General features: G+C 60.2%; 38 protein-coding genes (2 of these 38 cut by a window edge). 14 read left to right on the forward strand and 24 right to left on the reverse strand.

The window, feature by feature from the left end:
- A protein-coding gene (locus ACILSL_RS08990) for a hypothetical protein (protein ID WP_395731676.1) crosses the window boundary here: on the reverse strand, window positions 1-1,642 show its 5' portion. 659 nt of this gene lie to the left of the window's left edge; the window shows 1,642 of its 2,301 coding nt (coding positions 1-1,642); the start codon lies at window positions 1,640-1,642; its stop codon lies beyond the left edge, outside the window.
- A gap of 145 nt (window positions 1,643-1,787) precedes the next feature.
- On the opposite strand from ACILSL_RS08990, the gene ACILSL_RS08995 reads away from it, so the two are divergent.
- On the forward strand, window positions 1,788-3,200 hold the full coding sequence (locus ACILSL_RS08995) for a sulfatase (protein ID WP_395731677.1): 1,413 nt from the start codon (window positions 1,788-1,790) through the stop codon (window positions 3,198-3,200).
- A gap of 63 nt (window positions 3,201-3,263) precedes the next feature.
- Here the strand turns inward: ACILSL_RS08995 and ACILSL_RS09000 are convergent, their stop codons facing one another.
- From ACILSL_RS09000 to ACILSL_RS09010, 3 genes are all read right to left on the reverse strand, one after another.
- Window positions 3,264-3,704: a hypothetical protein gene (locus ACILSL_RS09000; protein ID WP_395731678.1), complete on the reverse strand. Its 441-nt coding sequence runs from the start codon at window positions 3,702-3,704 to the stop codon at window positions 3,264-3,266.
- A 17-nt stretch (window positions 3,705-3,721) separates the two neighbouring features.
- Window positions 3,722-5,584: a hypothetical protein gene (locus ACILSL_RS09005; RefSeq protein ID WP_395731679.1), complete on the reverse strand. Its 1,863-nt coding sequence runs from the start codon at window positions 5,582-5,584 to the stop codon at window positions 3,722-3,724.
- 99 nt (window positions 5,585-5,683) lie between these two features.
- Complete coding sequence (locus ACILSL_RS09010; protein WP_395731680.1) at window positions 5,684-7,924, reverse strand: secretin N-terminal domain-containing protein; 2,241 nt, start codon at window positions 7,922-7,924, stop codon at window positions 5,684-5,686.
- Between ACILSL_RS09010 and ACILSL_RS09015 the strand changes: the two genes are divergently transcribed.
- Window positions 7,911-8,093, forward strand: coding sequence for a hypothetical protein (locus ACILSL_RS09015; protein WP_395731681.1), 183 nt, complete (start codon window positions 7,911-7,913; stop codon window positions 8,091-8,093). The two genes, ACILSL_RS09010 and ACILSL_RS09015, sit on opposite strands and share 14 nt — an antisense overlap.
- A gap of 6 nt (window positions 8,094-8,099) precedes the next feature.
- On the opposite strand, the gene ACILSL_RS09020 is transcribed toward ACILSL_RS09015, so the two are convergent.
- The 7 genes from ACILSL_RS09020 to ACILSL_RS09050 form a co-directional block, all read right to left on the reverse strand.
- The gene (locus tag ACILSL_RS09020) at window positions 8,100-8,636 is read right to left on the reverse strand and encodes a hypothetical protein (protein WP_395731682.1); all 537 of its coding nucleotides are present in this window, start codon (window positions 8,634-8,636) and stop codon (window positions 8,100-8,102) included.
- Window positions 8,623-9,834 carry a hypothetical protein gene (locus ACILSL_RS09025; RefSeq protein ID WP_395731683.1) on the reverse strand — a complete coding sequence of 404 codons (1,212 nt, stop codon included), beginning with the start codon at window positions 9,832-9,834 and terminating at the stop codon, window positions 8,623-8,625. The genes ACILSL_RS09020 and ACILSL_RS09025 overlap by 14 nt, the downstream gene beginning before the upstream one ends.
- Window positions 9,831-10,757: a general secretion pathway protein GspK gene (locus ACILSL_RS09030; protein WP_395731684.1), complete on the reverse strand. Its 927-nt coding sequence runs from the start codon at window positions 10,755-10,757 to the stop codon at window positions 9,831-9,833. The genes ACILSL_RS09025 and ACILSL_RS09030 overlap by 4 nt, the downstream gene beginning before the upstream one ends.
- Before the next feature lie 833 nt (window positions 10,758-11,590).
- Complete coding sequence (locus ACILSL_RS09035; protein ID WP_395731685.1) at window positions 11,591-12,397, reverse strand: hypothetical protein; 807 nt, start codon at window positions 12,395-12,397, stop codon at window positions 11,591-11,593.
- Window positions 12,398-12,403: 6 nt separating this feature from the next.
- On the reverse strand, window positions 12,404-14,992 hold the full coding sequence (locus ACILSL_RS09040) for a putative Ig domain-containing protein (RefSeq protein ID WP_395731686.1): 2,589 nt from the start codon (window positions 14,990-14,992) through the stop codon (window positions 12,404-12,406).
- Between the two features lie 211 nt (window positions 14,993-15,203).
- Window positions 15,204-17,570, reverse strand: a complete 2,367-nt coding sequence (locus ACILSL_RS09045) for an ABC transporter permease (protein WP_395731687.1) — start codon at window positions 17,568-17,570, stop codon at window positions 15,204-15,206.
- A 728-nt stretch (window positions 17,571-18,298) separates the two neighbouring features.
- The gene (locus ACILSL_RS09050) at window positions 18,299-20,665 is read right to left on the reverse strand and encodes an ABC transporter permease (RefSeq protein ID WP_395731688.1); all 2,367 of its coding nucleotides are present in this window, start codon (window positions 20,663-20,665) and stop codon (window positions 18,299-18,301) included.
- A 149-nt stretch (window positions 20,666-20,814) separates the two neighbouring features.
- On the opposite strand from ACILSL_RS09050, the gene ACILSL_RS09055 reads away from it, so the two are divergent.
- Entirely contained in the window at window positions 20,815-29,625 is an 8,811-nt protein-coding gene (locus ACILSL_RS09055) for a thioester reductase domain-containing protein (RefSeq protein WP_395731689.1), read from the forward strand.
- A gap of 9 nt (window positions 29,626-29,634) precedes the next feature.
- On the opposite strand, the gene ACILSL_RS09060 is transcribed toward ACILSL_RS09055, so the two are convergent.
- The gene (locus ACILSL_RS09060; RefSeq protein WP_395731690.1) at window positions 29,635-30,819 is read right to left on the reverse strand and encodes a fatty acid desaturase family protein; all 1,185 of its coding nucleotides are present in this window, start codon (window positions 30,817-30,819) and stop codon (window positions 29,635-29,637) included.
- A 130-nt stretch (window positions 30,820-30,949) separates the two neighbouring features.
- Between ACILSL_RS09060 and ACILSL_RS09065 the strand changes: the two genes are divergently transcribed.
- The 3 genes from ACILSL_RS09065 (at window position 30,950) to ACILSL_RS09075 (ending at window position 33,921) form a co-directional block, all read left to right on the forward strand.
- Window positions 30,950-31,981, forward strand: a complete 1,032-nt coding sequence (locus tag ACILSL_RS09065) for a hypothetical protein (RefSeq protein WP_395731691.1) — start codon at window positions 30,950-30,952, stop codon at window positions 31,979-31,981.
- Between the two features lie 51 nt (window positions 31,982-32,032).
- Window positions 32,033-32,512, forward strand: coding sequence for a YpsA SLOG family protein (locus tag ACILSL_RS09070; protein WP_395731692.1), 480 nt, complete (start codon window positions 32,033-32,035; stop codon window positions 32,510-32,512).
- Between the two features lie 92 nt (window positions 32,513-32,604).
- Window positions 32,605-33,921, forward strand: coding sequence for a sodium:proton antiporter (locus tag ACILSL_RS09075; protein WP_395731693.1), 1,317 nt, complete (start codon window positions 32,605-32,607; stop codon window positions 33,919-33,921).
- Window positions 33,922-34,254: 333 nt separating this feature from the next.
- Here the strand turns inward: ACILSL_RS09075 and ACILSL_RS09080 are convergent, their stop codons facing one another.
- Both ACILSL_RS09080 and ilvE read right to left on the reverse strand, forming a co-directional pair.
- The gene (locus ACILSL_RS09080) at window positions 34,255-35,067 is read right to left on the reverse strand and encodes a L,D-transpeptidase family protein (RefSeq protein ID WP_395731694.1); all 813 of its coding nucleotides are present in this window, start codon (window positions 35,065-35,067) and stop codon (window positions 34,255-34,257) included.
- Window positions 35,068-35,130: 63 nt separating this feature from the next.
- Entirely contained in the window at window positions 35,131-36,018 is an 888-nt protein-coding gene (ilvE, locus tag ACILSL_RS09085) for a branched-chain-amino-acid transaminase (protein ID WP_395731695.1), read from the reverse strand.
- 113 nt (window positions 36,019-36,131) lie between these two features.
- Between ilvE and ACILSL_RS09090 the strand changes: the two genes are divergently transcribed.
- The 6 genes from ACILSL_RS09090 to ACILSL_RS09115 all read left to right on the forward strand — a co-directional run bounded on the left by ACILSL_RS09090 (window position 36,132) and on the right by ACILSL_RS09115 (window position 43,402).
- Window positions 36,132-37,100: a 3-hydroxy-5-phosphonooxypentane-2,4-dione thiolase gene (locus ACILSL_RS09090; RefSeq protein WP_395731696.1), complete on the forward strand. Its 969-nt coding sequence runs from the start codon at window positions 36,132-36,134 to the stop codon at window positions 37,098-37,100.
- 93 nt (window positions 37,101-37,193) lie between these two features.
- A complete protein-coding gene (locus ACILSL_RS09095; RefSeq protein WP_395731697.1) occupies window positions 37,194-37,508 on the forward strand; it encodes a DUF3817 domain-containing protein in 315 nt (104 codons plus the stop codon).
- A complete protein-coding gene (gene rnhA / locus ACILSL_RS09100; protein WP_395731698.1) occupies window positions 37,505-38,011 on the forward strand; it encodes a ribonuclease HI in 507 nt (168 codons plus the stop codon). Before ACILSL_RS09095 ends, rnhA begins: the two co-directional genes overlap by 4 nt.
- Window positions 38,012-38,055: 44 nt before the next feature.
- Window positions 38,056-40,716, forward strand: a complete 2,661-nt coding sequence (locus ACILSL_RS09105; protein WP_395731699.1) for an MGH1-like glycoside hydrolase domain-containing protein — start codon at window positions 38,056-38,058, stop codon at window positions 40,714-40,716.
- Between the two features lie 216 nt (window positions 40,717-40,932).
- Window positions 40,933-43,224: a ribonucleotide-diphosphate reductase subunit beta gene (locus tag ACILSL_RS09110; RefSeq protein ID WP_395731700.1), complete on the forward strand. Its 2,292-nt coding sequence runs from the start codon at window positions 40,933-40,935 to the stop codon at window positions 43,222-43,224.
- Between the two features lie 10 nt (window positions 43,225-43,234).
- Window positions 43,235-43,402, forward strand: a complete 168-nt coding sequence (locus ACILSL_RS09115) for a hypothetical protein (protein ID WP_395731701.1) — start codon at window positions 43,235-43,237, stop codon at window positions 43,400-43,402.
- Between the two features lie 18 nt (window positions 43,403-43,420).
- Here ACILSL_RS09115 and ACILSL_RS09120 read toward each other — a convergent pair whose 3' ends face one another.
- Entirely contained in the window at window positions 43,421-44,317 is an 897-nt protein-coding gene (locus tag ACILSL_RS09120; RefSeq protein WP_395731702.1) for a LysR family transcriptional regulator, read from the reverse strand.
- Between the two features lie 125 nt (window positions 44,318-44,442).
- Here ACILSL_RS09120 and ACILSL_RS09125 point away from each other — a divergent pair, with 125 nt between their 5' ends.
- Window positions 44,443-45,894, forward strand: a complete 1,452-nt coding sequence (locus tag ACILSL_RS09125; RefSeq protein WP_395731703.1) for an MFS transporter — start codon at window positions 44,443-44,445, stop codon at window positions 45,892-45,894.
- Between the two features lie 12 nt (window positions 45,895-45,906).
- On the opposite strand, the gene ligA is transcribed toward ACILSL_RS09125, so the two are convergent.
- From ligA to ACILSL_RS09140, 3 genes are all read right to left on the reverse strand, one after another.
- Window positions 45,907-47,910, reverse strand: a complete 2,004-nt coding sequence (ligA, locus tag ACILSL_RS09130; protein ID WP_395731704.1) for an NAD-dependent DNA ligase LigA — start codon at window positions 47,908-47,910, stop codon at window positions 45,907-45,909.
- Window positions 47,911-48,129: 219 nt separating this feature from the next.
- Window positions 48,130-49,785 (reverse strand): hypothetical protein, encoded by a 1,656-nt coding sequence (locus ACILSL_RS09135; RefSeq protein WP_395731705.1) that lies wholly within the window; start codon window positions 49,783-49,785, stop codon window positions 48,130-48,132.
- On the reverse strand, window positions 49,782-50,552 hold the full coding sequence (locus ACILSL_RS09140; protein WP_395731706.1) for an ABC transporter ATP-binding protein: 771 nt from the start codon (window positions 50,550-50,552) through the stop codon (window positions 49,782-49,784). The genes ACILSL_RS09135 and ACILSL_RS09140 overlap by 4 nt, the downstream gene beginning before the upstream one ends.
- Window positions 50,553-50,691: 139 nt before the next feature.
- On the opposite strand from ACILSL_RS09140, the gene ACILSL_RS09145 reads away from it, so the two are divergent.
- Window positions 50,692-53,007, forward strand: a complete 2,316-nt coding sequence (locus ACILSL_RS09145) for a type II secretion system protein GspD (protein WP_395731707.1) — start codon at window positions 50,692-50,694, stop codon at window positions 53,005-53,007.
- A gap of 305 nt (window positions 53,008-53,312) precedes the next feature.
- On the opposite strand, the gene ACILSL_RS09150 is transcribed toward ACILSL_RS09145, so the two are convergent.
- The 6 genes from ACILSL_RS09150 to ACILSL_RS09175 form a co-directional block, all read right to left on the reverse strand.
- On the reverse strand, window positions 53,313-54,134 hold the full coding sequence (locus ACILSL_RS09150; protein ID WP_395731708.1) for a VacJ family lipoprotein: 822 nt from the start codon (window positions 54,132-54,134) through the stop codon (window positions 53,313-53,315).
- Window positions 54,131-54,700 carry a phospholipid-binding protein MlaC gene (locus ACILSL_RS09155; protein ID WP_395731709.1) on the reverse strand — a complete coding sequence of 190 codons (570 nt, stop codon included), beginning with the start codon at window positions 54,698-54,700 and terminating at the stop codon, window positions 54,131-54,133. Before ACILSL_RS09155 ends, ACILSL_RS09150 begins: the two co-directional genes overlap by 4 nt.
- A gap of 118 nt (window positions 54,701-54,818) precedes the next feature.
- Window positions 54,819-55,172 (reverse strand): MlaD family protein, encoded by a 354-nt coding sequence (locus ACILSL_RS09160; RefSeq protein WP_395731710.1) that lies wholly within the window; start codon window positions 55,170-55,172, stop codon window positions 54,819-54,821.
- On the reverse strand, window positions 55,169-55,957 hold the full coding sequence (locus tag ACILSL_RS09165) for an ABC transporter ATP-binding protein (protein WP_395731711.1): 789 nt from the start codon (window positions 55,955-55,957) through the stop codon (window positions 55,169-55,171). Before ACILSL_RS09165 ends, ACILSL_RS09160 begins: the two co-directional genes overlap by 4 nt.
- A gap of 23 nt (window positions 55,958-55,980) precedes the next feature.
- Window positions 55,981-56,757 (reverse strand): MlaE family ABC transporter permease, encoded by a 777-nt coding sequence (locus tag ACILSL_RS09170; RefSeq protein ID WP_395731712.1) that lies wholly within the window; start codon window positions 56,755-56,757, stop codon window positions 55,981-55,983.
- An 80-nt stretch (window positions 56,758-56,837) separates the two neighbouring features.
- Window positions 56,838-57,671 carry the 3' portion of a Gfo/Idh/MocA family protein gene (locus ACILSL_RS09175; protein ID WP_395731713.1) on the reverse strand. The gene runs 318 nt beyond the window's last position, so 834 of the gene's 1,152 nt are visible here — the last part of the coding sequence; its start codon lies beyond the right edge, outside the window; the stop codon is at window positions 56,838-56,840.

The raw sequence follows: 57,671 nt of genomic DNA on the forward strand, positions 1-57,671 counted from the left end.
GCTCCAGCACGCGCTCGCGTGCCTGCATCGGCCCCTCCATGTGCTCCATGACCATGCGCTGGCAGTGGGCCTCCTCGCGCAGGGTGCCGGTGGTGGAGTCTCGCGTGCCGAACTGCAGGCGCGAGACGGTGAAGCCTGCGATGCTGAGCGTGGTCGCAGCTTCGAGATCGCGCCGGCGCTGCCAGGCAAGGTTCCACTCCTGCAGCGCCACTTTGAACTGCGGCCCCCAGCCGATGATTTCCTCGCGCAACTGCAAAATCTCGCGCTGCAGTTCCGGCAAGGCTGTGGAACTCGTGGGCGTGCTGCCCAGGCCGCACAGCGCCCGCTCGGGATGCGCCAGCCCGCCGAAGTAACGCCGGATCACGAGCAACGCATCCTCCCCGCTCTTGTTGGGATGAATACCCTCCTCATCCCCCACCATGCGGTGCTCGTGCAGATTCAACCCCAGCCCATGCTGGTAGTAGAAGCAGCTGACCTGCCGCGAGAGATCCACAAACTGCCTCAGCAATGAGGCCGCCGGCTGCGAGTGCGATAAATGGGCAACAATGACCGCTCCCTTGGCGACTTCACCTGATCCCTTCACGATTTCGCCTGCGGCTTTCGGTTCGCCGTCCACAGCCGCTTCCGCTCGGGCGGCGGCACGATCCTTGGCCGCCGTGGCGACGTGACGTGCCATGAGCAGCGAGAGATTTTCCGGCAGCCGATGACGGATGATTCCTTCCTGGATCTCCTGCTGAGCCGCCTCCCATGCTCCGCTGAGCAGGTCAAGCTTGTGCTGCATGCGCCGGCACATGTCCTTGCCTATGACATTGGCTCCACAGCCTGCCGCCGAGCGCCTTAAAAGCCATAGCGCAGGAGTGCTGACCACCCGGGCAGCGATCGCAAAGACCACGAAAGGAACTTTGGCCGCCCACATCCAGCCGCGCATGAGCCTGCGACCCAGATGATGCCACTCCGCCTCGCGCTGCGGTGTTATGTGCGCGTAAACCTCCCACGGGTCGCGCTCCAGCGCGGCACGGAAGAACCAGGCATTCGTTTCCCGTACAATGTGCACAAACAGCGTGCCAATTCCGCCTGCATTGTGGCTGAGCTCCTGCGCCAGCAGGCCGCCAAGCTCCCGCGAGGTGATGACCGACACCACCGGCATGCCGAGGTGCAGGACCGTCTGCCCGCCCAGAATGCCGCTCAGACCGCCCAGCAAGGAGCTGCGCACGGTGATCGTAGAGTCCAGCCAGATCTGGACCGGTGGCTGCGCACGGAGATGCCACGAGAGCAGGTGGATGATCTCAAAAAGCTGCGGCTGCGTTGCCGGACTGACCTGCACCGCCACCTGCGCGCTCTTGGGCCGGAGAAGCAGGGGCCGGAACATAAACACCCAGGTGACCCCCATGAAGATGAACTTCATCACTTCAGGAACCATGCGCCACCGCAGCCATTCGCTCCATCCCTTGTGCCCGGTGAGAAGCCACGCCTCCCTGCCCATCCACACCAGCAAGCCCATCACCAGCAGAAGATAGCCAAGCTGGAGCGCCATCGTCCAAACGGCCGTCACCAGCAGGAGCCCAAACTGCAATGGCCCGCGCCACGGTGCGATGCGCACTGGCTTGTCGGGTAATTGCGGCGAAACTGGAGGGGCAGGCATGAAAAATCCGAAGTGCCTGAAAACGGCACCAGCACTCATAATTAACCCCTTTTAATATGGTTATTCTAGTTAATTATGAATGTTTAGACGCGCTTTAGAAATACCCTAAAGACAGTTTCACCCTTTTTGGACCGTTTTTCATGCCATGAAGCCCCTCTTTTTTCTCGCCTTTGGGCTTGCCTGCCTGGCTTCCGCCGCCACTGCGCCGCGCCCCGCCAACCTCGTTTTCATCCTGACTGACAATCAAGGTGCCTGGACCCTCGGCTGCTACGGGAATCCGGACATCCGCACTCCGCACATCGACCAGCTTGCCGCCGAAGGCATTCGCTTCACCTACGCCCTCAGCAGCAATCCCGTCTGCTCCCCCACCCGCGCCACCTTCCTCACCGGCCTCATCCCCTCCCAGCACGGCCTCCACTCCTTCCTCGATCCCAAGTTCATGATGGGGCCGGAGGCCTGCAACACGCTGCAGGAGTTCACTTCGCTGGGCGAAGTGCTGCGGGATGCAGGCTACACCTGCGGCCTCAGCGGAAAGTGGCACCTCGGCGCCAACATGACACCGAGCGAGGGCTTCACCACCTGGACCACCAAGCCGGACGGCAGCACCATGGAGTTCTACGACCAGAAGGTCATCGAAAACGGCCAGCTCCGCGTCGAACCCGGCTACACCACGGACTTCTGGACACGCAAAGGCGTGGAGTTCATCCAGACAAACAAGGACCGGCCCTTCTTCCTCTACCTCGCCTACAATGGCCCCTACTCACTCGGCCAGCTCATGCTCAATGAGTCCAGGAACCGCCACGCCGCCTACTACGCCGACAAGCCCCTGCACTCCTTCCCGCGCGATGCGATGCACCCCTGGCAGCATGACAACAAAGCCTTCCACAACACCGATGCCGCACGCCGTCGCATGGCCAGCGAGGTCAGCGGCGTGGACGATGGCGTGGGCGAGATCATGGCCGCTCTCAAAGCCAATGGTCTCGATGAAAACACCCTCGTCGTCTATGCCAGCGATCAGGGCTGGATGGGCGGCCAAAACGGCATGTGGGGCATGGGCGACCACTTCCGCCCCATCGGTGCCCACGAGTTGATGATGCAGATCCCCTTCATCTTCCGCCAGCCCGGAGCCATACCACCCGCACAAACCTGCGACGCCCTCGTCAGCAACTACGACTTCATGCCCAGCGTCCTCAGCCACCTCGGCCTCGCCAAACAAATGCCGCAAAGCCCCAAGTCCCCCGGCCGCGACTTCTCCCCTGCCCTCCGCGGCCAGCCCCTCGCGGACTGGGACAACACTGTCTTCTACGAAATGGAAACCACCCGCGCCATCCGCACCGCCCGCTGGAAATACGTCGCCCGCTTTCCCTCCGGCCCCTACGAACTCTACGACATGCAGACCGACCCGCAGGAACGCTTCAACCAGTACGCCCAGCCCGGCACAGAAACGACTCAGGCCGATTTGGCAAAACAGCTCGATGCATTTTTCAATCGCTACGCGGATCCAAAATACGACATTTGGAAAGGCGGCGGCTCAAAGGCCAAGCGGCATGTGCCTTGAACATGTACTTCATGCGTCCGTTACGCCCCTGGCAATGTGAGTGACGGCTTTCTGAGAAACAGCCTACACCGCCTCTTTCTTGAAAGTCTCCAATCCCAGCATCCTGAGGCAGCGCAGTCCGTACCAGGCGTAGGCGAGCGTTAATCCGCCAAAATATAAAATTCCAATGCTCGCGATTAGTTTAAAGGAAGTCATCTCGTGGTTCAACGAGACGCATGCCATTACCACCATGCTCCAACCTCGCCGTCCCGCTTCGCAAATCGTCTGCGGCGTCACTTCTGTTTTGGCCTGGCTGAAAGGGCGGAAGGTGAAGAAGAAGTAAAACTTCTCCAGAAAATGCCGCTGCCGCTCTGCCGTTTCGCTTTGGCAAAAGCGGAGAAACAAAAAACATATCGCAGCAAACGCATAAAATGTGAAAATGCAGCCAGCGACTACAAGGAGGAAATTCACACCGCCAGCCCATGAAAAGGCCAGCACTTTTGTCGAATGCAAGATCGCCTGCATAAACTGGGTGCAGCCCTTCACTTCCCCTCAAACCGCTTCCGCAGTTCATTAAAATACCGCCGCACCTGCTCACGCCGCGCGGGCGGTAACGCAGCCTCATCCAATGCGGCTTCTTCGGCTTGAATCGCTTCAAGAGCGGTCTGCGTGGAGGTGCGGGTGGACTGTTCGGTGCGGGCACCGCCCTCGACGCTACGCACGGTGCTCTGGCCCTCGCTGCCCTGCTGGGCGCGGACGACGTTTTGATTGTCAGTCTTCAGCTTCTCCGTCGGCGTGTTGTTGAGGTCCGCTTTGCCAGCACCGGGCGGCAAACCGGAGCCGGGCATGCTCAGCATGGGGCCGTTCGGATCAGGCGGCGCACCGTCACCAGTGATGATGATCGTGGGGGGCTTGTCATCCGGCTTGGCTCCGCCGGGAATGGGGGCGAGCAGCATCGGCTGGCCATCACCAGGCTGGCCCTGCTTGCCGGCCTGCCCCGGCTGGCCCTGCCCCATGCTCATCATGGGCTGCTGCTGGCCCTGCCCTTGTCCGTCCTGCGGCTGCTGCATTTGATTTTGCTGCCCGGCCTGGCCCATGCCCGGAGGATTAAGCATCTGCTGGCCATTCGGCACCTGCCCTGTCTGCGGCGCGCTCTGCTGCCCCTGCTGCTGGGAGGATCCCCCCTGCCCCGCCTGGCTCATCTGCTGCATCGCCCCATTGCTGCTGTCCTGCTGTCCGGCAATGTTGCTGCCAGAATCACGCAACTGCTGGGCGAGCTGCTCCAGCTCTTTGCGCGACTGCTCACGCAAGGCAAGATCGCGCAGCTTGTCGGCCAGCTTTTGAAATTCTTCACCGGCACCAGCAGGCTTGCCTTGCTGCATCTGATCTCCCGCAGCGAGGACGTTCTGACCCACAGCCCGTTTGCGGTCCTCCTGATCCGCCTGCTGCTGCGCTTCCTTGAGCGTTTCACTCATGCGCTCTTTCGCCTCAGCACCCAGCTGGGGTGATTTGAGCTGGCCGGCGAGCGCCTCAGCGGCCTGCGATGCGGCCTGGGCATTCTTCGCAGCCACAGCATCGCCGAGATCTGCCGTGTCAGCATGCTGGCGCATCGCAGCGATGAGTTTCTCCGAAGCCCAGGGTTCCTTGCCGTTGCCGAGTTCCTCGGCCAGTTTCTCCGCTTCTCGCGCACGCTTTTCCAGCTCGGCCAGCACGTCGCGGGCATCCTTGCCTCCTGCATTGGCAAGATCTGTGGCGGTTTTCTGCAGCTTCTGCTTCAAGTCTTCCACCTGCTTGGCCTCCTCCTCCTTGAGTCCCGCGAGCTTTTTCTTTTCCCAGTCGGTCTGCGCCAGTTTCTTCGCCTCTTCGGCGGCCTTGAGAGTCATGTCCTGATCCATCACCAGCACCTCCGAAGGCGGGGCCGTAATGATGCTGATGAAGCTGCCGAGAATCGCAATGAGCAGCGGCAAGGCGAGCCAGCGGTCCGGTCGCAAGGGCAGGTCTCGTTTCAAGGATGTCGGCCATGCCTGCGCCAAAACCTCCCGCTGCGCATCGATATGCGCACGGGCCGTCTCGCCTTCTTCGGCGTGCTTCTCAAACCACCACGCGGAGGCGAAAGCTTCACGACGTCCCGCCGCCTGATCCCACAAGGCCAGCGCGCTAAATTCTCCAGGACGGCGCCACCACGCATAAGCGAGACTGCCAGCCAGCCACACGACCAAACCAAGCCACGGGGAAAAAGCCACACTCGATCCACGCAGCGCCGCCAACATGAGCAGTACCAGCACCAGTGAGGCCGGAACCAGCGTCATGCGCAGCACCGCCAGCCAGCGCCGCAGTGCCACCCACACCTGTACGCGCTGTGCCACGAGGGCAAAGGCCGGGTTGTGAGAGGCTGTCTGGCTCATGCGTGGCATTACACCTCAAAACGCAGAGGAGGCCAAGCATTTTGACGGCACCCGGCTGAATTCCACCGACGAGAAAATCGCCCCCTCAGCCCCGCCCCATCATTCGGAGCTCGATCTTTGGAACCACCCCTTCATCTTGCCTAGCAGTCCCTTCTTCGGCTCCGCCTCCCCGGCCTCGGGCGGAGGCAGCAGAGCATTGGGCTTGTCCGCTTCTGCCGGCAGGGCACGCGGCACAATCGTTTCAGGCATACCCGCAAAACCCGCCGCCTCATCGAAGTTCGCGCTGTAGTCCCCAAATTTCGCCTGCTCCAGCATGTGCGCGGTGCCGTCAGGCAGGATGTGCGGCTGTACAAAGATCATCATCTCACGCCGCTCCTTCGCTTTGTTGGTGCTCCCCACCAGGTATTTAATCAGCGGGATGCGCACCAAAAACGGCAGTCCGCTCTTGTTGTTGCTATCACGTTCCGTGATGAGTCCACCAAGCATCGCAGTGGCGCGATCCGCGACGATCAGGCTGTTCGACATGCCCTGCTCAGAAATGTTGGGCACCTGGTTGCCGCTGATTGTGGTGTACCCAGAGATGTCGTTGTTCTGCTGCTTGAACTCCAGCATGACTTCCGCGTCATTGAAAATGTGCGGGGTGATGTCCAGCTGAAGCCTCACAGGTATGTACTGCGTGGTGGAGGTGAACCCTCCTCCCACCACCCCGCTGGTGTAGCTCTGCCCAGCGATGGCCACCTGCTGGCCGATGTAGATCCGCGCGGGCTGGTGATTGAGCGTGGTCAGCGTCGGTTTTTGCAGGACATGGAAGCGCTTCGTGGCCTCGAGCGTCTGCAGGAAGACGTTGAGGTTCTTGTTGATCTGCCCGTAGGCCGTCAGCCCGGCGATCCCCGCAGGGCCGCCTGCCCCCAGAAACCCCGCGATGTCCTTCAAATTCGAAGGATTGGCAAACGCCGTTCCCTGCGTGTTCAGCACACCTCCCACCAGACCGTCATCCCCCACCTTTTTGAGGGACTGAATCCAGTCGAGACCGAAATTGAAGTTATCGCTCAGCGTGAATTCCCCAATGATCGCGGAGAGCAAAATCTGCCTGGGCCGCACATCAAGCTCCTCCGCCAGGTCCTGCAACGCCTTGATCTGATCCGGCGGCCCGCTGGCAAAAAATTTCGAACTGGCAGGATCCGCAATCACCAGCGTGTTTGCGATGAGAATGCTGATGGGTTTCTTGGTGATCTGCAGATCTGTGGCGATGCTTCCAGTGCCAAATCCCAGTCCCGAGGCTCCTCCGCCAGACATGCCGGAACCACCCAGGCCGTTGCCACCACTGGTGCCCAGTCCTGAGCCCATGGAAGAGCCGGAACCGAAGGGCTGTGAGGTGTTGACCGGCTGTGTCGGTGCAGATGCTTGCGCCTTCTGCTGCGACTCCAGGCTGTTGTCCTGCTGCTTGGGATCATTCCGCATCAGCGCCTTTTCCGCGATGCTCAGGAAGACAGAGAGATCCAGGTAGTTCAGCTTGCGCGAAAAATAGCGGCTGACCGAAGCCTCCGCGTCCAGTTCACGCACCAGTGCCTCGATCTTTTGCAGTTCCAACGGACGCGCAACCACCACAATGCTGTTGGTCCTGGCCACCGCCTGCATCAAAGGCCTGGCCGCAGTCAGCGCAGTATTTGCCAGCGAGGCTGCCACGGGAGCCGGTGACGACGAACCTGGAGCGCCAGCACTGCCACCCGCGGATGCCCGACCCGCAGGCGAAGATTTGTCCAGCCCCAGCAGCGCCTCAAGCTGCTCGACCACCTCCTGCGCTTCAGCACGCTCAATGCGGATCGTCTTCTGCACCGTCTCCATCGGCGGCTGATCCACCTGCTGGGCCAGTTCGAGATAGGCGCGAATCGTCTGCGAAGCTTCCGTGATCACCAGCGACTGCGAATTCGGCACGGCCAGAATCCGTCCATACGGATGCAGGGGAATGATGGTCTGAAACGCCGTGCTCGCATCCTCCGCACTCAAATGATTGAGCTGCAGCACATGCGTCACCACCTGGTCCGCATCAGGCAGGTCTTCGGGCCGCAGGATCATCGGCACGTTCTGCGCAGACGGCAGACTGCCACCTTCCGTGGCCACGAGCTTGAACAGATTCCCCCCGCTCGGCACCAGCGCATAACCGTGCATGAGCAGCCCCTTCTCAATGATCGAGCGATACTCCTCGTCACTGAACTCACCGGGCACATCAATGGTCACCACCGCATTCTCCATCCCGCGATCACGCAGCACTTTGCGTCCTGTGACACGAAAGTATTCGGCCAGCACCTCCGCCACCGGCGTGGCCGTGAAGCTGATCAAATTACCGCCAGAAGTTGATGGAACGGAAGAGCTGGAAGCAGCAGGCGGTGGAAGAATAAAGCGCGCTGCGGGCCTGTTCGGAATCTGCGCCTGCAAACTGGCAAATGAAAGCAGTACGAGGAAAAGTAATGTTGGCACGTGGAAATTCATAAAGGTGGGCGGGGCATAAGTCTGATCATTTGGAAGACTCGGCGAGGGCTGGCGCATGCAGGCGGCTGAAGTGGAGGGTGGCAGCCACGCTGGCAGGATCTGCACTGTCAGGCACCACCTTGAGTTCAGTCACCACGCAGAAGGATTCGGGGGAAAGGATCTGATGCATCCAACTGAACACCGCAGGCAGCGCGCCTTTCACCGTGAGCGTCACACCGACCTCGCAGTAAAACTTCTCACTCACCGGCTCATGCAGCTGCTTCTTCTGCACCACAAGCCCCTGTGCCGCTGCCGAAGACAGCAGGCCTTCCAGCAGATCCTGGCTGGCTTCGTTCTCACTGGTCATCGGTGGTTGCGAGGCTTGCAGCCAGTCGAGGCGCTGCTGCCAGAGATCCGTCTCGGCCAGCAGCGCCTGTGCCTCCATCAGCCGGAGCTTCAGCGTCTGCTCACGGCGCTCAATGCCATGCTGCATGCGCAGCAGACGCTGAGACAGGACGACACCACCGCACACGGCGGCGAGCACCACGAGGATCATGATCAGCCGCCGCTCACTGGCCTTCATGGATGCCACCTCCTGCATTCAAAATTCCCTCAGTGCGAAACTCCGCCCGATTGTCCTCGCGAATGGAAGGCACGGGGAAATTCCAGGCATAGTTCTGCAAGGCAGTGCAAGCAGCCAGCCTTCCTTTGAAACCGAGCGCATGCTGCACCGTGGTCGCTTCGCCGCTCACGATGATTTTGCCATTCTCCATCTGAAACTCCTTCAGACGAATGCCTTCCTCCGGCAGCAGTGAAACGATCTGATGAAACAACTCCACGGGATACTGGTCGGGATTGATGGCGCCCTCCATCGCCAGCCAGTGAGCCTGCGCCTGAGTGACGCGGTCAAATTCAGGCTGTCGCAGGGTGAGTTCTGTCTCTGCCTGATGCAGGCGGCGCTCCCGCCACTGCAAGCGCAGCCACCAGGCCCCGAAGAAACACAAATACATCATGGCCACCGCCGCCAGCAGCAGCATTCTGCCCTGCCGGGCCTGCTGCTGGTGACGCTGTGCTGCCACTTGCTGCGGCAGCAGTCCACCAGATTCCAAAGGCGGGCGTGGATCAGGGCGGGGTTCCTTGCAAACCTCAGCCTCCACAAACAGGCAGGCCAGTTGGGGGACAAAGTCGGTTTCACAGGCCGTCCAGATGTGGATGGCTGGGGGGGCCTCCATGAAATCATGCGCCTGGAGGACAGCACAGAGGTCGCGCAGTTCAAACGCAGCATCCACATCCAGAACGCGGGAGGCCAGTACTGCGGCATGCAGCAGACTGCCTTCACGGGTGAAGGCCACGACCTGGCGGCCTAGCTCCTTCCATAGGGCGATGCCATTCTCTGGCAGCGGCAGCATGCGGACGCTGGGCTCAAACTTTTCGGGGTGGTTGTTCCATCCGTCGGAGCAGCGGGCTTCTTCGGTCAGCGCCAGAGTGCCTACCAGAGCGCGCTGATTTTTGCGCAAAATTGTCCAGTGCAGACACAAAGATGCATTGGCATTCAACACGCCCAGCGCCTCCCAGCGCAGGGCTACGGCATCATGGAGAGCGTCCCCTAGGCACCAGAAGGGGGCGCTGTCGAAGGCGAGGGTTTCCAGCCCCATCAATCCTCCGGAGACGGGTGCTGCATGCTGCCAGATGCCGTTGTCACAGATCCATGTTTCGCGGGTTTCTTCACCTGGAAAGCAGAGAGACTGCGTGGAAGGATTGCGAAAGGTTCTGCGCTTCATGGCAGTCCGGTTCCTTTCACGGAAAACTCTTTCCACTCGACCATGCGGGGAGCGCCCCCTTTGAGGTCCAGAACCACGGCGATGCCGCAGTGTGCATCTCCGGCCCTGCCGATGCTTTCGACGTGCCTTGTTGGTCCGGACAAAGTCAGAAAACTTGTGTCGGATTTCGCAATTCCAAGGATCGCGGTGACCTCTTCCAGACTTTTCAACGGAGCCCCGTCAGGACCTTCTCGGGTGCTCACCAGTTTCCCGGCGCTTTCCAATGTGGCACCGGTGACGACGGACAGGATTTCGGCGGAGGCGGTGTTCACGTCCAGCTGGCCGTTGCCGCGGAGGGTGAACCAGGTGCGCCAGTCGGGCCTGGCGGCATTCAATTCTTCAACGCGGGCCACCTGACTCAATTCATCGAGACTGGCGAAGGGACGGTTGGGCGGAAGACCCGGCTGCTGGTAGTCCAGACTTTCAGCGCTGCCGGGACGGCGTTTCAAATCGTCGGCGTCCGTCCAGTCCATGAAGGTGGCGGCGATGTCCTGGGCATCGACCCGAGACAGGCCCCATGACATGAAGATGCGTTCCAGCAGTGGAAGACGTTCTACGGTGAGCAAGGCGTTGAGGTTCAGCAGGCGCTCCTCAGTGGTGAGCTTGACGTCATAGCGCTCGATCCCGGACACTTGGTTTTGCAGCAGCGGATCTCCGGCCTGGACCAGCGGGTGTGATGCGACGGCAATGCCGGATTCCGCGAGCTGGCGAGCGCGCATCATGCTGGTGCGGGCCTGCTGCATTTCGCCATGCTCCCGGGACATGGCGGCGGTAGTGATGATCAGAAAGGAGAGGACGGCGAGCAGGCATAGCACGGCCAGCAGCACCGAAGCCGGAGCATGCTTGTGAGATTGGCTGACACATTTCACCGTCGGAAAGGGCATGCATCGGGCGGGAAGCTCAAGTTACGGAATCTTCACATTCAAACAGTGGCCGAGCGGTCCCCCGCCCTGCATGCGCTGAACCTCACTCCCTGGCTTGGCAACAGTCTTGTCACATTGTTAGCGTCAGGGCCATGAAGCAATCCGCAACCTCAGATGACTGAGGCGCGGGATTCAAGAGGTGGGACAAGCTGGTTGAGGCAGCTGAGAAGAGGCCGCATGCCTGCCGTTGAAAGGCTGACGGTTTGAACTGAACGAAGATGATGGGACTGCTACGCATGAATACCGGCACCCCACTGCCGCCATCTGCGCTCGCCAGTGACGGAGGTGCCAAGATCCATAAGAGGCATTGTAAATACTTTGAACCATCCCATTCGACTAAATGCCCGGCATCTTTTTCACGGCATCTTTTTCACCATACGGATTCATCAATGCATGGCGTATTTGGTAATCGGTTAAGGGCGTCATTCGTAGATTTGGGGGCTCCGCGACTCTGGCAGCGGGGACGCGATGATGACGCTACTAGTGAACTCGATGTGTGCAGAATGCACTGGGTTTGCTGCCCGGATGGCTGGTGCGGTAACCCAGGGCTTGCTCGTTCCTCGCGGCGCCTTGGACTGAGTCCGCCGCACCTTTGGTGCTAAGATCCAGACGGCAATGCGTACGAAACATGGGCTTAACCGAGTGCCATTCATGCCTAGCATCTTTTTTCTTGCATCTTTCTCGGTTGGCTCAGGCCCGGCACCATACCGAATAGATCGTTTTGCTACACCTATCAGATTGCCATTCCAACACCTCACGTGCGACTTTTTACCCACTCAAAAAAGCGATGCGCCTTATTTTTTCATTTTAATCAACCACAAAGCTAGTAAAGAAAACGTGATAAAGATGCCCAGCCAAACCCAAAGACTGCCAGCAGGCTCAACCTCTTTTTTGTGTGATGCATTGTTTATGTTTGCAGACCTCTCTTTGTTCTTTGATGGACTGTTTGCGTTTGAAACGCCCTCTAATTTATTAGTTGGTTTCAACTGTTTCTCGGGGAAGACATCAACTTCCACGTTATGCAGTACGCCTAAATTAAGTAATAATCCCATAGACTCGGATTTGCTATTTGGTTGGTTAAATATCTTTTCTCGGATTTCCCGCTGTGAGATTAAAATGTTGTCTGCATACATGACTTCATCCAATTCCATTTTTTCTTGGTTTATCACCCTGCGCGCATCTTTTAGCGCCAAGCGAGACCAGAGTGGAAGATCCTTTCGACTTAAAGCTTGGTCAAGTTTGGGCAACGCTGGCTTTCCGATTTTCACGAGCGTCCTCACGACTGGCGACACGCTCCGGATTGCGAAAAAACCATGGCCGCCGGGCGAAGGTTCCCTCACTTCAGCAAGATCTATTAACTCATTAATTACGTTGAACGCCAGCAAGGGTTTTTCGCCAATACTTTCTATATGTGCAAGATCCTCTTTGGTTAAATCTAATTGGGAGGATTCGTATTGATGCCGTTTGGAAATCAACCAATCAGACGTCTGTTTTATTTGTTCTTGTGTGATGAGAGTGTGATCGCTCACTGGAGCCTGCGCTAAGGCTGCAAGCTCCATTATGGGCGTTAAAAATATTGTCAGATATAAAAACGGTTTCATAATATTTTAAGGGGAAGGAATGCCATCATTATTCAATTCAAAGAACTCATATTCCCTCATTTGCGGAGTGTCTCGGTCAAGGATTTTTGGATACCAGATTCCGCCAACGTTAATCACCCATACATCACAACGCCACGGTTCGAGGTTGGAACAACGGTACCACTTGCCTCCGATCTGAACCCGTGCAAACTCTTTAAACCACCACTGAGAATGGACTTGGATTGTGTTTGGCAAGCCATACAATTCATTGCCGTAAAATACTCGTCTCGGTCCATCAACTTGCATAAGTTCACCTATTTGTCCCGCATCTTCTGAGTATGGATTACTGTCTTCGTCCTGGGCGTTAATTCGATCATCATTCCCTTCCAAGTCATCGGTAGGATAATCTATACGCTTTTGCATCCAATCTTGAGAGTTTATTAAGCTGGGTTCATTTTGGTTTGTGCTTGAGTAAAGTCTTTGTGTGATCTTTCGAGACATATCCCATCCTGAGAAACCTGCTTGAGTAAAATCTTTGTTAGAGGCATTGTCAGGGACGCCATTGGGATCCCCGGGAACATTAACCCTGGTTTGAGCCTCCAGTGCCGGTCTTTCGACGTTCTTCTGATATGATGGCGCTGTGATTGCAGGAGGATTAATTTTTCCAGTCCATTCAATATGAAACTCTGAAATATAGGTGCCATCAGTAGTTAAGGCTTTGCTTTGAAAGCCTAATGGGTATGAAACGCCGTTCTGCTTAAAGAGTTTTGACTTGTTGTTTTTAGCTATATCTGCAGTCAGTTCCACCCAAACGACCCAAACCATCATTACCGCGATAGTATTTGTTCCCTTCTTGATTTTGACCGTAGTCGGCGGACCTGCCCCATCTCGTTTCACGAGGCGCTTTGTGGGGTCGTTTGGAAATGGATCACCGCCTTCCCATTGATATTTTTTGTTTGCTCCTATTTGTTCTGCTGTAATTCCGCTGGCCTTCAATACCACATAGAGTGATTCCAATGGATTTTGCGGGTTCGGCGGTCCGCCTCCACTAACAGGCAGGGCTTGTGGCGTCACGAAATGCTTGACTGTGCTGCCTTGTTTAGCTGACTTCACCTCGTCGCCAATCACGCCTTTCATTCCTGCATCAGGCACGATGTCTGCCTCTTTCAGAGCCTGTCCCACCGCTTTGTTAGTGGTGGCATTGGGTCTGATGATGGTCGAAGCCGCGACAATCAGATTAGCGCTAAGGACAAAGTTTTCCATTTGGGCAACGACGATTTTTTCCGTTCCATTCTCATCAACTTCTGTGGTCTCGTCCAGCAAAGCCTTGATGATTTCATCGGTATTTCCGCTACCTCCTTCTTCGACAGTTTTACGCCGCATGCGCACCTCTGAGATAGTATTTACCTCGCGCCCCACGGACTTGCCATTGTAGCCACCGTTGTAAACGATTTTGAAGGGGGCGGTTCCAAAGTCCGGCCAGATGGTGCCGCCGCCTTCACCCCCGGGAAGATCCGGGCCATCGACTGGACCCTCATTCGTGTCCGGGAACTTTTGGTCATAGCCATCGGCCAGGCCCGGTCTCCAAGGCAAGGACTCCAGGCTTGGTGGTGTGCCTTCCCCCGACTGTCCATCACTGGTGCTCCAGATTGTCTTGCTGCTGTTGTAGTCTGGCGGGTGGTATCCATCAAAGACGGTCTGAAACTGACCATTGATATAAACCACGGCCATGCCGCCGCTGTAATGGGCCTGCAGGGTGCCGGTGGTGAAACTCACTGAGCGGCTTTCGAAAATGACGTCGTCATCTTCCACAGGGCGCACTGGGATTTCAGGGGCCGGACCGGGCAAAATATCGGGGACTGTTCCCCCGGTGCCGGCCGGTAGCGTGTAAGCAAACATCTGCACCGTAGCTCCGCAGCCTGCGGCATTGACGGCGAAGTCATGCGCTCCTTCCGTCATCAAAGCAGAAGGCAGGAAGGTGGCGCTGCCGCCTTCATCCGTGGTCGTGCTCTGGGTGCCCATGGAGACTGGAACCCCGGCGAGGCCGACGCCGCCTCCGGTGACTGATACCGTCACCGGCTCGGGTGTGTCTCCCACTTTGAGAATCTGTTTGTCGCCGCTGCTGACGGTCAGTGTGGGGGCAGCCACCGAGATCACGAAGGTGGCGCTCGCCGTGCCCTCGGCGGTGTCGGTCACGGTGACGCTCACGGCGTAGACGCCCGGCTCGGTGGGGGTGCCACTGATGCCGCCCGTGGAGCTGACGCTGAAGATGCCTCCGCCGCCTGTAAAGGTGTAATCACCATTTCCACCACTGACGCCAATGCCAGCACTGTAGCCGATGCCAACGCCACCGCTCGGCAGCGAGTACGTGGTGATGGTCAGGGGCTGAGGTGGTTCACTGACATTCAGTGTGAATTCCTGGTCTTTAACCAGACCCAGCGCATCGGTGACATGCACGGTGAAGGCGTAATGGCCGGTCTCAGAGGCAGCCCCGAGGAACTGCCCTGCTGAAGTCAGCGCAATGCCCGGAGGCAGAGCGCCGGCCGCAAGGCTGAAGATCTTCTGGCCATAGCCGCCGGTGACTTCTAGCTGCGGCGTATACAAAGCACCCTTCATGATATTCGGCAGTTCAGATTCCGACGTAAAGGCCAGCACACAGAGGCGGGGCTAGAGCGAAGTCCGGAAATGAGTTCCGAAAAAGAGGCCTGGGGACGTTCGGCGGCGGTTGGAGGACCAACCGCCCTACCCTCATGGCATCTACGCATGGACGCCGGGCTGAGCCGGAGGGGCCGTTGGGAGGGTTGCGTTTGAAGGGAGGAACGTCCCCTCAATCCCTCGCCTTCAGCACGCCCACCATGTCCAGCTTTCGGAGCATGCGACCGACGACGAGGAAGGAGGCGCAGGAGGCTGCGGCGACCACGAGGACGGCCATGGTGTAGGTGTGCAGGCTGATGACGAGGGGCATGCGGATGGTTTCGGTGCTCACCTTGGAGATGATGAAGGTGGCGAGGCCTTTGCCAAACAAGAGACCGATGGGGATGGCGGTGGAGATGAGCAGCAGCAGCTCTCCCAGCAGCACACCGGCCACTTCGCGCTGGGTGAAGCCGACGACACGGAGGGTGGCGAGATCACGGCTGCGCTCTGACAGGGCGATGCGGGCGCTGTTGTAAACGACGCCGAAGGCCACCACGACGGCGAGGACGAGGTAGAGCTTGCGCAGGATGCCGATGCTCTGGCCGGTGGTGCTGCGAAAGGAATCGAGCTGGTCCTGTTTGACGAGCGTGATGGCGATGCGCGGCGTGTCCTTCACCGTGCGCATGAATTCACTCCAGCGGGCCTGGTCCACGGTCATGTAAGCGCCGCTCACGGTGCCGCCTTCATGCATGAGACGATGCAGCGCATGAATGTCCATGAAGGCGGAGATGCCAGCGAAGTCCTGCATGAAACCACGGATGGGTACGCCGACGGTTTCGCGCCGGCCTTCGAGGGCCTCCACCTGAACGACATCCCCGATGCGGGCTCCGAGGATTTTGCCAAGCTGGGCGGACATCACGATGCCCTCCTCCGGCAGAACGATGAGCCGCCGTTGTGCATCGAGCAGGCGGTTGAGGTCGGCATCGGGGGGGAGCCCGGTCACGGCGATCTTGCGTGAATGGTGGCCGTAGCGGATGCGCGCCTGCACGGCACGCACTGGCTCGGCGCGCTGCACGCCGGGAAGCTGCTCCAGATTGTGCAGCGAATCGGCGGATCCGGGCTCGGCGAAAAACGCCACCACATCCTGGCGCTGTACATCGTTCCACTGATAGGTGAGCATGTAGTCAATGCTGTCCGCCATGGAACCGGGGAGCACCATCAGGCCCGTGGCGAGGGCGAGACCGAAGACCGTGAAGAGAGCCTGAACGGGGCGGCGCTCGATATTTCTCAAGGCCATGCGCAGTGCGGGGCCGCTGCCACGGGTGAGGCCCATGCGTTCGAGGGCCGAAGGCTTGAAGTCAGCGGGCGGCTCAGGCCGCATGGCCTCGGCGGGTGGGAGCTTGACCGCCATCCAGACGACGCTGATGACTCCTAGAAATGAGGCCGCTGTGCTGACGACCAAGGCGATGACCAAGGCGCTGTAGTCCATGCGAAAATTCAGCGCGGGGAAACGGAAAAAGACATCGTAGATGCTGATCAGTGCGCCCCCCATCCAGCGACCCACCACGCTACCGATCAAGGTGCCGAGCACGACAATGACCAAAGCATAGTTCAGGTAGTGGCGGCCGACCTGCCAGGAGGAATAGCCGAGGGCTTTGAGCTGCGCGATCTGCTCGCGCTGCAGGCGCACCAGCCGTGCGAGCACTGCATTGACCATGAAAGCAGCCACACTGAGGAAGACCAGGGGATAGGCCACGGACAGAGCACGCACCACGCGGAGTTCGTCATCGAGACGTTGCGCGCTGTTGTGCTCGCGCCGGGTGTAGGCTCCCTGTGCACCGTAGTCCAGCAGCAGGCGGTCGATTTCCGCCATCACCGGCCCTGACTGCGCGCCCGGGGAGAGATCCACGCAGAGATCATTGAACGCGCCATCGAGATCGTAGGGCACGGCGATGGCCTCGTAGTTCATCCAGAAGACGCCGTAGCGTTTGTTGTCCGGCAGAGTCTGCCCGGGTCGGGCCTCAAACACAAACTCGGGGGACAGCCCGATGCCGCAGATGATGATGATGTCGCGGTGGCCGTTGATGATGGCGACAAGGCTGTCGCCAATCTGCAGCTTGTTTGCGAGGGCAAAGGATTCGCTGACCACCGCCTGCCGCCGTTCATCGGGCTGAGGCAAGCGGCCCTGCCGGATGAAGGTCTTGTTGAGAGTCTGCGGCCGTCCTTCAGGAAGGGATACCAGATGCGCTGAAGCGGGCTCGGTCATGCCCACGAGATCGAGAGTCGCATCGACCACGACCCGAGCCTCCACAGCCGCGACGCCGGGAATCCCCGCCACGCGCTCCGCCAGGGAGAGCGGTGCTCGCTTCAGAGACGCAAAGACATCCGCGAGGCGGTAGCGCTGGTAGTAGGCGTCCCGGGTGCCTTCCAGGGTGAGCACGATGCTGCGAGTCATGATCATCATCGCCAGTCCGCAGGCCATCACGAGGCTCACCGCCACGATCTGGCCCTTCATGCGACCGAGATCGCGGAAGAGTTTGAGATCGAGCGGGGTGAGCATGTGGCCGTATGGATACGACCATGCGCGTGGTTTGCAAAAACAGATGCGATTGTGGAGCTCTGAGGGGGTCAAGCATGGATGGGACACCCACGATTTGCGCCGTTATGCTCTGAATAATGCCAGGCATGAATGGCCCTCGGGGGAGGGCATCGTTCGTGGATTTTGGGATTATGCGGATGCTCGTAGCAGCGGAGGGGCGTTGAGAACGCTGCTGGTGAGCGCGGGTGCAAAGAAGGCGCCCGTTCTTCGCTAAAGCTACGAAGGGAATGCGGGCTTAACCGAGTGCCATTCTTGTGTGGCATTTTATGAGGTGGCGCGTGGAGGGATCCAGATGATCCTCTCGTGCTGGACGTGCGGGGAGGTGGGTGATGGCGGAGTGCTGCGGACTGGAAGTCCGCGCTCCGGGGTGCTTTTTGATTGGAGAGACGTGGCCTCGACTGAGTGGCGTTCATGTCAAGAATGCGAGCGCGTCAGAGTCTGGGAACCGGTGGAGCGCAGATACACCGCAGCCCACGAAAGCGGTGCAGGCTTGCTTCTCTGCCACCGCACTCCGAGACGCTGGCGTGTTGATTGATAACAGGCTTGATAAAGGCCGGAGGACGGACTGAGTGAGAAGGACACGCGGCCACCCCGCGAAAGCGGTGTCGACGATGCAGGCTTGCGCCTTGCATCTCTGCCACCGCACTCCAAGACACTGGCGCGTTGATCGACGCCGGCGCGTTGATTGATCAGTCACGTGCTTTGAGCACGCTTATCAGATCGAGCTTGTGGAGCATGAAGCTGACCATGGTGAAGGAGGCACCGGCTGCTGCCAGGACGACGAGCACGGAATTGGCATAGGTGATGGAGCTGATGTACTGCGGCAGACGGACGGTCTCATTGCTGACGGCGCTGATGACATAGGAGGCGAGGATGCTGCCAAAGACGAGGCCTATGGGCAGGGCCACGAGCACGAGCAGCGTGAGCTCTCCGAGGAGCACGCCTGCGACTTCGCGCTTGGTCAGGCCAACGACGCGGAGGGTGGCGAGATCACGACCGCGCTCGGAGAGGGCGATGCGGGCGCTGTTGTAAACGACGCCGAAGGCGACGATGACGGCCATCCACAGAAACAACTGGCGCAGGGTGCCGATGCTCTGACCGGTGGAGGCGCGAAAGGCCGCGAGATCGTTTTTCTTCACGCTGGCGAATTCGATCTTGGGCTGCTTTTTGACTTCGCGCATGAAGTCGTCCCAGCGGTTGGTGTCCACGGTGAGAAAGGCGCTGGTCATCGTCTCGCTCTCGCGCAGGAGGTGACGGACGGCATCGATGTCCATGTAGGCGGACATGCCGTAGAAGTCCGCCATGAAGCCGCGCACGGTGACCTCCTGGCGCTCGCAGCGGCCTTCCAGCACCTGCATATGCAGACGGTCACCGATCTTCACGCCGAGTACTTCGGCGAGTTTATTCGAAACGAGCAGGCCTTCACCGGGCAGCACGATGGGCCGGCCCTGCATGTCACGCGGATGGATGAGCTTGTGATTCTTGGCGAAGCCCAGGATGTAAAGCCGGCGCTCATGGTGAGCATTGCTGACAGTGGCGACGAAGCCGCGCACCGGCTCCACGCGCAGGGCTCCGGGCAGATGCTCCAGATCATGCAATGTATTGATGGAGGCGGGATCCCGCATGGAGATGATGACGTTCTGGCGGAACTGATCATTCCACTGGTAGGTCAGCAGCTGGTCCACACTGTCTGCGAGAGCGCCTGGCAGCACGAGCAGGCCGGTGGCCAAGGCCAGCCCAACCACGGTGAACCCGGCCTGCACGGGACGACGCTCGATGTTTCTCAAGGCCATGCGAAACACGAGCCCGGTGCCGCGCGTGACGCCGAGGCGCTCGAGCAGCGATGGCTTGAAATCTGCCGGGGGCTCCGGCCGCATGGCCTCCGCCGGGGAGAGCTTGACCGCCAGCCACACCGCGCCCGCCACGCCCAGCACAGCGGCTGCGATGCTGATGATGAGAGCCATGACCAGCGCTTTTTGATCCAACTGAAAGTGCAGCTCAGGGAAATGAAACAGCAGGGTGTAGACCCTGAGCATGGTGTGCCCGAGGCTCCAGCCTGCAAAAATGCCCACCGCCGCGCCTGCCGCCACGATCACAAGGGCGTAGTTCAGGTAATGGCGGCCGACCTGCCAGGAGGTGTAGCCCAGCGCCTTGAGCTGAGCGATCTGCTCCCGCTGCAAACGCACCAGCCGGGAGGTGACGGAATTTACCATGAAGGCGGCCACGCACAGAAACACCAAGGGATACGCAAGGGAGAGCGCACGCACGATGCGCAGTTCGTCACCCAGCCGCTTTGAACTGGAGTGATCGCTCAATGCGTAAGCGCCGGGGGCGCCGTAGGTGACAAGCATCTGGTCCACCTCCTCGATCACCTCCTTGGAGGGCGTTCCGGGAGACAGATCCATGCAGAAGTCATTGAAAGCGCCATCCAGATTAAAGGCTGAGGCCAGGGACTGGTAGCGGAGCCAGAAGACGCCGTAGTGCTTGTTGTCCGGCAGGGTCTGCCCTGGCGGTGCTTCAAACACAAACTCTGGGGAGAGGCCGATGCCGCAGATGTCCAGATGATCGCGGCGGCCGTTCAGGATGGCAGTGATGCGATCGCCGATCTGAAGCCCATGAGCCTGGGCAAAGGCCTCGCTCACCACGGCCTCGCGCTGGGTTCCCAGCGAGGGGAGTCTGCCCCGGCGGAGGAAGATCTGATTGAGATTGAGTTTGCCGTCGTCCGGCAGGGAAACCAGCCGCGCTCTGACCGGCTCCTGCACGCCCTCCATGTCCAGCAGGGCTGATTTGACCACGCGCAGCTCCACCGCAGCCACGCCGGGGATGTGACTGAGGCGGTCATGGAGGGAGAGGGGGGCACTCCTGACCGAGCCGAAGACATCGGGCATGCGGTAGTGCTGGTAGTAGCTGTCGCGTGTGCGCTCCAGGCTGAGGATGACGCTTTGAGAGACGATCATCATCGCCACGCCGCAGGCCATGACGAGGCTCACCACCAGGACCTGTCCCTTCATGCCGCCGAGGTCGCGGAGCAGTTTACGGTCGAGAGTGGTGATCATTCAGAATGAATTTGCAACGGCAGCCATGAAAAAAGGTCACAAACCCTGTTCAAGCCCTTGCTCGATGAGATTGCAACGCCAGAGAACATGCTATTTCCTTGCCGGTTTCTTGACAAGCCGCACCGTGAGCAAGTAAGCAAGTAAAACCCATGCCAGAACCAACCTCCGCCGACCCCATCGCCATCATTGGAATCGGATGCCGCCTGCCCGGAGGAGCCACCAACGCCCAAACTTTCTGGCAGATGCTCATGGGCGGGGTGGATGCCATCCGCGAGGTGACGCAGGACCGCTGGGACCACCGCTTTTACTACGACCCCGAACCCGGCAAGCCTGGCAAGACCTATTCCAAGTGGGCGGGGCTGATCGATGAGATCGACACGTTTGACCCCGGGTTCTTCGGCATCACGCCGCGTGAGGCCCCGTTCATCGACCCGCAGCAACGCCTGCTGCTGGAGGCCACCTGGGAGGCTCTGATGGATGCGGGCCAGCAGGTGGACATCGTGAAAGGCGAGGACACAGGGGTCTTTGTGGGCATCTCCACGCATGACTACGGGGACATTCAGCAGAATTCAGCAGGTCGTGGCCTGGCCTATCCGCACTCCGCCACGGGCGTCGCGGCCAGCATTGCGGCCAACCGCATCTCCTACGCGCTGAATTTCCAGGGGCCGAGCGTCGCGGTGGACACCGCCTGCTCGTCCTCCATGGTGGCCGTGCACATGGCCTGCCAGGCGCTGTGGAACAAGGAATGCACACGCGCCATCGCCGCAGGGGTGAACTGCATCATCACGCCCTTCCCTTTTGTCGCCTTTTCCAGCATGGGCATGCTCTCTGCGGACGGGCGGTGCAAGGCCTTTGATGCCAGTGCCAACGGCTTCGTCCGGGGTGAAGGTGTCGGTGCGGTGTGCCTGAAGCCACTCTCCGCCGCGCTGGCGGACGGAGACCCCATCTATGCCGTCATCCGCAGTACTGCGGTCAATCAAGACGGGCGTACGTCCGGGATGACGGTGCCGAGCCGTGGCTCCCAGCAGGAACTCATCGCCACGGCCTGCCGACTCGCAGGGGTGTCTCCGCATGAAATCCAGTATGCCGAAGCGCACGGCACAGGCACCACCATCGGCGATCTCATCGAAGGCAGCGCCCTGGGCACGATCCTCGGTGCCGGGCGTCAGGCCGGAGATGACTGCCTGCTTGGATCGGTGAAGACGAACATCGGGCATCTGGAGGCGGGCTCAGGCATCGCAGGACTGATCAAAGTGGCGCTGTGCCTGAAGCACGGGATGGTGCCGCCGAATCTGCATTTCAACACGCCGAATCCTTCGCTGAACTTTGAACGCCTGCGACTGAGGGTGCCTGTGACCGCCACGCCGCTGAAGCGGGACGCGGAGCACCGACTGCTGGCCTGCATCAATTCCTTTGGCTTTGGCGGCACGAACGCCCACGCCGTGCTGGAAGCGGCACCGCCACCTGCCGCGCAGGCCCCCGTTTCCGCCCCCTCCGGGGAAAAGCCGGAACTCATCCTGCCGCTCTCCGCACGCGGCTCAGACGCCGCGCTGCTGGCCGTGGCCGAGTCTTTCCGCGCCCTGCTGGACTCGGCGGATGAATCGCTGTCTCTGAGCGACATCTGCGCTGCGGCCAGCCGCAGGCGCACGCACCATGAATTTCGTCTGGCTGCGGTGGCAAGCACGCGTGCCGGGATGAGCGCCGTGCTGAGCGCCTTTTTGAATGGAGAGCAGGCGCCGGGGCTCAACGTGGGCCAGCCGGTCAAAAACGCCCGCCTCGTCTTTGTCTTCAGCGGACAGGGGCCGCAGTGGTGGGCCATGGGGCGTGAACTGCTGGAACAGGAGCCGGTGTTTCGCCAGGTCATTCAGAGCTGCCATGATGAACTGCTGAAGCTCGGCGGGTGCTCGCTGCTGGATGAACTGCGGCGTGATGAAAAGACCACCAGGCTGAACGAAACGCAGATCGCGCAGACGGCGCTCTTTGCGCTGCAGGTGGGGCTGGCGGCGCTGTGGCAGTCCTGGGGTGTGTGCCCGTATGCTGTGGTAGGCCATAGCATGGGGGAAGTCGCTGCGGCGCATGTGTGCGGGGCGCTGTCCCTGCCAGAGGCGGTGCGTGTGATCCACCATCGCGGACGGTGTATGGAGAAGACGCCGCTGCGCGGAAAGATGATCGCCGCCGCGCTGACGCGTGAAGAGGCCGTGGCCCTCATCGCCCCGTATGGCGAGAGGGCATCGCTGGCCGCAGTCAACGGCCCCAAGATGGTGTCCATCTCGGGTGACAGCGACGCGGTGGATGAGATCTTCCAAGGGGTGGAGAAGCGCGGGCTGTTTGTGCGCTATGTGCCGGTGAACTACGCCTTTCACAGCGCCCACATGAACCCGGTGAGGGAGGAGCTGGCGGAGTCGCTGGCCGGTCTGCAGCCGCAGACGGGCCAGATCAAAATTTTCTCAACCGTCACCGGAAAGCTGGCCGAAGGCACCGACTACGACGCGGAGTACTGGTGGCGCAATGTGAGGCAGAGCGTGCTCTTTGCCCCGGCCATTGATGCGGTGATCGCCGCAGGACAGACGCATTTTCTTGAGATCAGCCCGCATCCCGTGCTGTCCAATTCCATGTCTGAATGCCTCACGACAGCAGAGGCACTCGGCCTGGTGCTGCCATCGCTGCGGCGCCAGAAGCCAGAGCGGGCCACGCTGCTGGGCACGCTGGGCGCGCTGCATGTGAACGGCCATGGGGTGGACTGGCAGGGACTCTACCCGCAGGCAAGCTCCGCGCTGCACCTGCCGGAGTATCCCTGGCAGAAGGAGCACTTCTGGCATGAACCCGCGTATTCGATGAATCTGCGGACGCGTCCGCAGCTCAATCCGCTGCTCAAACTGACGCTGCAAGGCTTTCAGCCCAGCTGGGAAACTGCGCTGAACAAAAACGTGCTGACCTGGCTGAAGGACCACCGCGTGGGCCAGCACCTCATCTTTCCCGGCGCAGGCTATGTGGAGATGGCGCTGGCGGCCGGCCGCGAACTGCACCTGGACAAACCGGTGCTGATCGAAGAGCTCGAAATCCATCGCGGCTGCATCCTGCCTGCGGGGGATGAAGTGCCGCTGATGCAGATCACCTGCCAGCCGGATGAAAACACTTTCGTCATCAAGAGCTCCATCACCGAGGAGCCGCCGAACTGGATGCAGCACGTCACTGGACGCATGCGCGCCGAGCCCGAGCGCCGACAGCCAGCACCGTTTGATCTTGCAGCCATCCAAAAGCGCTGCGTGTCGGAACTCGACGGCCCAACTTTTTATCAATCTGCGGCCAGTGCAGAGCTGCACTACGGCCCGCAATTCCAGGCGCTGACGCATGTCTGGGCGGGCCAGGATGAAGCCCTGGGCCGCATCGAACTGCCCGCCGCTGTGGTGGCGGAGATGGACCGATACATTATTCATCCGGCACTGCTGGATGCGTGCATCCATCCGACGATCGCCATTCCGGCGGACGGCCTCTACCTTCCGGCGCGCATGGAGCGCATCCGCTGCCACACCAGGCCCGGCGCCAAGGTGTGGGCCTATGTGCGCAGGACGCAGGCGATCGCGAAGAAGATCATCGTCATTGATCTCTTCATCCTCGATGACGAGGGCAACGTGCTGCTGGAGATCACGGACTTCCTTTGCAAGCACACCGCCATGAGCAGCGCACCCGGATCCGGTGCGCAGGCCGACTGGCTGTACCAGTCCGAGTGGCAGCTGAAGCCACTTTCCGCCGTACGTGGCGCGCAAGCGCCTGCAGACTACCTGCCAGACAACGCCGAACTGGCTGCAAAGCTGCGAGTGAGTGCCGCTGATTTCAGCAAGGAGCTCGGCATGAACGCGCGCTATCAGGAGTGGGAGCCGCGCTTTTTGCAGCTGTGCCGCAGTTCCATTCTCGCGGTGTTCAAGCAGCTCGGCTGGCGCCCCAAACCCGGCGAAACTTTCACGCTGCCCGCACTGCTGAAACGCACCAAGGTGCAGCCCGCGCATGAACGGTTTGTGCAGCGCCTGCTGACCTTGCTGGAGCCGGACGGCTGGCTGGAATCTCTGCCAGCTGCCGAAACACCGGCATGGACGGTCACGGCCAAACCGGCCGCACTGAACCGGGACAAGCTGTGGCAGGATCTCGTCTTCCACTTCCCTGCCTTTCATCCGGAACTCATCCTGCTGGACCGCTGCACCGAGGGACTGGCCGATGTGCTGCGCGGCAAGGGCGACGCCGCAGGCGTGCTCTCCGCCAACATGCTGGAGCACTTTCAGGCGGCCTCTGTCTTCACGCGTGTGTACAACCACGTGCTAGGTGAAGCCGTCAGCGCTGCGCTGGCGCAGCTTCCCGAGGGGCGGCGCGCACGCATCCTGGAGATCGGCGCAGGCACCGGCGGCGTGACCGCCAGCGTGCTGCCGCGCCTGCCGCAGGCGGGTGTGGAGTACTGCTTCACGGATGTCTCGGACCGCCACTTTGACCAGGCCGGGAAGAAATTCAGCGATTATCAATCGGTGCAGTACCGCGTGCTGGACCTTGATCTCCCGCCGGCGGAGCAGGGCTTTGCCGACGAGCGGTTTGACATCATTCTCGTTTCCAACGCGCTGTCATTGACGAAGAACGTGCAGCAGTCCCTGGAGCAGGTGCGCCAGATGCTCGCCTCCGGAGGCCTGCTCATGGCCCTGGAGCTGGAGCGAGCCACGCCCTGGCATGATCTGGTATGCGGAACGGATGCGCGCTGGTGGAGCTTTCAGGACACAGCGCTGCGTGCGCATCATCCGCTGCTGCCATCCGCCGACTGGGAGAAGCTGCTCTCTGCGGCAGGCTTCGCCTCCGTGGAAGCCGTGGCTGATGCCGCGAACCCAAGTGAGAGCGGGCAGGTCGTCCTGCTCGCGCGCGGCCCGGAGCTGACGCAAGTTGCAGCTGCGGCAGATCAAGCGCCTGCCGAACCCGGCCGCTGGGTGCTGTTTGCAGACAAGAGCGGCGTCGCGCAATCGCTCGCGCATGAGCTGCGGCAACGTGGCGACACCTGCCTTGTGGTCAAGGCGGCGGACGCCTTCGCGCGAATCTCCGCCGATGAAACCGAGCTCCGCGCCTCAGCGGCGGAGGACTACCCCCGACTGGTCGCTGAACTCCTGCAAACCGGCACGCTGCGTGGAGTCATCCATCTCTGGAGTCTCGATGCGCCGGCAGGTGCAGACGTCACGACGGCAGAGATTGCCGAAGCTCAAACACTGGTCTGCCACAGCCCGCTTTACCTAGTGCAGGCGCTGAATGCGGCGGGACTTTCCACGCTGCCCGGCCTGTGGTTCGTCACACGTGGCGCACAGCCAGCCGGCGAAAAAACTGCTACGCTCTCCCTCACACAAGCACCGCTGCACGGCATGTCCCGCGTGGTCATGAGCGAGCATCCGGACCTGCACTGCCGCACGATAGATCTCGGCGTCGCAGGTGAGAATGACACGGCCATCCTGCTTAACGAAGTGCTGCATGCGGATGAGGAAACCGAGATCGCCTGGCGCGGTGAGGCACGTTATGCCCACCGTCTGGTGCATGGCTCGCTGGACCATCTGGCACAGACTTCGACATCCACACTCAACGCTGAACAGTGCTTCCGGCTCGAGTCTGCCAAACCTGGTTCACTGGACAAGCTGGTGTTCCGAGCGAAGGCGCGCCGCGCACCCGGGCCGAATGAAGTCGAGATCGAAATCTGCGCCGCGGCGCTGAACTTCCGCGATGTGATGAAGGCGCTGGGCATCTATCCCGCCGAAGCTGCGGATGCCATGCTGCTGGGTGACGAATGTGCCGGACGCATCGTGCGAGTGGGCAGCAATGTGACGCAGTTTAAACCGGGGGACGAAGTGATGGCGCTCGCCGCCGGGTGCTTCGGCACGCACGTGACCACGGTCGAGTATGCGGTATTGGCCAAGCCCGCGCATCTCACGATGGAAGAGGCGGCCACGATGATGGTCACGTATTTGACCGCCTCCTATGCGCTGACGCATCAGGGGCGCATGACGAAGGGTGAACGTGTGCTCATTCATGCCGCCACGGGTGGAGTGGGTCAGGCGGCGGTGCGCATCGCCAAGGCCACTGGTGCGGAGATTTTTGCCACCGCAGGCAGCGCGGAAAAGCGCGCATTCTTGAAGAAGCAAGGCGTGGAACATGTGCTGGATTCACGCACGCTGGCCTTTGCCGGCGAGGTCATGCGCATCACGAACAACGAGGGAGTGGATCTCGTGCTCAATTCGCTGGCGGGCGAGGCCATCCATCAGAGCCTTTCGCTGCTGCGCCAGTACGGCCGCTTCCTTGAAATCGGCAAACGCGACATCTATGGCAACACCAAGGTGGGGCTCTTCCCCTTCCGCCATAATCTCTCGTATCATGCGATCGACCTCGGTCATGCGCTCGATCCGCGGAATTCGAAGTCCATCATGGGCAGCCTGAAAAAGCTGTTCAACTCGCACAAGCTTCCAGCGCTGCCCTACCGCTCGTTTGCGCTGGCTGATGCGGCGCATGCCTTCCGTTACATCACGCAGGCACGTCAGATCGGCAAAGTGGTGCTCACCATGGCGGATGCCAGGGTCTCGCTGAGCGCCGACACACCAGATGCCGCGCTGCAGCTGAATCCTGATGCCACCTACCTCGTAGCAGGCGGGCTCGGGGGCTTTGGCCTGGCCATGTCGCAGTGGCTTGTGAAGCAAGGCGCGCGACATCTTGTTCTCTCCAGCCGCAGCGGTGCCTCCACCGATGAAGCACGTGCCGGCGTGGCCGCCATGCAGGCGGCAGGCGCTGAGGTCACTGTGATCAAGTCCGATGTGAGCGATCCTACGAGCGTGACTGCGCTGCTGCAGGAGATCGAGCAGTCGCATCCACCACTGAGTGGTGTTTTCCACGTCGCGATGGTGCTGGATGACGGACTGATCTCACAGCTCAATGCGGAACGTTTCACCAAGGTCACCACGCCCAAGATCAACGGCGCGTGGAACCTGCACCTGCAGACGCAGGGACTGGCGCTCGATCACTTTGTGATGTTCTCCTCGGTGGCGTCCATCATTGGCAGTCCCGGTCAGGCGAACTACGCCGCCGCGAATGCGTTCCTGGATGCCCTGGCAAACCATCGGCGAATGCAGGGGCTGCCGGGCCTCACGATCAACTGGGGTGTCATGGCAGGTGTCGGTTACGTGGCGCGGCACAAGAAATTGGAGGAGCACTTTGCCCGCATCGGCTGGTCTGGGATCACGCCAGCGGAGAGCCTGCCCATCCTGGGCCGGCTCATGCAGCAGCCTGCCATCAGCCAGATGATGGTCTCGCGCATTGACTGGCCCAAGTGGGCCTCCGTGACGCCAGCCATCATCGCGACTCCACGCTATGCCCTGCTGACCACGGAAGACGCGCTCAGGCAACATCAGTCCGACGATTCCAACTGGCTGCGCGAGGCGGTGCTCAGCGCCGCGCCTGCGGACCAGCCGGGCATTTTGGACACCTTTCTGCGCGAGCAGGTGGCCAAGATCCTCCGCACCACTCCCGGCAAGATCGACTCCAAACGTCCGCTCAATGAGATCGGGATCGACTCCCTCATGGCCGTCGAACTCATCCATCAGATCGAAGGTCAGACCGGCATCGCCATCCCCACCGGGCTGCTGATGGGGGGTGCACCGACGGTGCAGAAGCTCACCGAAATCCTGCTGAACATGCTGACCGGCGGCAAAGCCGAGACTGCTGCCGCAGCAGCAGAATCTGCGACACTCGTCCCTGCTGAAAATGACATGGTGCAGGATGCAGACCTCGCCCGCTGGAACATTCCATTCGCGCCGGGGCACGTCACAGCAACCCAGATCCAGCAGCCGCAGCACATCTTCCTCACCGGAGGCCTGGAATTCATCGGCGCCTACCTGCTGCGCGATCTTCTTCGACAGCCGCAAGCCACAGTGCACTGTCTCATCGGTGCCACAGACACTGCAGACGCCTTGCAGCAGATCGCGGCTCATTTGCAGCAGCATGGGTGCTGGGAGGAGACCTTCCGCGCCCGCATCATCCCGGTCCTGGGAGACCTCGCGCTGCCCTTGCTCGGTCTTGAGCCCGCCGCATTCGATGAACTCGCCGCCATCGTGGACACGATTTATCACACTGCTGCGCAAATTAATCACATCGCCGCGTATGCGCAGCTCAGGACGGTCAATGTGAACGGCTCGGTGGAAATCATCCGGCTGGCGGCCCAAGGCAGGCTCAAGCCCGTGCATTACCTTTCCAGTGTCAGCGTCCTCGCCGCCGGCGAAACCACCGATGAACAGCCGCTGCTTGAAGATTCACTGCTTCCGCTGCATGACAAACTCGTCGTGGGCTACAGCCAGAGCCGCTGGGTTGCCGAGCAGTTGTTTCTGCAGGCCCGCGCGCACGGACTCCCGGTCCATGTGTACCGTCCCGGCCTCCTTGTGGGTGACGGCCAGACAGGCATCTGCCCCACCGACAACGTCATCTGGCTCTTCCTGAAGACCTGCATCACCCTGCACTCGGGTCCGGACTCGGGCTACAGCAGCCTGCTCACGCCTGTCGATTACGTCGCCGCCAGCATGGTGCGCCTCTCGCAAAGCCTGATCGGCACCGGGCGCACCTACCACCTCATCAACCCCGCCGCTCCGGGCTTCTGCGAGCTGCTCGACCTCACGCGCGCCTGCGGATACCCGCTTCGTATCGTACCGGAGGCCCAATGGGAAACAGAGCTCATCGAGAGCGGCCTGAGCATGCAGCAAAACCCCATTGCCGTTTACCAGATGTTCATTCCACGGCAGGTGCTTCTTGCCAATCTCGTGCAGGGTCAATCCGCCGAATTCTGCCGCAACACCCTTCAGGATCTCCAAGGAAGCGATGTCACCTGCCCGCAGGTGGACCAGGCCCGCATGCAGCTCTACCTGGAGCACCTTTCAAGCATCGGCTTTCTGCCGGCTGCCGAGACCTGAAGTCCGCCCTCACCGCGCCAATAGATCCAAAATGCTACGCCTGCCTGGAGGCGCCTGAACCACGCCATAGCTTTCTGCCACTGCCTTTGCGTAGTCGCCGGACTCCCGGAGCAGCGCGTCATGAACTTCCGCCAGGCGGTCATGCGGGATGTTTGGATAGAGATGGTGCGCCAGGTGATAGTCATTGCCATAGCCCAGCAGCGCCCAGCGCGTGAAAGGGTCCACATGCATGATGCGTGAGTTGTCCAAGTCCTCGGTGCCAGCATTGGCATGCTGGTAGATTTCCCGCAGCAGCATCAGGTATGGAAACACATAGATCAGCGGGCAGACCCACAGCACGATAAAAGCCACGACCACCTGGCCGCCAAACCGCTCGCTCAGCACTCCCACCACGAGCAGCAGCATGGCATTGAAGCTGAGCTTTTGCAGGGCGTTCTGTTTCAGCACCTTGGGTGTCATCCCGCCCTCGGCGCTGAAGGCCTGAGCTGGATGCCAAGCCCAGACGCATACCGCGAGTGCAGTCATGCAGAGCAGCAGGGGCCAGCTGCGTACGCCGAACGCTACGCAAGAAACCAGCAACAGGGATGAGAGGATGAACCAGATCCGCCCCAGCAGTGGCAGGGGGCTCTTTCTGGCTACCGTGCCTGCCGCCCCCTGAGTCCCAGCTGACAGAGTCAAAAACAAGTCCAGCAGGTTTCTCAGGACGAACGGCGGCCAGAAAAACATGAGGTAGAAGCAACGAGCGAACTTGAGCTTCCCCATGGGAAACTTCGCCCAGATGCGCTCCACCTTGCCCCCGAACAAATTTGGATCCTGCTCGTGATCATTCGGATGCAGGTGGTGCCCCACGTGGCGTTTGCGGTAGAGGCGGATGTCGGAGAAAAGCGGATAAAAACAAAGGAGGTTCGCCACCCGGTCATTCCAGACCCGGCTGGGCAGCAGCAGGCCATGGGAAGCCTCATGCCCCATGAGAGCGATGCGATGCTGGAGGATGCCCAGATGAAACACCGCCAGCAGCACTACAGGCAGCTCCCAGGCCCAGTAATATCCCTGCTCCTGACAAACGATGTGAAACCCAACCGCGCATCCGGCGACCAGCAGCACGCAGGCGTAATCCAGCGCGAGCCAGCCGAAATTCCGCCAGGAGCGAAGTTTTGACCACTCTCGCAACTGCTGATGGTGGAGAAGCTTCACGCAGGAGACAACACAGCCTGGAAGATGCACAAACCGGCACCGAGAATCAAGCCGCAATGCGCCCAATGCTCCGACCTGATGCCGCTTCCCTTCTTGATACTTGGAACGCGAAGTGCGACACAGCGCCGGCATGAACGAGATCACCAAGCGCAAAAACTTCATTCCGGTCACCGATGAACTGATCGAGTACCTCGACCAGTTCGGGCGCTGCTACTCGCTGCCCACGCAGTATGATGAACTGCGCAACTTCTCCGAAAGCTACCCGCTCTTCGACAAGGAGGGCAATGCCACCTACTGGAGCAGCGTGCTGTACCCGCGCGAGCTGCAGCAGGAGCTGTACCCCAAGCTGACCAGCATTTATTCCCAGCTGCGCACGGGTGACTTCCACGCGGTGCCGCATCTGTTCGTCGAGCGAGTGGACTATTGTGAATTTGGCAATTCCCGCCCGTTCCGTGTCCGTGTGGTGAATCAGTACAATGACAACTATGACCATTTTTACGTGAAGACGGCGGACGCCTCCCGTGTCTATGGCCTGGAGCTGGAGCACCTGCTCTCCCCGAACCGCATCAACTACCTGATGCACAGGGGAGGCACCCTGGTGGAGGAGCACATCGCCGGGGTGCCGGGAGACGCCTTCATCCGCGACTACCTCCAGCGCCCAGACTTCAACGGCGTGCGCCTGGCCAAGGAGTTCGTGAAATTCAGCGAGCGCTGCTTCATCCGGCTTCTCGGTGACATGCGCAGCTACAACTATGTGGTGGACATGACGCCGGACTTTGAGGAGGTGCAGTACCGTGTGCGTGCCATCGACTTTGACCAGCAGAGCTACGAAGGGCGCAAAAGACTGTACCTGCCGCAGTTCTTCAAGGAGAACAACCCCGTCGTCCAGCTGTGCTCTTCATGCCTGAACTTCCCCACGATGAAGCAGTACCAGGAGGAGGAACGCAGCCTCATCTCCCGCCGCTACCTCTCGGAGCACCAGCGGATCACCGCCCTGCTGCACTGCATGAAGAACAATGCGGTGGAGCCCTTCGAAAAGGTCGTCCAGCTCCGTTCCGAACTGGGTCAGTACCACAGCTCCCATCTCTTTGAGTCGTGCAAATCCATGGGTGAAATTGTGGAGCGCAATCTGGACCTGATGCTGGGACGCAACCTGGAATAAAGCGAGATCGTGCTTGCCGTAGAGGCTGTCCTGATTTCTTCTGAACGTTCCATGGCTTTCAAACTTGTCATCATCACCGGCGCTCAGATGGGCGTCGAACGCGCCGCTCTGGAGTGGGCGTTGAAATACGAATGCCCGCACGGCGGCTGGTGCCCCAAGGGCATCCTCGGATCTGCGGAACCGCTGGATCCGCGCTACAAGCTCAAGGAAGGCGAGACGGAAAACGTGATCGAGGCCGTCAGCTCCAACGTGCGTGATGCGGAAGCGACCCTGGTCTTCACCCTCGCCACCAAGGCCACAGGCACCGCCCAGAAGGCCGTCAGCACCGCCCGAAAGCTGAAAAAGCCCGTTCTTCACGTGCATCGCGGCATCCTCGGAGTTTCAGAAAAGATCGTGGCGTTCATGGACAAATATTACATCCGCCGGATGCACATCACTGGGTCGGTAGACACGGATGAACCCGGAGTCAGCGACTGGGCGATCAGTGAACTTGAGAAAGCCAAGGGCATTCTGGACCGCCGTCCGGAGTAAGTCCTCCAGGCCTTGCTCCAGTAGATTTTACAGCTTTCGGCCCGCCGATTGCGCTGATGCACGTGTAAACACCTCCAACCATACCCCGTTGTATGTTCATCCTCGCCAACGCCCCAGCTCACGCCGTATTGCCTCCCATGGGAATGCTGGCACCGTTTGCCATTCTGCTGCTCTGCATCGCGCTGATGCCCCTGTTTGCGGCGCACTTTTGGGAGCATCATTACCCGAAGGTGGCGGTGGCACTGGGACTGGTGACCGCCGCCTATTACGCCTTAGTGCAACACGACTGGCACCCGCTGCACCACGCCGCGCAGGAGTACGTCAGTTTCATGGCGCTGGTGGGCTCCCTGTTCGTCATCTCCGGCGGGATCAACATCCGAGTCAAAGGCGAGGCCACTCCGTTCATCAACACCCTCTACCTCCTGATCGGAGCTGTGCTGGCCAACTTTATCGGCACCACGGGTGCCTCCATGCTGCTAATCCGCCCGTGGATCAAGATGAACAAGTTCCGCATCACGGGCTTCCACATTGTCTTTTTCATCTTCATTGTGAGCAACGTGGGCGGCAGCCTTACGCCGATCGGTGATCCGCCGCTGTTCCTGGGCTTCCTGCGCGGGGTGTCGTTCTTCTGGGTGCTGCAACACTGCTGGCAGGCATGGGTGCTGGCGCTGGCGCTGCTGCTCGGAGTCTTCTTCATTCTCGACAAGCGCAACTTTTCCCGCATTCCCAGACAGATTCGTGACGCGGAAACCGCCCATGAAGACTGGTACTTCCGCGGCCTGCTGAACGTTGCCTGGCTCGGCGTTGTGCTGGCGGCGGTCTTCCTGCCTAAAAGTGTGCAGGAGACCACCGTGCTGGGCGTGTTTTCCGTTCCCGCCCTGGTCATGTTTGCCGCCGCCGTGGCCTCTTATTTCACCACCAAGCCGGAGGTGCATGAGGCGAACGACTTCAACTTCGGTCCGGTGAAGGAGGTCGGGTATCTTTTTGTCGGCATCTTCCTCACCATGATCCCGGCGCTGCAGATCCTGCAGAGCGGTGAGGCGCTGCAAATCAGCTCGCCCATGCAGTACTATTTCACGACGGGCGCGCTTTCTGCTTTCCTGGACAACGCCCCCACCTACCTCTCCTTCCTCGCGGCCTCGATGGGCCAGCAGCATCTCTCCGTCGACTCCCATGCTGACGTGATGACATTCGCGACCGAGCACGCGCCGCATCTCATCGCCATCTCACTGGGGGCTGTCTTCTTTGGAGCGGGCAGCTACATCGGCAACGGGCCGAACTTCATGGTCAAAGCCATCGCCGACAAGGCCAAGGTGCATGCGCCCTCGTTCCTGGGATATCTATTCCGCTTTTCCATTCCCATGCTGCTGCCCATTCTCATTTTGGTGGGGTGGATCATGGTGAAGTAAACCTAGACCAGCTCTCAAAAATCTAGTCACCTTGCCCGGCGGCGGAGCGGCCCCATTGGCAGCGTCGCGCGCTTGCCTGTTATTTTCAAATAGCAGGCGGCGCACTCTCCTTGCCACTGGGGCCGCTGCGCTCGCCGAATCAAAACGACAATCTTTTTGAGAACCGGTCTAATTTCCAAGGTCACTATTCAGGTCCCTGCGGAGGCCAAAGTGCGCCCCCGAAATCTCCACCCTTCCCCTTGCCGACTTTAGAGGGGCCTGAATAAGCCACCTTCAAGTTCGTTGCCTTTCGCCGAACTTGGAAGTTCGGTTTACATTTCGGATTCGAACGAGTTACTCGTTCAGATAAATTGTGGATCCACGCGGGGGGCGTCGCGTCCATTTGAACCATGAAGGCTTGCTGGCATCCACAATCGCGCGGCGCACCGTCGTTTTTGGCCTGGCTGCGGGCTTCGACTTCGCTTCTGCAGCGGATGCCGCCTCAGCTTTTTGGGCCGCAGGTTTGGACTCCCTCGAAGCCACATCCACGATCGTTTCGACGCCGATGGGAATCGCGCTTTCGGTGGCGGCGAGCGAGCTTTCACCAATGATTTGGACAGGGGTTCCCGGCGGTGTTTCCTTGAAAAAGATGGCGGCCATTTTGGTGGGCAGCCGAATGCAGCCATGCGAGGCCGGATACCCCGGCAGATACCCCTCATGCATGCCGATGCCGCCGACGATGCGCATGAAGTAGCGCATGTTGGCACCGATGTACTTTGTGCCCGGAGGTGCGGGGTCGGTGCGGGTGTTCACATCTCCCTGCACGACATTGCCTTCCTGATCCACGTAGGAGCCGAAGAGCGAGGAACGATGGTCGATGTCTTTGTCCAGAATGCTGTACGATCCGGTCACGGTGCCATGGCTCTCACGCCCCGATGAAATCGGTGAGACGCCAACGAGTTCCCTGCCCTTGTAATACTGCACACGCTGGGTGCTGAGATTGATGACGATCCGGGGGGGGCCCACGACGCCATCTCCCTTCCACCAGGCGCGGCTGCTCAGTGGATTCTCCGCGACGGGCTGCGGGCTGGAACAGCTGAGAGCGGTCAGGGACCATCCCAGCAGCAGCCCTCTGCAGCAGCAGGCGAATGGATTCTTCTGATTCATTCTTGGGGAACTTGCATTTACCGCGCCATCTTCCAACCGGGATTTGGCGCGGCCGTCACGACCTCATGCATAGGTGACCGGAGTGCCGGTGCTGTTTGCCAGCGCCTTGAAGCGCTTGGTCAGCTCCTGCGTGAGCTTGCCGGGAGTGCCATCGCCAATGGGGCGGCGGTCATACTTCACGGCGGGGATGACTTCAGCGGCGGTGCCGGTGAGGAAGCATTCGTCTGCGGTGTAGATGTCAAAGCGCGTCATGACGGCCTCAGTGCAGGGGCGGCCCATTTCCGCAAGGATTTCCATGACGGCACGGCGGGTGATGCCGTCCAGCGCGCCGGAAGAGATCGGCGGGGTGGTAACCTTGCCGTTTTTCACGATGAAGACGTTGTCTCCGGTGCATTCGGAGACGAAGCCCTGATCGTTGAGCATGATGCCCTCGTCACAGCCGGCCTGCAGACACTCGATCTTGGCCATGATGTTGTTGAGGTAGTTCAGACTCTTGACCTGGGGGCTGAGTGCGGCGGAGTTTGGACGGCGGGTGCCGCAGGTGATGAGCTCCAAGCCCTTTTCATAACGCTCTGCCGGATACAGCGTGATGCTGCTGGCGATGATGAAGACGCTGGCCTTTGGGCACTGGTAAGGATTCAAACCGAGGGAACCGACGCCGCGTGTGATGACAAGGCGGATGTAGCCGTCGCGCAGATTGTTGGCGGCCACGGTGTCGAGCGTGGCTTTTTCCATTTCCTCAAACGAGATGGGAATGGTGAGGCAGATGGCCTTGGCGCAGTCGTAGAGGCGATGGAGATGCTCGGTGAGGCGGAACACGCGGCCATTGTAGATACGGATGCCTTCGAATACGCCATCCCCATAAAGCAGGCCGTGGTCGAAGACGGAGATCTTCGCCTCGGATTCAGGAACAAGTTTGCCATCAAGGTAAATGAGTAGATTCGCGGACATGGGGTGCGTAGAATCCACAGGCAGAAGGGTTTTGCAAGCTCTGGCAATGTGCTTGCGCAGGGCCGATTCGCGCTCATCCTGCGCCCCGTTTAACCCGTACCCCTGAAATTACCATGGCCGACATCCAAACCAGCGCTGCAGACAAGAAGGAAAAGGAATTTTTCACCGACGTCCCCCAGGAGGCCCCCGGCTTCTTCCTCAAGGGCTGCCACCAGTATGACTGGGGCCTCAAGAACCGCCTGAGCAAGGTCTTCAACCCCAAGGACGGCCGCACCGTGATGCTCGCCTTTGACCATGGCTATTTCCAGGGGCCGACCACCGGCCTGGAGCGCGTGGACCAGACCATCCTGCCCCTCGCCCCGTATGCCGACTGCCTGATGCTCACCCGTGGCATCCAGCGTTCTGTCATCCCTGCTTCGACGACGAAAGCCATCGCGCTGCGCGCCTCCGGCGGCACCTCGATGATCAGCCCGATGGAAGAGTGGGAAGGCGAGATCGACGGCAAGAAGGCCAAGTTTGCCCGCCCCGGCTTTGAGCCTCTTTCCAACGAAAGCACCGCGCTCAACATCGAAGAAGCCATCCGCCTCAACGCCAGTGTGCTGGCTGTGCAGGTCTTCATCGGCAGCGCGTATGAGCGCCAGTCTTTGAAGAATTTGACGGATCTGGTGGACGCGGCCAGCCGCTACGGCATCGCCGTCATGGGCGTGACCGCCGTGGGTCGTGCGATGGCGCGCACGCCGCAGTATTTCCGCCTGGCCACCCGCATCATGGCGGAACTGGGCGCGAACGTGGTGAAGTGCTACTACACCGAGAAAGAATTCGACACGGTGACGAGCTGCTGCCCGGTGCCGATCGTGATCGCGGGTGGCAAGAAGCTGCCTGAACTCGACGCGCTGAAGATGTGCGCCAACGCCATCAAGCAGGGCGCCAGCGGCGTGGACATGGGACGTAACATCTTCCAGAGCGACGCTCCTGTCTCCATGATGCAGGCGGTGCATGGCGTCGTCCACGGTGGGCTGAATGCGAACAAGGCTTTCGAATTGTACAACGACCTGAAGAAGAAAGAGCTGCGGAAGAAGTAAGCTGTACTCGAATTCGTTTCAAAACTCCGATCGTCGCAGGGCGGTCGGAGTTTTTGCTTTCGAGAAACTGAGAACCCGTGCTACAGCCCCGTGATGAAACACCCCGTCTCCTTTCTTCGCAGCGTCGGCCTGCTTGAAGCCATTTCGTATTTGATTCTGCTGGGCATCGCGATGCCATTGAAATATTTCTGGGGCATGCCGCTGGCGGTGAGGATCTGCGGCTCCATCCATGGCGGATTGTTTGTGGTCTTTTGCTTTGCGCTGTGGCGGGTGCTGATGAACACGGGGTGGCCGTTCAGCCGTGCGGTGCTAGTGTTTATCGCCTCGCTGCTGCCGTTTGTGCCTTTCTTCATTGACCGGCGCATGCGTGCGTGGGCGGCGGCAGACTCCAACCAGACGCCGGCGTGAAGAAAGTACTCATTCATTCCGATGGTGGCTGCCACGGCAATCCTGGCCCGGGTGGCTGGGCTGCGGTGCTGGCGTATGGGAAGCATGTGCGAGAACTCAAGGGCGGCGTGCCGGCCACCACGAACAACCGCATGGAACTGCAGGCGGCGATCGAGGCGCTGCGCATTCTCAAGGAGCCCTGCCAGATCGACTTCCACACGGATTCGCAGTACGTGCGGCAGGGCATCAGCCAATGGATCGCAGGATGGAAGCGCAATGGCTGGCGCACCAGCACCAAGCAGGCGGTGAAAAACGCCGATCTCTGGCGTGAACTCGATGCCGCCACAGCGATGCACAAGATCCAATGGCACTGGGTCAAGGGACATGCCGGACACACCGACAACGAGCGTTGCGACGAACTGGCGAACGAGGCCATCGCGGCGGTCAAAGCCCGGTACACCTCGCAGCAGTTGAAGGCGCTGCTTGAGGAATTCAAGGCGGAGACCGAAGCTCAGCTGCTCTGACGGCTGCTTGCACTGCTGTGGGCATGGACTAAACACTCACACGCATGTCCGCCATCACTCCAGAACATGAACGCCTGCGTGCTGACCGCGAGCGAAATGCCAACTGGAAGCGCTGGGGGCCGTATCTGGCCGAGCGGCAGTGGTCCACCGTGCGTGAGGACTACTCGGCGGATGGTGAGGCGTGGACTTCTTTTCCGCATGAGCAGGCCCGTTCACGCGCCTACCGCTGGGGGGAGGATGGGCTGCTGGGCATCACCGACCGCCAGTGCCGTCTGTGCTTTGCGCTGGCGCTGTGGAATCACCACGACCCCATGCTCAAAGAGCGTCTCTATGGGCTAACCGGCCCGCAGGGAAATCACGGCGAGGACGTGAAGGAACTGTATTACTACCTCGACTCCACGCCGACACATTCCTACCTGAAGGCGTTGTACAAGTACCCGCAGAGTGAGTTCCCCTACCAGCAGCTGGTAGATGAAAATGCGCGGCGAGGGCTGACTGATCCTGAGTTTGAAATCACCGACACGGCGGCCTTTGATGAAGAACGCTACTTCGATGTCTTTGTGGAGTATGCCAAGGCGGCGGCTGAGGACATCTGCATCCGCATCACGGTGCACAATCGCGGCCCGGAGGCAGCGGCGCTGGATGTGCTGCCCACGCTCTGGTATCGCAACACCTGGTCCTGGGAAGAAGGGTCTGAACGCCCGCAGCTCAGGCTCGTGGACGGCATGGTGGAAGCGACGCATCGGGATTTGAAATCTCCGATGGCGGACGATCTTGGCCAGCATCGTTTGCAGGCCATGACCTCGAGTGACGGGGTGCGGCCGCAGTGGCTTTTCACCGAAAACGAAACGAATCAAAAGCTGCTGTTTGATGCGCCCGATGCCACGCCTTTTACCAAGGACGCGTTTCACCGTTACGTGATCGATGGTGAAGCTGGTGCGGTGAATCCGGCGCAAACTGGCACTAAGGCAGCCGCATTGTACCGGCTGAACATTCCTGCGGGTGGATGTGTGACGCTGAAGCTGCGCCTGTCTGAACAAGCGCTGACAACGACTGCGGCGTTTGATGATGTCTTTACGCAGCGGATCCTGGAGGCGGATGAGTTTTACCAAACCATCATCGCAGCCAATCCGGTGCAGGCGCAAATCCAGCGTCAGGCGCTGGCGGGACTGTTGTGGTCGAAGCAGTTTTATTATTACATTGTGCCGGAGTGGCTGCAGGGAGATCCAGCCTTCCCGCCGCCGCCCGAGAGCCGCAAAGCCGGGCGCAATCAGCACTGGCAGCATCTTTATGCACGTGACGTGCTGTCCATGCCGGACAAGTGGGAATATCCGTGGTTCGCCGCGTGGGACGCCGCCTTTCACATGCTGCCGTTTGCGGAGCTTGACCCGGATTTTGCCAAGGAGCAGCTGCTGCTCTTTCTGCGTGAGTGGTACATGCATCCGAACGGCCAGATCCCGGCCTATGAGTGGAAGTTCAGCGATGTGAATCCGCCGGTGCATGCGTGGGCCTGCTGGCGTGTGTATAAAATCACCGCACCTGCCGGAGAGCGTGACCACGAATTTTTGGAGCGCTGCTTTCAGAAGCTGCTGCTGAACTTCACCTGGTGGGTGAACCGCAAGGACAGCGAAGGGAACAACCTCTTTGCCGGCGGCTTTCTCGGCCTGGACAACATCGGCATTTTTGACCGATCGCAGCCGCTGCCAGACGGGCAGCGACTGGAGCAGGCGGACGGCACGGCGTGGATGGCCTTTTATGCGCTGACCATGCTGAACATGGCGCTGGAACTCGCGCAACGGTCCGACGGCACGGTCAACACTGCGTATGAAGACATGGCGTCCAAGTTTTTCGAGCACTTCGTGCAGATCGTCGATGCGATCAACAACATCGGTGACGAGGGGCTGTGGGATGAGAAGGACGGATTTTATTATGACGAGCTGCATGACGATGGAAGGCCGGCCATCCCGCTACGCACACGCTCGCTGGTGGGCCTGCTGCCGCTCATCGCGGTGGAATTGCTGGATGAAGGGCGCATCGCCAAGCTGCCGGGATTCAAGAAGCGCATGGACTGGTTTCTGCAGCATCGCGCGGACCTGGCCCATCATGTGAGCTATTGTGTGAAGGGCGGCACGCATGGGCACCGACTGCTGGCGATTCCTTCGCGTGAACGCCTGGAGCGGCTGCTTGGCTACCTGTTCGATGAGAAGGAGTTTCTGTCACCTTTCGGCATCCGGTCGCTTTCCAAATATCACGAAGAGCATCCCTACAGGCTGCATCTCAACGGTGGCGACCTGACGGTGAGCTATGTGCCCGGGGAAAGCGACAGCCACATGTTTGGCGGCAACTCGAACTGGCGCGGTCCCGTGTGGTTTCCCATCGCCTATCTGATTGTGGAGGCGCTGGAACGTTACCATCATTTCTATGGCAATGACTTCACCGTGGAACTGCCGACTGGCAGCGGCAAACGGGTGACGCTGCAGGGCGCGGCCAATGAGATCTCGCGGCGTTTGTGCCGCCTCTTTGAACCCGATGCCACCGGCCACCGCCCCTGCCACAATGGTGATGCGCGGTATGCGACGCACCCTGACTGGAAGGATCTGCTCCTCTTCCATGAATATTTTCATGGCGATACTGGCCGAGGCTGCGGGGCCTCGCATCAGACAGGATGGACGGCGCTGGTGGCGAGGCTGGTGAGGAAGAGCTAGAGCAACTCAAGGACGTTCTGGGAAGGATGGAGGCTTCAGGCCGACGGTCCGGGATCATTGGAAAGCGCTGATTATCAGCGAGTCGGCTGCAGTGGCATCTTGCTCTCGCTGGGCTCTGCCAGGCTTTATTCACAGTAATAAAGCACCACATATTGACAAAATAGTTATTCACACACCATATATTGTATATCCTCATTTTTCTTCCCTAAAGCCTCCATGGACAAAATTTACCCCATCAGAAACCACGATTTCCCCCTCACGCAGCAGAAGGCGGAGGAGGCGCTGGCTGGCAAACGCGTCATCAATGGCACGCCATACGCGGGCTTTGACCTGTTTCCGGTGAAGTATGAATGGGCCTTTGAAAAGTACGCCGCGATGATGGCGAACCATTGGGAGCCGGAAGACATCCAGATGCAGCGGGACGTGGAGCAGTGGCGCTCCGAGCAAATCACCCCCAACGAGCGCTGGATCATCATGATGGGCATCGGGTATTTCAGCGCCGCCGAGGGGATCGTCGGGGACAACATTCAGCATGTGGTGCGGGACCTTGTTTCAGCGCCCGAATTGAAACTCGTGCTGGGCCGCCATGCGCATGAGGAAAACATCCATGCCGACAGCCTGCTGTACATGATCTCCTCTCTGGGCATCGATCCCCATGAGTGCGAGGCGATGTTTGAGCAGATCCCCTCGATTGTGAAAAAGAACGAGTTCGTGACGCGGCATTCGAACAACCTGCGCAGCGACCTCGATCTCACCTCCATCGCGGGCAAGCAGTTGCTGGCCAAAAACATGTTTGTCTTCGGCCAGTGCATGGAGGGCACGCAGTTTTACGGCCTGTTTGGCATGATCCTCAGCCTCTATCGTCAGGGCAAGTTTCCCGGCATCGGCCAGATGTTCCGCTACACACTGCGGGATGAGTCGAACCACATTGAGGTCTTCCGCCATCTATTCCTGGATTTGCTGCGGGAGAATCCGGAGATCTGCACCGCCGCCTTCCGGGATGAGCTTGTGCAGATCATGCGAGAGGGCGTGGCACTGGAGAAGGAGTTCATCCGCGACTGCCTGCCGGTCAATGCCGTGGGACTGACGATGGCGGAGTTTGAGCGCTACACCGATTTCATCGCCGACCGCCGTCTGCGCGGCTGCGGCCTGCCGGAGCTCCATCCCGGCATTCAAGACCCGCTGCCCTGGCTGGATGAAGTCATCTTCATGCGCAAGGAGCAGAACTTCTTTGAAGGGAAAGTGACCGACTACCAAAAAGTGGCCGGATTCATCTCGGAAATCTTCCCATCTGATGGGGCGGCTGAACGCGAGAGCTATGCAGAACTGCAGCAGCTGTGGCCAGCCACGACGAATTCCGCAACGACAGCGCCAGAGCCTGCGAATCCAGCCCCTGCTGTCACGGCGTATCAAGGCGAGCCGACACTCCGAGCCACCTCGGAGAAAACCACCTGCCAGATCGGCAGCCGCGTTTTCCTGCTCGACAAGGCGAAGGCAAAACTCGCCTTCGCAGCCAAACGAGTGGTCAACGGACGCGAGACGATGACCTTCAATCTGCTGCCGCTCAAATACCCCTGGGCGTACGAACTCTACAAGGAGATGAAAGCCGACCACTGGGGGCCGCTGAGTCCGGACATTCAGATGCAGACGGACATCGAGCAATGGCACGCGGCTGACCTGAGCGCCGGCGAGCGTTCGATCCTCCAACTGGCCATCGGGTGGATGGCAACGTCACGCAAAATGGCCGGAGCGGAGCTGCAGCACGTGGTGCGCACGCTGGTGACTGCGCCGGAACTCAAACTCGTGCTCGGGCGCGAAACGCATGACGACAACATCCGCATCGAAGCCCTGATCCACGCCGCCTTCACGCTCGGCGTGAACATTCATGAGTGTGAGGCTCTTTGCCTGACCTCTCCTTTGATCTCCCGGAAAGAGGCCTTTGTCACGAAGCACACCCGAGGCCTCCAGCGTGGCATGGACCTGACGCGGATTGAAAATCTGAAGCTGCTGGCACGCAGTCTTTTCGTGTTTGGTCAGTGCATGAAGGGCCTTCAGTTTTTTGGGTTGTTTGGCTCCATCATGAGCCTACAGCTTCACCATCGGTTTCCCGGCTTCCGCCAGATTCTTTCGAATCTCCTACGGGACGAGGCCCACTACACCGAGTTCTTCCGCCTGCTCTTCCTGGACCTGCTTGAGGAGAATCCTGCGATCAACGACCCGGCCTTCCGGGGAGAACTTCTCGGCATCATGCAGGAAGCGGCCACGCTGGAGAAAGACCTGATTCGCCAGGGACTGCCCATGAAGGCCCTGGGCCTCAAGGGCGAGGACTATGAACGCTTCATCGACCACACCGCGAATTGCCGGCTCAGGGGCTGCGGCCTGCCCATGCTCACTCCGGACACAAAGAACCCGCTGCCCTGGCTGCCTGAGCTCATGCACCTGAAGGAGACAACCGCTCTCAGCACGAGCAGCGGCTACCTGAAACCCTGTGACGACGACGATTTTTAACCCACCTGCCATGAACAACGAACCATCCACATCAGCCCCTCAGGCGGAACCGACACCGCCCCAGCCATCCACCGTGCCTGCCGGCATCGATGACGATCTCGATTTCAGTGACGTTCAGCTCTCTCCCCGCCAGCCAGATGCCATCCAGGGCATCGTCTGCGAAGGCGGCTGCGAGTGAGCATTGCAGAGGGCGGTTTCAGCGCCTGGCCGAGCAAACCGCTCGCACTTGATCGCGCAGCCAGCGATGAGCGGCGTCCGCATCCAAGCGCGGATGCCAGAGCATCGAAACGGTGAACTCTGGCATGATCACTGGCAGGGCGAAGGAATGCATGCCAGTGCGCAGGCTGGCGGTGTGGCGATCCGGAACACTCGCGATGAAATCGCTGTCCCGGGCCAGGGCCACTGCGGTCGCAAAACCGCCGACAATCGTGGCGATCACCCGCTGCAATCCGAGTGGTTTCAAGGCCTCATCAATCGGACCGGTTTCGTGTCCTTCGCGGGATACCAGGATGTGTTTTCCAGCCGCGTAGCGGGAGGGTGTCACCTTCCCTTTGCATAGCGCATGCCCCATGCGAACGACGCCCACGAGGCGGTCGCGGAACAAGGCCTGCGTGCGCAGCTCCGGACCCGTGGTTTCGTCCACCACGCCTGTTTCCAAATCCACCGCCCCTTCGCGCAGGGGCGTGCTGTCTTTGTCTGGCTTTGGCACGAAGCGCAGCCGCACACCGGGGGCTTCCGCCGCGCAGCGGACGATGAGGGCAGGTCCGAAATTTTCCACCCATCCCTCACTGGTTCGAAGGGTGAATGTGCGGACCAGACGTTTGAAGTCCAGCTTCGCGGCGGGGCGCAAGACGGTTTCGCACTCTTGCACGAGTTGGCGGACTCGCTCGCGGAGTTCGAGTGCGCGAGGAGTGGGAACCAAGCCGCGACCAGCGCGGACAAGCAGAGGGTCGCCCGTCGCATCACGCAATCTTCCCAGCGCCCGGCTCATTGCTGAGGGGCTGAGCCGCAGCCTCTTTGCCGCCCGCGCAACACTGCCTTCTGCGAGCAGCGCATCGAGGGTGAAGAGCAGATTGAGATCGGGGGTCGACATGGATGAGGTCATCATGACTCGGCTGTGACATGGCGTCAAACGCACGAATCGAGTGCAAACCGTGCGTCTTCCGCATGTCTGTCCAAGGGCTATCCGTGTCGTGCCTCCCATAAATCACGAACCCTATGAAGACGTTCATTGAATCCCAAGATCTCAAAACCACTGCACCAGCAGAACAGCGGCCGTCCGTGAGTTGGGCGCTCACCGGCCTTTCGCTTTCCATGCTGTTATCGTCGCTTGGCACGAGCATCGCCAATGTAGCGCTGCCGTCATTGACCCGAGCGTTCAATGCATCGTTTCAAGAAGTTCAGTGGGTGGTCCTGGCCTATCTGCTTGCCATCACGACGCTGATCGTCAGCGTCGGACGTTTTGGAGACATCGTTGGTCGGCGGCGTCTGCTGCAGGCGGGCATCTTGATTTTCACCTTGGCGTCCATTGTGGGAGGGGTGTCCACCACGCTTTGGATGTTGATCTCCTCCCGTGCGGTACAGGGTCTCGGCGCAGCCATCATGATGGCGCTGACGATGGCGTTTGTCGGTGAGATTGTGCCGAAGGAAAAAACCGGCAGTGCCATGGGGCTGCTGGGCACCATGTCGGCGATCGGCACGGCTCTTGGCCCGTCGCTCGGAGGAGTTCTGATTTCTGGGTGGAGCTGGCGTTCCATCTTCTTCATCAATGTCCCGCTCGGCATCGTGGCCTTGCTGCTGGTGAGCCGGCACCTGCCAGGGGAGCGCAGAGGGCTGGAGAAAAAACGACCGCGTCTGGACCCTCTGGGCACGCTGTTGCTGGCGATGACTCTCACGGCGTATGCACTCGCCATGACACTTGGGCGGGGTCAATTTGGAACGGTCAACATCACCCTACTGCTAGGGGCGGCTGTGGGATTCGCTCTGTTCCTGTACGTGGAATCAAAAGCGACTTCGCCTTTGATCCAGTTGTCCCTGTTCCGTGATCCACGACTGAGTGCCAACCTGGCCATGAGCGGGATTGTCTCCACGGTGGTGATGACGACACTGGTGGTCGGGCCGTTTTATCTTTCACGCGCACTGGGGCTCGACTCGGCCGTGGTGGGCATGGTGATGTCTGTCGGGCCGCTGGTCGCTGCACTGACGGGGACGCCCGCTGGTCGCATGGTGGACAGGTTTGGGACACAGCGGGTGAATCTCGTCGGGGTCATCGGCATGACGGGCGGCTGTTTGATTCAATCCTTGCTTCCCATGGCGGCTGGAATTGGCGGCTACGTCACGGCCATCAGCATCATCACCGCAGGATACGCCTTGTTTCAAACGGCGAACAACACGGCCGTGATGAGCACGATCGCTCCGGAGAATCGAGGGGTCATTTCCGGCATGCTCAATCTGTCGCGCAATCTGGGGCTCATCACCGGGACCTCAGTCATGGGGGCGCTGTTCGCATTTGCTGCGGGAAGCATTCACCTCACGCAGGTGTCACCCGGTGACGTTGCCGCAGGCATGCGGTTTACCTTTGCGGTAGCAGCGGGTTTGAGCCTCGTCTCGCTCGCACTCGCGACAGGGAGCCATGTCATTGCGAGGACAAGGCATGAGGGATCCAGATGATCCGTCTTCTGTTCAAAGCATCGCGCGGAACTCGGCTTCGGTGAGGTTTTTTACGCCGAGCTTCTTGGCCTTGTCGAGTTTGCTGCCGGCGTCCTCACCGGCGAGCAGGTAGGTTGTTTTGCCACTGACACTGCCACTGACTTTGCCGCCATTGGCGCGGATGGTGTCGGCGATGGTTTCGCGGTCTTCACTCAGGGTACCGGTGATGACCCAAGTGGTGCCATTGAGTTTGTCGGAGGCGGCGGCAACGGTCTTTTGCGTGAAGTTGAGACCTGCCGCACGCAGACGGTTGAGAAGGATGACGTTGTGCTCCTCACGGAACCAGGCGTGAATGCTTGGCGCGACGATGGCGCCGATGTCGGGGCATTGGGTGAGGTCTTCCACGCTGGCGTTGGCGACGGCGTCGATGCTGCTGAAGTGCTCGATGAGCTTGCGAGCGCCGCCTGCGCCGACGTGGAGAATGCCGAGGCCGAAGACGAGCCGCCAGGGGTCTTGGTGCTTGCTGGCGGCGATGGCCTTGAGGTAGTTGTCGATGCTCTTGGTGCCAACGCGGTCAAGCCGCGCCAGGGACAGCTCATCAAGATCGTAGAGATCTGCCACATCGGCCACCAGCCGCGAACCATCCGCCTTCTTAAAATCCACCAGTTGTGCGATGACGGCCTCTCCCAGTCCGCTGATGTCCATGGCACCACGGCTGACGAAGTGCTCGATGCGACGTTTGACGACTTCGGGGCAATGCGGATTAGGGCAGCGGATGACGACCTGCTCTTCATCGCGATGCACGGCAGTGCCGCAAACGGGGCAGTGCGTGGGCACCGGCACGGCGGTTTCAGTTCCATTGCGCAGCTCCTTTTTCACGGAGACGACGGCGGGGATGATCTCGCCGGCTTTTTCGATGATGACGGTATCACCGACGCGGATGTCCTTGCGCTCGATCTCCTCGTAGTTGTGCAGGGTGGCGTTGCTGACGGTGCTGCCGCTGACGAGAACAGGCTCCAGGCGTGCGACGGGAGTCAATGCACCGGTGCGGCCCACTTGGATGTCGATGGCGGTGATTTTGGTTTCGGCCTGCTCGGGCTGGTATTTGTACGCGATGGCCCAGCGGGGTGCCTTGCTGGTGACGCCGAGTTCGCGCTGATCGGCAAAGCTGTTCACTTTGATCACGGCACCGTCGGTTTCATAGGGCAGTGCTTTGCGTTTTTCATCGAGTTCACGGATCGCCTGCAACAAACCTTCGGCGCTGTCGGCGTGCCAGATGAGATCGGCTTTGCGCAGACCGGCGGCATCAAGCAGGGCATAGACGTCGGTCTGGGATTGAACATCGTTTGCATCCACGAGGCCGTAAAAGACGATGTCGAGCGGGCGTTTGGCCACGATCTTCGGATCGAGCAGCTTCAAGGTGCCGGCGGTGGAGTTGCGGGGGTTGGCAAACATGGCCTCGCCTGCTTCTTCGCGTTCTTGATTGAGTTTGGCAAAGCCGGCTTTGGGCATGAAGACCTCGCCGCGCACTTCGAAGCTCTGGGGACCGTCTTTGGGAAGACGCAGAGGCAGGCGGCCGATGGTTTTGAGATTGTTCGTCACGTCATCACCGGTTTGCCCATCACCGCGCGTGGCACCGTATTTGAGGATGCCGTTTTCGTAGCGAATGGTGATGGCAACGCCATCCACCTTGGGTTCGATGACGCAGTCGATTTTCTCGCGGCCCAGACCTTTTTGCAGGCGGGCGAAGAAGGCGGTGAGCTCCTCTTCTGAATAGGTGTTGTCCAGGCTCATCATGCGCACGGTGTGCGTGATCTGCGTGAAGCCTTCGAGGGGTGCGCCGCCGACGCGCTGGGTGGGAGAATCGGGCGTGCGAAGATCGGGGAACTTTGCCTCAATGTCCTGGAGTTCGCGCAGGAGGGTGTCGAACTGCTGATCGCTGATTTCAGGACGCGCCTCGACGTAGTAGAGGCGGTTGTGGCAGTGAAGTTCGGCGCTGAGAAAGGCGGCGCGGCTGGCGGCTTCGGCGTGGGTCATGGGTGTGCTTTGAATACCTGCAAAGGAGCGGAGGGAAACGAAAAATCGTTCAGAGAGACTGCGTGAGCTTTGGGCTGGGTGTTCATGAACTGCTTATTGAGCTTGGTTCGGAGTGGCAGGGGATTGCGGAGCGCCGCACAGGGGACTGTGCGGACCACTTTGCTGCCGCCTGATGCGGGGTTCCAGATATTACTTCAGCGCTATTTTTGGCGCTCTAATTCACTCCGGCTGCGCCACCCAGGGGGTGTCGCGCATGAGGTATTTCATGAGGACGGTGGCTCCAAGCATCACGAGAGCCTCCAGAGCGAGGAAGATGGCGAAGTGGCCGATGTGCCACATCCAACTGGAGAGCCCGCCGATGATGCCGGCGGCGACCATTGAAGCGGCCATCATGAGGCAGCCTGCACTGGTGTTCTTGACATCCTCGGGCGGTTTTGAAAAAGGGAGCCACTGGCCCATGAGGCCGGTCACGAGAGAGAAGGTGGGCAGAAACAGGACCGCAGGCAGGCTGAGTGCCAGCGGGGTCCACGAGTGCTGCAGGCCGCAGATGAGGACGGTTTGCAGGATGAGCACAGGGAAACTCAGCCAGCAGAGGACGGCCTTGCGTGAACCGTGAAAGAGCGGAGTCCAGTGCCGCAGTGGTGCGACGTGAAAGAAGGCGGCGGCACGCCAATGCTCGGAGCAGCCAAGGAACATCATGGCCTGCAGGGACACCATGCCGAGAAAGCAGGTGGCAAAGCCCTGCATCATCATCGCGCCCTCACGGCCACCCTGGCCGCCGGAGAAGAGCATGACCAGGGGCATGATGAGCATGGGCGCGATGCCGGGATAAAGCCGCAGCTTGATCTCGCGGTCGCGAAAAAGGTAGGCGGTGGTGAGCTTGAAGGACTCGCGCTCCACGGGATCCCGCAGCCACCAGCGCAGCAGCGGAAGTTTGACGATGGCCGCCAGCCATACGCCGCGCGGCTTGGTGTGCTCCTTGGTCGTGCCGGCGGACTCATTCAAATTCATCAGTCCCTGGCCGTAGGCGCTGCCCAATTTTTCCAGAGCGAGCCAGCTCGTCAGCGCCGTCACGGCCACCGCAAGCCCAGCAGGGAGCCACATCGTGGAAGTATTGAGGGTGGTGCCGCTGAGCAAGGCATCCAGCGCGCCGAACCAGATCGGGGGCAGCGCCAGCATCCAGCCGGTGATGTGGTCAAAATGCTTGAAGGCATCCAGCTGCATCACCCGGGGCATGATCTGGCCGCCCATGATCATCACCACCGTGAGGAGTGACTGGATGGTGGCGAGCAAATTGTCCAGGCGCTCACGCCCGAACCATTTGAGACAGGCGTTGTACACCAGCACGATGCTGGCGGCGGAGAAGAGCATGAGCAGCGCGGTGGAAACCAGATGCGCAGGGATGAAGCGCCACGTGCCGCCTTTGCTCCATGGGCCGGCGATGAGTCCGGCGAGATTCAGCGCCAGGGCGAGCAAGAAGGCAAAGCCCGCAAGGACCGCACACTTGGCGCGCAGCATCTCCTGCGGAGTCACGGGCCGGTGCAGCAGGATCTCCGCCTCCTCTTTCATGAAGAGCATGGTGCCCGCGCTGGAGGCCAGCGTGAGCGAGGCAAACATCAGCGTGAAGCCATGCAGCGTGCATGCAAAAACAAAGGTGTCCGTGAACTTTGAGAGCAGCGCGGGCATGAGGCCGACCATCGAATAAATGAAGAGGGTCAGGCCCAAGCCCAACTGGCGCCGCGTTTTCTGCGCACCCGCCTGCTGCGCCGCACGCCCGCGAAAGAGGAGCTTCCAAAACAGGCTGCGCAGCACCTTGGCCGGCGAAGGCACCCGGCGGCCCTGAGTGTGCGGCGAGCTTTCGACGGCGGTGCTCATGACAGCATGCTTTTGGCAAAGGTCTCGGCGCGTGCCTCCAGACCACTGAGCCCCGTGAGGCGGGTGAAGAGTTGCTCCAGAGTGTCCGCGCCGTGCTGGTGCTGAAGGTCGTGCGGCGCGCCTTCCACCAGCAGTTTTCCCTGCGCCATGATGGCGACGCGATTGCACACGCGCTCGACCACATCGAGCACATGGGAGCTGTAGACGATGGTCTTGCCTTCACGCGCCAGGGTTTCCAGCAATGCTTTGAAGCCGACGGCGGCATTGGCATCCAGGCCGTCCAGCGGCTCGTCCAGCAGGACCACTTTGGGATTGTGCAGGAGCGCGGCGGTGATGACGACCTTGCGCCGCATGCCTTTGGAGTATGCGCCCAGCAGCTTGGTGGTGAGCGTTTGCTCATCCAGTTCAAAGAAGTCCAGGAACTGCCGGATGCGTGGCCGGGCCTCGTCCTCATATATGCCGTAGAGCGCCCCGATCATGAGGAGAAACTCCAGCCCGGTGAGAGATTCATAGACCGCGCCTGAGTCCGGCACGAAGCCGAGCAGGCGCTTGGCCTCCACGGGATGCGTGGAGACGTTCACGCCGCAGATCAGCGCCGTGCCCTCGTCGGGTTGGAGCATGCCGGTGACCATTTTGAGCGTGGTGGTCTTCCCTGCCCCGTTGGGCCCCAGCAGGCCCACGATCATGCCCGGCGGCACCTCCCAGGTCAGATGATCGACAGCAGTTTGAGCGCCAAAGCGCTTGGTGAGACCCTGAATGGAGATCATGGGAGCCGATCATCCATGGCCTGAGGAGGCTTGCAAGGCAGCAATCAGGACAGCGCGAGAAGCATGAATTTTAATAGATATTAACTAAAACCCTTGCCGCCAAGGTTAAATTAAATATATTGACTGTAATTTCAATAATATGTCGCATTTCCCTTCCCAGCTCCCGACACGCCTGCGCTTCGCCGTGCTGCTGGTGTTTTTGATACTCGGCATGCGCGAAGCCACGAAGGCCCAGGCACCTGCCACGCCACTGACTGCAGCCGGAACTTACGTCCCGGTGGGAGAAGGTGCCAGCATCAAGGTCAACTTTCCCAGCGCGCCCATTCAGGCGATCATTCCCTTTTACACGCAGCTCACGGGGAAAAAACTGATCCTCGACTCCGCGCTTCAGGGGGAGATGCTGCGCATCATCTCCCCGCAGATGCTCACGAAGAAGGACGCGATCGCCTTCATCGAAGCCACCCTGCTGCTGAATGGGTATGCGATCATCAATGTGGATGCGACCACGGCGAAGCTGATCAACCAGGCCGGAGGCAAAAGCCCCACTGCCGACGGTTTGAAGGTGTACAACTCCCTGCGCGACCTGCCGCTGAACGAGGAGATCTGCCACTACGTGCTGCCGCTGCAGTTCGTCTCGGCGGATGAGGCCTCCAAGGCCTTTCAGCAGGTGATCAAACTCCACGGTTACGGAGCCATGACCGGCGTCTCGAATGACACCGCCCTCATCATCACGGAAAACAGCACGACCATTCGTAGCATCTGCGAGATCGCCCAGATCATCGACGTGCCGCCGACGGAAACCTCCAATGAGATGATCAAGCTGGAGCGCTCCGACGTGGAGCTGGTGGCCGAGATCATCAATGAAATCTTTGAGCAGGAGGAAAAGGCCAAGAGCTCCACGACCGCTCCTGCCGCCGCCATGCCGAATGCCGCTGCGCGCCCCGGAGTGCCTGCCGTACCCGCCAGCCCAGCAGGAAACGCCAGCACCACTGCGACGAATCCCGCCGCTGCACGCGTCAAAGTTTTCCCGTACCGCCGCACGAATGAACTGCTCGTCATTGGCCGTCCGGTGGACATCACCTATATCAAAGGGCTGGTCGAGAAACTCGACAAGCAGGGTGACGGCTCCAATTTTCTCAAGCGCCGCCTGAAGTACCTCGACGTGCTCGATTTTCTCACGGTGGCCTACAATGCGCTGGCCAAAGACACGGACATTCAGGGCAACAACGACGGTGCCATCGCAGGCTCTCCAGGTGGCGGAGGAAGCTCCCGCCGCAAATCCGGCACCTCATCCGACTCCTCCTCGGACGACAGCAACCGCAGCAACTCCAACGGGTTCGGCAGCAGCAGCAACTCCGCCTATGGTGCCAACGCCGGCTTTGGCGGCAGCTCCTCCGGCGGTTCCAATTCCAATTCCAACCGCAGCCTGCTCGACAATCCGGAAGACGTGGGCGCCCCCGAGTCCATGGTGGTCGGCAAAACGCTGCTCATCGGCGATCCACAGTCCAACAGCCTCATCGTTTCGGGCTCCCCTGAGCACATTGCGCGCATTGATCAGCTGCTGGAGGAGATGGATATCCGCCCCCAGCAGATTTACATTTCCGCCATCATCGGCCAGTTGAGCCTGGGCAAGAACTTCAACTACGGGGTCGATTTCCTCCAGCTGCTGTCGGATTTCAGCGTGAACCGCAATGGTGCCCTCAGCTCATCGTCCTCGTCGGGTAGTTCAACGACCGCGGCGTCCAACATCATCCAGTTTCCTGCGAAGTTCGGGCAGCTGAATTTCTACGGCCAGATCGGCGCGCTGAGCAACTACATCAAGGTCATCGACAGCAACAACAACTTCAAGGTGCTGGCCACGCCGAGCATCTACGCGAAAAACGCCGCCAAGTCTGTGATCTCCTCCGGTCAGAGCATCGCGGTGCCTGCCAACATTCTCACCAACGGCGCCTTCACCGGCGGTGTGGCGAGCAACAGCGTGAGCGTGACGTATCGGGATGTGCTGCTCAAGCTGGAGGTGATTCCCCTGATCAACTCGGATGACGAAGTGACCCTGAAAATCGCCCAGGTGAATGATAACATCGTCGGTTCGCAGTCCATCGGCGGCAACACGGTGCCCACCATCGGTACGCAGAAGCTGCTCACGGAAGTAGCGGTGAAAAACGGAGCCACGGTCGTTCTCGGCGGGCTGATCACGGAGAGAGTCACCAAAGGTAAAAACGGAGTCATCGGCCTCAGGCGCATTCCGATTCTGGGCAATCTGTTTGGCACCACGCAGAATCAAACCACCCGCGAAGAGCTGCTGATCTTCATCCAACCCCGCATCGTGCGCTCGGATGATCCGCTGGACACACCCAACAACATCGAAAGCGGCCGCAGCAAGGTGTATGATGAAGCCATGCAGTTTGGCTCACCTGGGCTGGAAAACATTCCCCGCGCACTGCCTGCACGGTGAGTGGGGCTGGGCGGAGGAGGGGCATGCCGAAGCAGACGGCGTCTAGCGTTTTCCGAAACTGATGGCCCGAATGGCACGTGGGGAAGCACACTACCGCATGAGCTTTGGAAGCCGTGGGGACATGCGGTTTTGCCGCAGAGCCGCAGAGATTTTCCAGAAGGGTTGCAGGGCCAATCTGCGGTGTTGCTCGTTGAAAACAGGTCTGTTCTTCGGCAAGAGCCTGCAACTGGTGGCATCAAACGCCAGTCCCTGCCTGCGAAGTGTTGTGGGACCACGATGGTCCCACTCCTTCGAACCAAGGCCCCTTATTTCTTGATGGCCTCCGCACGACTCTGGCTGTAGGAGCTGCGAGCGGAGAGATATGGATCTACAGCATCTTTTGTGATCGTGTCGTATTTGTCCAACTGGCCAGGTATGGAGCGCAGGGTGTTGGACAAAGGAGGGACGATGGTCCAGTCATGCTTTGAGCGGTTGCCGAACCAGTAGAGGTAGGGCCAGTTGACCGGATTGAGGGCATAGTCTCCGGCAAGGCCCACGGTATCACGCACGCTGCTGGGTCCCAGCAGGGGCAGGACGAGGTAAGGGCCGTTTGGAATGCCCCATGTGCCCAAAGTCTGCGCTGTGTCTTCATCCGGCAGACTGGCGAGAGCCGGGATGTTTTCCGCAGGACGGAAGATGCCGACGACACCACCCAGGGTGTTGACGACGAATTTGCCAGTCTCCTGCCCTGCACGTTTGAACTTGCCCTGAAGGGTGCAGTTCACGAAGCGCACCGGGTACTTCACATTCTCAAAGGCGTTGTCGATGCCCTGGCGCACGGGCCTTGGCAGGATCAGTTCGTAACCCTTGGAGATTGGGCGGAGGAGGAAGGTGTAAAGCTGGTCGTTCACCCAGAATGTGCCGCGATTCAGCTTTTCAAGCGGGTCGGAGATGTCCGATGCCGTGGCGTATTCATCCACTTCTTCGTCATCGCCCTTCGCGGTTTTGTCTGCGGCCCTGGCCTTGCCCTTGACAGCGGCTTCTGTGGTGGGTTTTGCAACGGTCTTGGTCGCTGGGGTGCTGCAATCAGTCAGCAATGGAGCGGCTGCCAGCAACAGGAGACGGAGAGTGAATGCGTGGTATTTCATTGAGGGCGGGAGACAGACTGCGTAAGAGAGCTTATGACGGCATTTGCGCCACCTTTTTTAAATTGCGCGTCCAACTGGCTGCGGTAATTGGCGATCAGGCTCACGCCTTCGATCACCACATCGGTGATGAGCATCTGCTCCATGCGATAAACCACGGCATAGTGGCTGCCTTTGTAGACCATGCTCGTGGGCACATCCACACGGCCTGACGCCGGCTCTGTGGCCGCCTGGTAAGTGATGTCTGGATGCTCCCCCGGTGTGAACTTGCTGCTGTAGCTGCGGATGATGAGCGTGGCAAAAAGCCGGGAGGCCTCCTTCTGCTGCGCGGGGGTGAACTGTCTCCAGCCCGGCCCCACGGCACGCTTGGTCATTGTTTCAAAGCTGACGTATTTTTGCAGCACGGGGCGCAGTTTTTCCGGCAGGGCGCTGCGGTTTCCGGCGCGGTCGGCCACGCTGAGCACTTCAGTGACGGCGGTTTTCAGGCGGGTCTGAGCTTCCGCGAGCTGAGCGGAAGCGGCCAATGGAGCGGTGGCCAAAAAGAGCGGGAGCAGAAAACGTAGGGTCATGGGGCGGGGGAGTCTTTTCTTTTTTTCAACACTGCCAAAAGCCATTTTGCCAATTAACGACTCCAGGTCGACCGAGGACTCAGTCATCGTGATCCGAGAACCAGCGGAAAGATAAGTATCATCCGCGCCAGGCGCAAGCGCCACGTATTTGTCGCCGATGAGTCCGGTGGTTTTGATCGAAGCCATCGTGTCGGTGGGCAGTTTTCAGCCCAGCCTCCACGCGAAGGGTCACCATCGCGGTGTAGTCCGTCCCATCCACGCGGATGCCTTCCACCCGCCCCACCGGGACGCCCGCCAGCAGCACACTGCTGCCGGCATTGAGACCGCCTGCATTGGTGAAGCGTGCCTCCATCACATAGGTGTCTCCACCGATGAGCGATTTGGAGCCGAGCTTCACCGTGAGATAGACGACGGCGGCGATCCCCAGGAGGACGAAGAGACCAACGTAAAGTTCCAGCTTGGATTGTTTCATGAGTCTTCAGATTGCAGGGCTTCGCCACGACGTATAGCAGCAAGTGTGCGGCCAAGTGCTTCCGCGCTGTCGCGAAAATCTTCCACCATGGCGACAGTGGAGGCCGAAAATTCAGCAGGGGTGCCTTCAAAGCACATGCGGCCTTTGTCAAGAAGCGCCACACGGTCGCTGGCGATCAGCGCCTCGGTGAGGTCATGCGTGACCACAAGTGCGGTAAAGCCAAACTGGCGCTGATATTTTGCGATCATGGCGAACACCGCATTGCGCCGCAGGGGGTCGAGACCGGCGGTGGGTTCGTCAAAGAGCACGAGTTCCGGCCGGGTGACGATGGCGCGTGCCAGGGCCAGGCGCTTCTGCATGCCACCGGAAAGCTGGCTGGGGTAGCGGTCTTGATGTGCTTCGAGCTCAATCTGCTGCAGCGCCTCGAGACTGCGCTCGCGGATCTCCTTGTCGGAAAGATCCGTGGTCTGCTCCAGCGGCAGGGCCACGTTTTCCAGTGCGGTCAGGGAGTCGAACAGGGCATTGCTTTGAAAAAGGAAACTGCAGCGGCGGCGGAAATCCGCGCGTGCGGACGCATCGCCGATGCTGAGGAGCCTGCCGTCAAAGTGAATGCTGCCTGAATCCGGACGAATGACATCCGCCAGGCATTTCAAGAGCACCGATTTGCCGGCGCCACTGCGACCGAGGACGGTCACGAGACTGCCGCGCGGCACATTGAGGCTGGCGCCATCCAGCACGACGTTCCGGTCGAACTGTTTGAAGAGGCCGTCGACGCGCAGCAGCATTTGATTGGAATCAGCCCCCATGATCAGACGAGAAAGGAGGTGATGATGTAATCTGCAGCCAGCACAATGATGCTGGACTGCACCACGGCCCGGGTGGTCGAGGCACTGACGGCACGCGCGCCGGTGGCGGAACTGCAGCGGTGGGCGTTAAAGCCATGGTAGGCGCACAACGAAATCGTCAGCAGGCCAAAGGTGACGGCCTTGATGATGCACTCCCGCACATCCTGGGCCTTGACCGCGTGCTCCACGGAAGACCAGTAGACGCCGGGCTCCAGGCCCAGCAGCAGTGAACCTGACAGACTGCCGCCCCACAAACCGACTGTGACAAACAGGGCCGTCTGCATGGGATACACGACCAGCGCGGCAAGCAATCTAGGAGTGATGAGATAGGCATGGCTGCTGACGCCCATCGTTTCCAGCGCAGCGATCTGCTCGGTGTTGCGCTGGATGCCCAGTTCGGCCGCCAGGGCGGAACCCGCCTGCCCCACCAGCATGAGCGCGGCCAGGGCGGGTCCCAGTTCACGTATCAGACTCAGGGAGACGAGGGTGCCGAGCAAACTTTCGGAGCCGAAACGGTTCAGGACGTAATACCCCTGCAGGCCGAGCACCAGACCGGTGAACATGCCCACGATGAGGATCACCGGCAGGCAGCGCACGCCTTGCTCAAAGCTGGCGCGCACAATCCGCCTGCCCAGCCGCCGCGCGCCCACTGCAGAACGAAAAGCCTGCCCTGTAAAAAGAGCAAAGTCGCCCAGTTCATGAACAATAGAGAGTGAGTAACGACCTATGGCGCGCAACATTCGGTGCGGGAACCTTCACCCACGCACCGGAGTTGCGCAACGCCGTAGCGTCTCCCGCCTCAAGATTCTTTCGTGAGCGATCAAAGCTCTCCAACTGGCAGCCACTTGCGCTGCTCCCAGCTTTGCAGGCCGAGTTCGGCGAGTTGAACGCCCTTGGCGCCTTCCCGCAGGGTCCAGGGGAAGGGTGTGTCCAGCACCACGTGCTTGAGGAATTCCTCCCACTGGATCTTGAAGGCGTTGTCATAGGTCGTCGTGTCCGGCACTTCCTGCCAGCCGGCGAAGAAATTGATCGGCTGGTCGATGTCAGGATTCCACGTGGGCCGCGGCGTGGTGCCGATGCTCTGCACCCAGCATTTGCGGAGTCCCACGATGGCGCTGCCGTGCGTGCCGTCCACCTGCATGGTGAGAAGGTCATCGCGCCGCACGCGCACCGTCCAGGAGCTGTTGAACTGGCAGATGACACCGCCTTCGCATTCAAAGGTGGCGTAGCATGCATCATCGCTGGTGCAGGCATAGGGCTTGCCGCGCTCGTCGATGCGCTTTGGCAGGTGCGTGGCGCCGAGGCAGCTCACGGCTTTGACCTTGCCAAAGAGATTGTCCACCACATAGCGCCAGTGGCAGAGCATGTCGACAATGATGCCGCCGCCGTCTTCCTTGCGGTAGTTCCAGGAAGGACGCTGCGCGGGCTGGTCCCCTTCCTCACCGGTGAAGACCCAGTAGCCAAACTCGCCACGCACGCTGAGGATGCGGCCAAAGTAACCCTGATCCCGCAAGGTGCGGAACTTGCGAATACCGCTGAGCCAGAGCTTGTCTTGAACGACGCCGTTTTTCACACCAGCATCTTCGCAGAGCTTGGCCAGACGTAACGCTTCACTCGTTTCCACGGCGGTGGGTTTCTCGCAGTAGATCGCCTT

Source organism: Prosthecobacter sp. (genome assembly GCF_044222345.1).
Taxonomy (GTDB): domain Bacteria; phylum Verrucomicrobiota; class Verrucomicrobiia; order Verrucomicrobiales; family Verrucomicrobiaceae; genus Prosthecobacter.

Bases quoted from the DNA above. Each gene is read 5' to 3' on its own strand.
- ACILSL_RS08995 (WP_395731677.1), top strand. From the start codon at position 1,788: ATGAAGCCCCTCTTTTTTCTCGCCTTTGGGCTTGCCTGCCTGGCTTCC.
- ACILSL_RS09000 (WP_395731678.1), bottom strand. From the start codon at position 3,704: ATGCAGGCGATCTTGCATTCGACAAAAGTGCTGGCCTTTTCATGGGCT.
- ACILSL_RS09005 (WP_395731679.1), bottom strand. From the start codon at position 5,584: ATGAGCCAGACAGCCTCTCACAACCCGGCCTTTGCCCTCGTGGCACAG.
- ACILSL_RS09020 (WP_395731682.1), bottom strand. From the start codon at position 8,636: ATGAAGGCCAGTGAGCGGCGGCTGATCATGATCCTCGTGGTGCTCGCC.
- ACILSL_RS09025 (WP_395731683.1), bottom strand. From the start codon at position 9,834: ATGAAGCGCAGAACCTTTCGCAATCCTTCCACGCAGTCTCTCTGCTTT.
- ACILSL_RS09030 (WP_395731684.1), bottom strand. From the start codon at position 10,757: ATGCCCTTTCCGACGGTGAAATGTGTCAGCCAATCTCACAAGCATGCT.
- ACILSL_RS09035 (WP_395731685.1), bottom strand. From the start codon at position 12,397: ATGAAACCGTTTTTATATCTGACAATATTTTTAACGCCCATAATGGAG.
- ACILSL_RS09040 (WP_395731686.1), bottom strand. From the start codon at position 14,992: ATGAAGGGTGCTTTGTATACGCCGCAGCTAGAAGTCACCGGCGGCTAT.
- ACILSL_RS09045 (WP_395731687.1), bottom strand. From the start codon at position 17,570: ATGCTCACCCCGCTCGATCTCAAACTCTTCCGCGATCTCGGTCGCATG.
- ACILSL_RS09050 (WP_395731688.1), bottom strand. From the start codon at position 20,665: ATGATCACCACTCTCGACCGTAAACTGCTCCGCGACCTCGGCGGCATG.
- ACILSL_RS09055 (WP_395731689.1), top strand. From the start codon at position 20,815: ATGCCAGAACCAACCTCCGCCGACCCCATCGCCATCATTGGAATCGGA.
- ACILSL_RS09065 (WP_395731691.1), top strand. From the start codon at position 30,950: ATGAACGAGATCACCAAGCGCAAAAACTTCATTCCGGTCACCGATGAA.
- ACILSL_RS09070 (WP_395731692.1), top strand. From the start codon at position 32,033: ATGGCTTTCAAACTTGTCATCATCACCGGCGCTCAGATGGGCGTCGAA.
- ACILSL_RS09075 (WP_395731693.1), top strand. From the start codon at position 32,605: ATGTTCATCCTCGCCAACGCCCCAGCTCACGCCGTATTGCCTCCCATG.
- ACILSL_RS09080 (WP_395731694.1), bottom strand. From the start codon at position 35,067: ATGAATCAGAAGAATCCATTCGCCTGCTGCTGCAGAGGGCTGCTGCTG.
- ilvE (WP_395731695.1), bottom strand. From the start codon at position 36,018: ATGTCCGCGAATCTACTCATTTACCTTGATGGCAAACTTGTTCCTGAA.
- ACILSL_RS09090 (WP_395731696.1), top strand. From the start codon at position 36,132: ATGGCCGACATCCAAACCAGCGCTGCAGACAAGAAGGAAAAGGAATTT.
- ACILSL_RS09095 (WP_395731697.1), top strand. From the start codon at position 37,194: ATGAAACACCCCGTCTCCTTTCTTCGCAGCGTCGGCCTGCTTGAAGCC.
- ACILSL_RS09105 (WP_395731699.1), top strand. From the start codon at position 38,056: ATGTCCGCCATCACTCCAGAACATGAACGCCTGCGTGCTGACCGCGAG.
- ACILSL_RS09110 (WP_395731700.1), top strand. From the start codon at position 40,933: ATGGACAAAATTTACCCCATCAGAAACCACGATTTCCCCCTCACGCAG.
- ACILSL_RS09115 (WP_395731701.1), top strand. From the start codon at position 43,235: ATGAACAACGAACCATCCACATCAGCCCCTCAGGCGGAACCGACACCG.
- ACILSL_RS09120 (WP_395731702.1), bottom strand. From the start codon at position 44,317: ATGTCGACCCCCGATCTCAATCTGCTCTTCACCCTCGATGCGCTGCTC.
- ACILSL_RS09125 (WP_395731703.1), top strand. From the start codon at position 44,443: ATGAAGACGTTCATTGAATCCCAAGATCTCAAAACCACTGCACCAGCA.
- ligA (WP_395731704.1), bottom strand. From the start codon at position 47,910: ATGACCCACGCCGAAGCCGCCAGCCGCGCCGCCTTTCTCAGCGCCGAA.
- ACILSL_RS09135 (WP_395731705.1), bottom strand. From the start codon at position 49,785: ATGAGCACCGCCGTCGAAAGCTCGCCGCACACTCAGGGCCGCCGGGTG.
- ACILSL_RS09140 (WP_395731706.1), bottom strand. From the start codon at position 50,552: ATGATCTCCATTCAGGGTCTCACCAAGCGCTTTGGCGCTCAAACTGCT.
- ACILSL_RS09145 (WP_395731707.1), top strand. From the start codon at position 50,692: ATGTCGCATTTCCCTTCCCAGCTCCCGACACGCCTGCGCTTCGCCGTG.
- ACILSL_RS09150 (WP_395731708.1), bottom strand. From the start codon at position 54,134: ATGAAATACCACGCATTCACTCTCCGTCTCCTGTTGCTGGCAGCCGCT.
- ACILSL_RS09155 (WP_395731709.1), bottom strand. From the start codon at position 54,700: ATGACCCTACGTTTTCTGCTCCCGCTCTTTTTGGCCACCGCTCCATTG.
- ACILSL_RS09160 (WP_395731710.1), bottom strand. From the start codon at position 55,172: ATGAAACAATCCAAGCTGGAACTTTACGTTGGTCTCTTCGTCCTCCTG.
- ACILSL_RS09165 (WP_395731711.1), bottom strand. From the start codon at position 55,957: ATGCTGCTGCGCGTCGACGGCCTCTTCAAACAGTTCGACCGGAACGTC.
- ACILSL_RS09170 (WP_395731712.1), bottom strand. From the start codon at position 56,757: ATGTTGCGCGCCATAGGTCGTTACTCACTCTCTATTGTTCATGAACTG.